Raw genomic sequence first — 49,815 nt, 5'->3', positions numbered from 1 at the left:
ATCTGTTCAAACATCTCACTGACACTAGTAGTATGCACAAGTCTGATGTTATCGAACATAAGGTTGAAATAAAAGCCCAGAAAGCTTGCCAAAGGAGCAGAACTTCTTACTCCAAGAATATATATTCTCTTTGCTTTTAATATTTTTTCCACAATAGTATTAAATTCATCAAGGTTAATTTCTTCCATCGTAAGCTTAATTTTCTCCAGATCGGCCTGAAGCACACTCTTAATTACATTTTCTTCATTTATGCGTTTTGAAGAAACTTCTATTCTTTGGACAGCTGTAAGCTTACTTTTTATTAACTCTTGCAGCACTTTCTGGAGCTTTGGATAACCATCGTATCCAAGCTCGATGGCAAACCTTACAACCGTAGACTCGCTTATACCCACAATATCGCCAAGTTTAGCGGCTGTCATAAATGCTGCCTTATCATAATGATTTATTATATAGTTGGCTATTAATCTCTGTCCTTTACTCAATTCAGGCATACTTGTATGAATCTTTGAAATCAAATCCTGTGATTTTCCTTCCATGTGCGACCTCCCGAAAATAGGTGTATTTCATATCTATATTACATTTTTGCAGGATAAAAATCAAGTGCTTGCAAAATTGCAAACTAAGGAATACTGTTTTTGATAATGCAGATAATAATCTAACAGTTTTGTTTATAGATAAAGGTGGATCTTATGATACAAATAGATGATGCAGGCAGTGGCAGTTTTATTGGGGGTACCTGTATCGGCGTTTACAGGCCTGAAACAAACGAGTATTATTTTGATATTATTCCAGTCGAGTTATATGATAAGGAAAACTTCAAAAAGAAGCTTTATCTTGATGAAGTAGTAAATATAGTCAGGAAGGCATTTTCCGAGCTGAAGGTGTTAGTTAGCGAAACTATAGAAGTTTGCAGAGGTTACATGTTTGAAAAACTAAAAACCTGGCTTAATGATAACAATTATTGTTGGTACGGTACGCATATAACAGGGCGCATTCAGGAAATAGTCGAAAAGAATTTTGAACTATATACCATCAGGCTGGGCCTGCCCGAGCAATACATAAAATATACGCATTACCCATTTCACTTTCATAAACTTCTGAGATGGGTTTTTGCCGATTATGAAAACAGGATTGGTTTATGTAAAAACGGATGGAAAAGCTGGTCTAAAATAGAAGGAACTAAACTCGAAATTTATGATGATTTCACTTCCCTTTCAGGTCTTTTTTGCCTAAAATGCGGTAAACATATCAAAAAAGGCAGCAAGGTAAAAGTACTCTCCTATTACAGTAATAAGACAAACTACATATACCTGCATCATTATTGCTATAAGAAAGAAGAAAATCACATCTGGTAAACAGCATCGCATAATCATTTATATATTTTTATTGTAATATTTTGGTTTTAATGTTATATTATTTAATAAACAAGATATTAATGAAAACGGTTTCATACCTTATATATCTGCATTACTTAAGTTTTAAGTAAAAACTAAATCTATGTCATGCAGTACTAACAATGCATGTGTCACCCTGCCAATATATATATAATGTTGAAATTTCAGGATTTACTGGCATTCCAACAGTTTAGAATACTCAAAAAAGCCTTTTTGTATATATTCCATTTTTCATGTAATCGTTTGCATCTTAGTTGCAAACTGACTATTTGTGGAAAATGGTTTTATAAATCAACAATACTAACTAAGGGGGTTTCAGATGAAAAGAAAAATTCTGGCACTAATCACAGTATGTTTTTTTACACTGGGCATTATAGTGGGTTTTGGACCTTTAACAGTCAGGTCGGAAGGAAAAACCACTGTAAAAATCCATTATTACAGGGCTGACGGAGATTATTCAAAATGGAACGTATGGATGTGGGCAGATGGTGTGGAGGGCAAAGCCTATAATTTTACTGAAGAAGATGAGTATGGAACATCAACAAACGTAGTTTTACCTGTAGAAGCAAAAAAGGTCGGTTTTATAGTAAGAACCAACGACTGGAAAAAGGATATAGACAAAGACAGAAATATAGATGTTAAAAATGGTCTCGCTGAGGTATGGTTGGTTTCAGGTGATGAAAATACTTACACCTCTGCAGACCAGGTAAAAAAACCTGAAGCTTCGAAATTTGATAATGTGACGGTAAAGCTGCATTACTTCCGTTATGATAACAACTATGACGGATGGAATTTCTGGCTATGGAAGGGTAGTGACGGAAAAGGGAAATCATATAGCTTTACCGGTGAAGATTCTTTCGGTAAAGTTACCGAAGTAAATTTCAGTGGTATGAAAAATGAAAAAAATATAGGCCTTATCATTAGAAAAAGCACCTCAGACAATGAGTTCGCCGCAAAAGACACAAATTCAGACAGGGCTATACTTGTTTCAAAAGCTGATTCAAAAGGTGTAATTAACGTATACCTGATGCAGGATGATCCCAGAGTTACATACAAAGTATCTGACATAGATCGTATACCTAAGATACAAAATGCAAGAGTTTCCGGGATGAATCGTATAGAAGCAGAGGTAAATATTCCTTTAAAAATCACAGAAGACAATAAGGACGGTTTTATCCTAAAAGCCGGAAATACAATTGTCAATATTGAAAAGGTTTTGAGTAAAGATGCTACCACTGAGGGTTATTCAAAAAAATTTACTATAATAACGAAGGATAATCTGAGTTTTAACGGTAACTACAAAATCCATAAAGAAGGATATAAGGAGGCAGCTTTAATACTGAGTCAGGTTTTTGGGAGCAAGGAATTTTCTGATCTTTTCACATACAAAGGAAATGACCTGGGAGCAACTTACTCAAAAGAAAAAACCAGCTTCCGTTTATGGGCTCCTACAACAGATGAAGCTAAACTTGTATTATACAAGGAATGCCTCAATGGAAGCCCTGAAAAGGAAATCAGTATGAAAAAAGATATCAACGGTACCTGGGTTGCAGTTGTTGACGGCGATCTCAAAGGTAAGTTTTATACGTTTAAAGTAAATATAAACGGACACTTCAACGAAGGTGTTGATCCATATGCAAAATCGGTTGGAGCAAATGGCCTACGTGCCATGGTAGTAGATTTATCGGAAACAAATCCCGAGGGATGGGATAAAGATACAAAACCCGAATTTAAGAACTTCACAGACGCTGTTATTTATGAAATACATGTAAGAGATCTTTCTATGAGTAAAACTTCAGGAATAAAAAACAAGGGTAAATACCTGGGATTTGCAGAGAAAGGTACAGTAAGTCCTGAGGGTGAAAAAACAGGTATAGACCATATATCTGATCTGGGTATTACCCATGTGCACTTGATGCCGTCATACGACTATCACACTATAGATGAGACTAGCCTTGAAAAAAATGAATTTAACTGGGGTTATGATCCTCAGAATTACAATGTGCCGGAGGGTTCATATTCTACCGACCCATATTCCGGAGCAGTCCGTATTAAAGAATTCAAGCAGGCTGTTAAGGCAATGCATGAAAATGGACTTCGTGTAGTTATGGATGTAGTTTATAATCATACCTTTAAGGCCGATGATTCAAACTTAAGCCTTCTTGTCCCCGATTATTACTATCGCAAGGATGAACTGGGCAAACATACTAACGGGTCAGGCTGCGGTAATGAGACTGCCTCCGAAAGGTCAATGGTAAGAAAACTTATAGTCGACTCACTCAAATACTGGGTAAGCGAATACCATATAGACGGATTCCGCTTCGATCTTATGGGTGTGCATGATATAGAAACAATGAACATAATATGTGAAGAACTAAATAAAATTGACCCGACAATATTGCTTTATGGCGAAGGTTGGAACGGCGGAAGTTCTCCATTGCCTGTGGAGGACAGGGCAATTAAAGCTAACGCTCATAAGATTAACGGCATTGCAGTTTTTAGTGATGAAATCCGTGATGGTCTCAAAGGGAATGTATTTAATTTAACAGATAACGGTTTTGTAAGCGGTAAACAGGATATGGAAGAAACAATCAAATTTGGTGTAGTTGCCTCTACAAAACATCCTCAGATCAATTATGAAAAAGTAATCATTTCAAAAGCCTCATATGCAAAGGATCCCACACAAACAGTCACATATGCTTCTTGCCATGATAACAATACACTATGGGATAAACTTCAGATAAGCAACCCTAATGACAGTGAAGAAAGCAGAATCAAGATGGATAAACTGGCACAGGCAATAGTATTCACCTCTCAGGGAATTCCCTTCATGAAGAGCGGTGAAGAGTTTTTGATTACCAAACAAAAGGTCAGCGACAGTGTCAGGTCTCCAGATAATATAAACCAACTGGATTGGTCCAGAAAAGCAACATATAAGGATATATATGAGTACTATAAAGGCTTGATAACTATGCGTAAGACACACCCTGCCTTCAGAATGCTAACTACCGAAGATGTACAGAAGAATTTAGTATTCATGGAAAATATACCCAAAAACATGGTTGGATATACGCTGAATAACAATGCTAATGGTGATACATGGAATACCATTGCCGTTTTGTATAATGCAAATAAAGATGATAAGGAAATAACTCTGCCTGCCGATGATTGGAATATAGTTGTAAACAGTGAGAAAGCCGGTGTTGAACTACTAGACAAAGTAAAGGGCAATAAACTGACAGTACCTGCCCTTACAGCTATGGTACTGGTAGATTCAAAGAGTCCTCTCGGGTCCGGAACAGTGAAAAATACAATCATTTATGTATTATCAGGAATTGTACTATTGGCAGCAATTGCTATAATCATACTTCTGATGATAAGAAGAAAATCAGCCGCTAAATAGTTAAGATTCGATAAAAAATGATTTTTTATAGGGAAGGAAAGCAATTTCCTTCTCTTTTTTTAGTAATAAATATAGTTCTCATTTAAGAAAAAACCAGTAAGCCGGAGTATTTCCAGCTTACTGGTCTTCTGCAAAATTCTCTATATGTATTTTCATTTACAGTTTCGATTGAAATCTCTGCAACCTTCCGGCTGTACTCCAGAGTGGAGCAGTCTGAGGCACCCTTCTGAAGGATTTTACTACAAGCTTGTGTCCTGGAGTTGTCTCCATAGATGCAACCGCCGCAGAAATTACAGCCATAATTTCATCATTACTTTCACCAGCCGGATTATCTTTTTTATTACGCATTTCCTGACGGTATTTAAAGAATTTTTCCGCCGGTTGTGGCAGAAGTGCAAAGGATAGTACATCCTCATCCTGCTCCATATATTCTTTAATTTGTTCTCTTATCTTATCCAGTTCAGGTTCAATCAAGTCTGCAGGTCTGCATGTAATCTGTTCCTCTTCACCAAGAATCTTCTTTTTGATTTCCTCGGGTATAGGGGCTGGTGTTTTACCATACTCACCTTTTACAACACCCTTTGATTCCTTTGGCACCATCTTGTACCTTTCACCGGTCAATATATTCAATACAGCCTGCGTACCGACTATCTGACTTGTGGGAGTTACTAAAGGAGGATATCCAAAATCTTCTCTTACTCTTGGTACTTCTTTCAGAACCTCTTCGTATTTATCCATGGCATTGGATTGTTTCAGCTGTGAAACAAGGTTTGACAACATACCGCCCGGAACCTGGTAAATAAGAGCGTTTACATCTACGCCCATCATTTTTACATCGAGTAATCCACTCTGGACATAGCTGTCCTTTAAAGGTCTGAAATAATCTGCAATCTCACTTAGCAGATTAAGGTCATATCCCGTATCATACTCAGTTCCCTTTAGTGTTGCTACCAAAGGTTCTGTTGGTGGCTGTGACGTACCAAGAGCCATAGGTGATATAGCACAATCTACGATATCAACGCCCGCTTCTATCGCCTTAAGGTATGTCATTGCTGCAACTCCGCTGGTGTAGTGGGTATGAAGCTGAATAGGTACTTTTACATTTTCCTTCATAGCTTTTACCAGTTCATATGCCTCGTATGGTATCAGCAAGCCTGCCATATCCTTTATGCATATAGAATCAGCGCCCATTTCTTCAAGAGTTTTTGCGTCATTTACAAAATGCTGAAGAGTATGCACCGGACTTATGGTGTAGCATACTGTACCTTGTGCATGTCCGCCTTCTTTTTTACAAGCCTTTATTGCAGTTTCTATATTTCTTACATCATTTAAAGCATCAAATATCCTGATTATGTCCATTCCGTTTGCAACAGCTTTTTGAACGAAATATTCGACTACATCATCTGCATAATGCTTATATCCAAGTAGGTTTTGTCCTCTTAGAAGCATTTGAAGCCTGGTTTTTTTAACCTTATCTTTTATTTTTCTCAGTCTTTCCCAAGGATCTTCATTCAAAAACCTCAGGCATGCGTCAAAAGTTGCGCCCCCCCATGCTTCAAGGGAGTTATATCCTATATTATCGAGTTTTTCCAATATAGGGAGCATCTCATCAATCTTCATTCTGGTTGCAATCAAGGATTGATGCGCATCCCTTAAAACCGTTTCGGTGATCTTTACTTTACCCATATCTAAAATCTCCTTTAAATAATAATGAGATTTTAAGATAAAGATTAAGATTTTCATCCTGATCCTTATCTTACAATTTATCCGATTGAAACCATTACATCGCCTGCATTTACAGTACTACCCTTTGCAACATTTATAGTTGCAACTTTTCCGTCAGCCGGAGAAACTATTTCATTTTCCATCTTCATAGCTTCAAGAACTAATAATACTTGTCCTTTTTTAACTGAATCACCTGCATTTACATTCACCTTAAGGATTGTTCCAGGCATTGGAGCTTTTACTGTAGCAGCTCCAGCAGGTACAGCAGTATCTACCTTTGGTGCAGGAGCTGCAGGAGCTGCCGGCGCAACCGGGGCAGAAACCGGAGCAGCTTTTGCGGCTTGTGGAGCTGCACCTTCTACTTTTACTTCCTCGACTTCTACTTCATACTGATTTCCGTTCACTTTTATCAAGAATTTTTTCATAAGAATCCTCCTAAATTTTTATTTTAAGGTTTTTATATTACAGCGGAATATTTCCATGCTTCTTTGAAGGTCTTGTCTCCCTCTTGCTAGCCAGCATTTCCAGAGCGTTAATCAATCTGGCCCTTGTTTCAGATGGTTCGATTACATCATCAACATATCCTCTTGCTGCTGCTACGTAAGGAGTTGAGAATTTATCCCTATACTCTTCTATCTTTTTCTTTCTTTCCTCTGCCGGATCAGCTGCTTCGTTTATAGCCTTCCTGAATATCAGGTTTGCAGCTCCTTCAGGACCCATAACTGCTATTTCTGCAGAAGGCCATGCAAGTACCACGTCCGCTCCAAGGTGTTTGCTGTTCATAGCTATATATGCTCCGCCATAAGCTTTTCTCAATATAACGTTTATCTTTGGAACAGTTGCTTCTGAGAAAGCATACAATAACTTTGCCCCATGTCTTATTACTCCGCTGTGCTCCTGTCCTACTCCCGGCAGATAACCTGGTACATCCGTAAATGTAACCAAAGGAATATTGAAAGAATCACAGAATCTGACAAACCTTGCAGCCTTGTCAGCAGAATTCACATCCAGGACGCCAGCTGAAAAATTAGGCTGATTAGCAATTATTCCTACGGTACTTCCATTCATTCTTCCAAAACCGATAAATATATTCTGTGCAAAGTGCTGCTGAACCTCCATGAAGTCACCGTTATCCACAACCCTTACAATAACATCCTTGATATCATAAGGCTTATTGGCTCCATCAGGGATAATTTCGTTTAACTCTGATGCTATTCTGTTTGCATCATCCTGGCTTATGTATGCAGGTGCATCCGACAAATTGTTGTCAGGCAGGAAGCTTATAAGTCTTTTTATTTCATTAATACAATCCTGCTCATTGGTATATTTGAAATGTGCTACACCACTAACGGAATTATGTATATCCGCCCCACCTAATTGTTCTGTTGTAACTATTTCACCTGTTACGGACTTTATTACCTCAGGACCTGTGATACACATATAACTCGTTTTTTCCACCATAAAAATAAAGTCTGTTATTGCAGGTGAATAAACGGCACCACCTGCACAAGGTCCCATTATAATTGATATCTGAGGTATTACTCCCGATGCAAGCGTATTTCTATAAAAAATATCTCCATATCCTTTTAAAGAATCTACACCCTCCTGAACTCTCGCTCCACCTGAGTCATTCATACAAATAAAAGGTGCTCCCATTTTTATTGCCATATCCATTGCTTTTGTAATCTTTAAAGCATGCATTTCACCCAGTGAGCCGCCTATTACGGTAAAATCCTGTGCCGATGCATATACAAGCCTTCCATCTACAGTACCATATCCGGTAACAACACCATCACCCGGTACTTTCTTTTTCTGCATATCAAAATCTATAGCCCTGCTTTCTATGTATGCGTCCATTTCTACAAAGCTGTTCTCATCAAAAAGTGTCAGAAGCCTTTCCCTGGCTGTGAGTTTTCCTGCTTTATGCTGCTTTTCAATACCTTCTGCTCCCCCTGCCGTTTCAACTCTCGCGCGTCTCTCATGGAGCTCTTTTATTTTATCGACTGTTGACATTTTTCTACACCTCATATCCTTAAGATTTAAAACGTATTATCACGTTTTATGTTTTTATCATGTACTTATTTTCCGGATAAGTATTATAATACCGATTTTTTCATGTTTTATAACAATTTCATTAGTAAATGAAATTATTACCTGGTACTAATTATTATGAAAATTATATCTTAATTTTTATTTCAATGCAATAATTTCCTGGTAAAAAAGCAATTAAAACTAAACATTTCCCTAAATATGTCAAATTAATTTCTCATATATTAATAAAAGCTCCGGCATTTGTATGAAAATGCCGGAGCTTTTTATTCACTGTACTTCTGTATACATACCAGTATAGGAGGACAATTAGGCTGATTAACAAACTCTGACTGAAGAACAGAAAACTTTTTAAAATCTATTCTCTTTATATATTCCAGGACTTCTTCCTTCTCATCGAAGCCGCTGTCCCCTCCGTAATAGACCACAATTGATATTACTCCTGATACCTTCAAGAGTTCCATAGCCTTCTCTATTGCCTTTATTGTGGTTTCCCCTTTTGTGCCGATATTATGATTTCCCCCGGGTAAATACCCAAGATTGAACATAACCGCTTTCACACCGGTTTTCACGTATAATCCCATATTCTGATGCCCGTCGTTTATAAGTTCTACCCTGTCAGCAAATCCTTTTTCACTTAGCCTTTTTTTAGTTTTTTCCAGTGCCTGCTGCTGTATGTCAAATGAATACACTTTTCCACTATCTTTAACCAAACCTGCTAAAAAGACAGTGTCGTTTCCATTTCCGGCTGTAGCATCTATTACAGTATCCCCCTCTGTTACTACCTGACTTATTATATCATGGGATTGTCCAAGGGAATTCTTTATTATAAACAAATCCACCACTCCTATAGTACTGCTTATTGCTACAGGACCAAAGCCGTATAAGCAGCATACGCCCTGACTCTCCTGTTAACCTAACCTCTTGTGTCAGTATGCTTATTTATACACATCCATCACTGGTCATTATAGCTTTATACATCTCAGGTCTTCTGTCTCTGAAAATCCCCCATGAACTTCTGTATACATCAATCTGATCAATATCGAATTCGGAAACGACGACAGTTTCGGAACCCCTATCCGCCTCAGCCACCTTTTCGCCTACATGGTTTGTGATAAATGATGAACCATAGAAAGTAATACTTGAATCCTTTATTTTTTCAGCCCCGATACGATTTGATGCAACCACCGGAATAATATTTGAAGCAGAGTGCCCACGCATGCATAGTTGCCAGTGATCCCTTGAATCTACTGCCGCATCAGCCGACTCCTCAGGCTCTGACCCTATGGCTGTTGGATAAAAGAGCAGTTCAGCACCCATCAGCGTCATACATCTAGCAGTTTCAGGAAACCACTGGTCCCAGCATATTCCTACACCTATTCTGGCGTATTTGGTATCCCACACCCTGAAGCCTGTATCACCCGGATTAAAGTAAAATTTTTCTTCATATCCAGGCCCATCCGGAATATGAGTTTTCCTGTACACTCCCAAAACTTCACCATCAGCGTCTATGACTGCCACTGAATTATATCTTGCATTATTCTTTCTCTCATAAAAGCTTATCGGAAGAACTATACTAAGCTCTCTGGCCACCTTTTTGAAGTGTGATACTGCAGTATTTTTCTCTACTGGTTCTGCATATTTATAATACTCAATATCTTCCTTCTGACAAAAGTAGGGGGTTTCAAAGAGCTCTTGCAGCAAAATAATATTAGCACCCTTTGAAGCTGCATCACGAACAAGCTTTTCGGCCTTATTTATATTTTCTCTTATGTCCCATGTACAGCTCATTTGCGTTGCTGCTACCGTTACTTTCCTCATAATAACCTCCTTAGCCTCATTTCAAATATATACCTCTATAAAGTGCTGTCATTCCTGTCTGATTTTTGCCGGGATACCTACAGGCATTTGCTGGGTAATGCAATGTACATTTCCCCCGCCCCTTATTATAGGTAATCCGTTAACTGTTACTATCTCCCTCTCTGGAAAGGTATTTTTTAAAACTTCCTCAGCCTTTTTATCTGTCCTGGAATACTTGCCTCCAAAAACCGGTAAAATGACACCACCATTTACAAAGTAAAAATTCAGATAACTCAGTGTCAGATATGCACCATTATAATAACCTTCATCGGGTTGTTCTATTTCAATTATTTCAAATTTCCTACCCTTTGCATCCGTTGTGTTTCTTAGTATTTCGAGATTATCAACCGATCTTTGGCAATTCGGATTTTCAGGGTTTTTAGTCGTCTGAATCAATACCGTACCCGGTCGCGCAAAACATGCTACATTATCCACATGTCCATCCGTGTCATCTCCATAAAGTCCTTTTTTCAACCATATGATCTTCTGTATGCCTACGTATTTCTTTATAATATCCTCTATTTGCTCCCTGGTCATATGAGGATTTCTATTCTTGTTTAAAAGGCACTCCTCGGTTGTGATCAGGGTCCCTTCTCCATCTACATGGATTGAACCGCCTTCCATAACTATAGGTGCGTCAAAACACGGTACTTCTATCGTGTGTAAAAGCTTAGAAGCAACAAGATTATCGTTTTCACACGGGTATTTTCCTCCCCATGCATTGAATTTCCAGTTCACTCCTGCCAGTTCACCCTCATCATTTATTACAAATGTTGGCCCATTATCGCGCATCCACGAATCGTCATGAGACATTTCAAGTATCTTTATCCCAGAGCCGCAGAAGCGTACTGCCTGCTCGCTGAGATCCGGCTTTGCTATCATCATAACCGGTTCAAATCTGGAAATTTTCTTTGCTACATCTGCAAAAGCTTCTAAAACCTCTTCATAAGGTTCAGGCCATAGAGCTTCCTTTATAGGCCATTCCATAAAAGTACCGGCATGCTTGGTCCATTCAGGCGGCATTTTAAAACCCAATTGAGCTGGATACATCACAAAACCTCCCACATCTATAAAATAAAGAAGAATAGGCATTTTTTTTACAAACATTATAATTTTAAATTGGAAAGTATACTTTGTCAAAATAATTCTTTACGAAGCAAGCCAAAGCCTATATATACCTGGATATTAAGCTAAGTTTTGCTCAGCTTGAATATCTCAATAAATAAATCATATACATAGTAGCCGAAAAAAATGAAAATTCCTGCTAAAAATATTAATGTATAGAATAGCCATGCAGTTGGAGAGCTAAACTTATTCTGCTTCATTATTTCTTCATCCATAAGCCTTTTATATTTTTCCTTCTGGAACCAATGATTATATATACAAAAGCACAGGCCAATTACAAGAATCAACAACAAACCTAACATACAATCCTCCACATGAAATAATTATACACATACATTACTTTACCATCTTCTATTATTCAGGGCAAATAAATAAAACAATTTTCTAAAAAAACCTTTGAATAAAAAGCAATAGTGTATACATAATATTAATTAATGAAAAACAATTGGACTACAATATACTATAAAATTTTCAATAACAAACAGAAAAGTGTTTTCATCTAAAGTAAAAAATTCAATTTACACTTTATTTCCTGAAATGGTATAATGTTTTTGCAATATGTCTAATATATAAGAGGGGGAAATACAATGGACGAAATCGGAAACCAGGGAACGAATAACCAAGAGCCGGAAAATACTAACCAGTATCAGCAGCCAGCTCCCGTTGAGCCAAACATATATAACGGTTATTCCCAAATTTCAAACCAACAAAGTGTAAACATAAGCTTTTCTTTAAAGGAGTTAAGAAGCCTCTCCGGTTGGAGTACTTTCAGGGCAGTTATTAATATCATTGTAGGTGCTTTAACCTGTTTGGGAAGTTTATTATCCCTTCTGATAAGTTTTGCTTCATTTGTAGGTCAAGATACTAATACCAACGCAATAAATCAGGCATTAGGCAATGTTTATACACTTTCAGCCTCAATGTATCTTATTATAGGAATTTCGTCACCTTTTATAGGTGTTATTCTTATTATTTCAGGTGTAAAACTTTTAAATGCATCAGACTCAATAAAACGGTATTTATCATCAAATGATCTTTCAAGGCTTTCTGACTCAATGAATTCCTTTGGAAAGTACTTTAAACTCTTTGGGATAACTACAATCATAAAAATTGTTACCGGTATAGTTTTATTTATTGTATTAATAGTTTTAATTGCCAGTGTAGCCTCCGGTTTAGGAGATTATATGAATCAATTTCCTTTTTAGCAAAACACCTACCCATGGCTTGCAGCTGACAAAACAGCTACAGGCCTTTTTTGGTGCTAAAATCAGAAACATGGGGCTTATTATAAAAAATCTATATTAAAATACATTTTTAAAAATATATACATATATAAAATAAATGTAAATACATAAAATAATAGTGTTGTACAAAGAATTTTTATCGGGAGGTATATATCTATGGCAAACTGTCAAAGAATTCTATGTTCTGTAGGAAGCTGTATTTATAATACACCAAAGGAAAATCTATGTACATTGGATGCTATCCAGGTAAGTGCTGCCGCCAAATCTGATAGTGGAGCACCATATGATGAAACTCTTTGTGCAAGCTATAAATCACATCATAAAAAGAAATAGCCGATAAGCAAAATCCGCTGGTTGAACCCTTGATACCCGCCTAAATGTTCAGCCAACGGATTTCCTCTTTACTAAGATATCTCCATTTTCCTTCTTCCAAATCTCCAAGTTTCACATCACCTATCGCTATCCGCTTAAGTTTAATTACCGGATGCTTGATTGCTTCACACATCTTTCTTACCTGTCTGTTCTTACCTTCATGGATAGTGATCTGCAGTAAAGACGATATATCCTGTCTTTTATCCGAGGCTGCTTTTCCCGTACCAACTATTTTTATTTCAGCCGGTGATGTAGTATAATCTTCAATCCTTATACCATTTCGGAATTGCTCCAAATCACTCTGTTCCGGAATACCTTCTACTTCAGCAAGGTATACCTTTTTCATTTCATGTTTGGGATGAGTCAGTCTGTACGTAAATTCTCCGTCATTTGTAAGAATCAAAAGTCCTGAAGTGTCATAATCAAGTCTTCCCACCGGATAGACACGTTCATCTATATTCTTTACCAGATCAATTACTGTAGGCCTTCCGAACTGGTCTTTTACTGTAGTGACTACACCTACTGGTTTATTTAGCATTATATATATTTTGTTTTTTCCCAAAACAACCTTTTTACCATCTACGCTAACCAAATCATTACCGGTGACCTTCATACCCATATCAGATATCCTGACCCCATTAACTGTTACACGCCCATCCCGTATCAGCTCTTCGGATTTTCTCCGAGAAGCAATACCAGCCTCTGCCAGATATTTCTGCAATCTTACCTGTTCCATATTATTTCCTATTATCAAATTTATTTATTACAGTAAATCTTCAATAAATATATTTTCATTGGTATTCAGACAGAATATAACCTTGTCCAAGATATCTTTGTTTTTACTATCAATATCTATGATTTCAATACCATATTCATAAAAATTTTCATTTTTTATAATCCGTACTATTTTTGCCTTGAATTCAAGCATTTCATCACAGCTTATAAATGTAGCAATTTTCAGTGTAATAATTGTATCTTTATATAGGTGTTGCTTTGATATTACTCCCGCACCTATTATGCTGATATTTTTTACAATCGAATAAATACTTTCATCAGACCCAGCCATTAATATGTCTGCCTGAAAGTTTACGGAATATCTTTTAAAAAGCCTATTATTCTTAAACTTGCTCACTTTTTCTATAAAAACACATATAGAGCCTGGTTGTTTGATTTCTATATCATTAACTATTCCCTGAAAAACATACTCAAATTCACCATCTATTTGCTGGCAGCTTAAACAATCACCCACTAATACATTGCTTTCTATTAAGGCCTCAGGTATGCTTATATGCATCTCTCTTTCATTGATCTTTTGTACTACACTCAATGAAGGCTCATACATTCCGGAATGTTTCACATACACTACACTTCCCTTTGAAAGCAGCTTTTCCAGTTGAACATTAGTTTCCTTACAAATCATACCAAATCCCCCATTGACACTTTTGCTGTATAATATAAAGATAAATTCATAACATACAATTAATAATAGTGTACTATAAATACCAGTAAGTGTGCTAGTAACTATTTTAACACTAAAACAATAAAAATGCCAAAAAGATTTTTTGGTAAATCTTTAATTATAGCAAAAAAGTGGGCTTAGTTAGTCCCACTTATTCATTTTCTATTTCCCGTGTAATTTTCCCGGTTGTATCACCAGTACTGACTTCCTTTTTTACTGTTATTTTCTTTCTTATTGTTTCATTGGCTTTTTCTATAAGCTCGGGTATCAAATCTAAAATCTTATCAACCGAGGAGTTTACATTTACAGGTAACAGTTTTATCTGATTCTGTCCAACTACCATGAATGCTACAGGATTTATACTTACTCCGGCTCCGCTTCCTCCTGCAAACGGATACTTTGGGCCGGTTTTTCCGCTGCCTTCTTCCTCGCCATCTTCTCTTTCCTTCACTTCACAGCATGAGTTGAATTCTCCTCCTCCTGCAGCAAAACCAAAGGATACCCTTGAAATAGGAATTATTACAGTTCCATCCGGCGCTTGGACCGCATCGCCTACTATTGTGTTTACATCAACCATATCTTTGATGCTTTCCATAGCTGTTGTCATAAGACCTTGTATCGGATGTTGCTCAGCCACTCAAACCACCGCCTATCTTCTCATTTGTTTGTCGCGATCTTGCTTTGATTTTCATAATTTTTAACCTTACTACTATAATATGGACTATTCTAATGCTAAATATGCAATGCAGATTTACATTAAGTTTTTTTTCATTAAAATTACTTTCCACTTTTATACAATTGTCTATATTCTTGACATTATTCAGCACATAAGAAGATAAGCTGCCTACGATAATCCACGCCACACCTGTAAGAATACCTGTATAGAAAGCATCCCCTGCACCCAGCTCTGCTTCGAACTTAAAATTCTTCAATACCAGCTTCCCTCTTAAATATTTCCGGATCTCACAGATTGTTTCCCTGTTTTCATCCCTGGCCTTAAGTATGGCCTTAATCTTTTCAAATATACTGAAGAAATTCACATCCCTGTCGGCTTTTTCTTCTGCATCTTTTATATCCCTCTTCTCTTTTACCTTGGTAATCCTGACGCCATTTTTTTCAATATTAATTAATGGTACTTCATACTTATAACTTATCAGCCCTCCGAGTATATGCAACGATATGATAAAGTGATCGTCATATCCATCTCTTATAAATTCCAGCAGTACCTTCGCTTTGAGAATAAGCAGAGTAACCAATATAGCCGTTAAAAAAACTAAAAAAATAACCAGATAAAGCATTTTAACACCTCATCTAGCTATTTTTTCCTGTTATAGTCAAAAATACACATGCAAATTATAATAAATTACTACAAGGTACCGTCTTCTTTAACCTCTTCAAGTTCATTCATTTCCAGCAAGGGAAGATCACTATATGAAGAGAAACCGAAACTTCTGAAAAATTCCTCTGTAGCTTCATAAACCATAGGTTTACCCGGTGCATCCAGTCTTCCTGCTTCTTTTATAAGATTTCTCTCTAAAAGCCTTGTAATTGCACTATCAGAGTTTACTCCTCTTATCTGCTCAATTTTAGCTCTGGTGATATGTTTGTTATAAGCTATTATTGCCAGCGTCTCAAATGCTGCCTGAGATAATCCTTGTTTCTGTCTTGGTTCGAAAAGCCTCTTTATATATTCATGATGCTCCGGACGGGTGCATAACTGATAGCCTCCATTTATTTCTCTCAGCATTATTCCTCTCTTCGAATTGTGATAATTGACTGTCATATTACTTAGAATAAGTCTCGTAGTCTTTTTATCAACCTCTATTGCTTCTGCAATTTTCTCCAGGGAAACTGTGTCTCCGGCAGCAAATAACAAACCCTCGATCACAGCTTCTATCTCTTTTATTTCCATTTAAGTCCCCTCACAAAACACCAACTTTTTCATCTTCGATTTCTTCGAGATTATCATTATTCTTATATATCAGTATTTCTGAAAATTGCTTTTGCTGTTCGATACGGACCTTTTTAAGTTTGCTAAGTTCAAGCATAGCTAAAAATCCCGTAACTATCTCTGTCCTCGACTTTCCCTTCGAAAAAAATACCTCGGAAAAAGTTACATACGCTTTATTTATAAGATTTCTAACAATCTCCCTCATCTTGCTTTTAAGTGATACTTTCTCATGCTGTATGATCTGAGCCATCTTACCGGCTGTATTATTCAGCTTCTTCCTGTTTCTTTCCAGCATTGCCACGTATACCCTTTTTAGTTCTTCAGGAGAAAGCTCCAGAATCTCATCATCCCTCTTGAATTCAATAAGCTCCGGAAGTTTGTAAAAAACCTTTTCCCACTCTTTTTCCCTTTGCTTCAAAGCCTGGGAAAACTCCTTATATTTCTTATATTGAATAAGCTTTAGTACAAGTTCTTCCCTCGGATCGACCTCTTCCTCCCGCTTCTCCTTTTTGTCAGGCAGAAGCATTCTTGATTTTATATGAAGCAGAGTTGCAGCCATTACAAGAAATTCACTTGCTATTTCCAGATCCATTTCCTGCATAGCAAACAAATACTCCATATACTGATCGGTAATCTCATTAACAGGTATATCATAAATATTAACTTGATTCTTTTCTATCAGGTGAAAAAGCAGATCAAAAGGTCCTTCAAAATTCTGTATTTTAATCTGACAGGCTTTTGTAAGTGAACTCTCCATTTTTCCCTCACCAATCAATTTTCATAGCAGAACGCACTTCTTCCATAGTTTTTTGAGCTATTTCCCTCGCTTTGGTGTTACCGTGTTCTATCACTTCTTTAACATATCCTGGATTCTGAATTATCTGCTGTCTTCTTTCATAAATTGGAGTCATATAGTTCACCATTTTTTCTGCAAGATTGCGCTTGCACTGAACACAGCCGATTTTTCCTCCTGTACACTGCTGTTCTATTTCTTCTACTTCCCCTTCATTAAATACCTTATGAAATGCGTAAACAGCGCACACTTCAGGATGCCCCGGATCATCCTTACGTATTCTTGCAGGGTCTGTTATCATAGTACTTACCTTTTTCTTTACTTCATCCGGACTGTCAGACAGGGCTATTGTATTTCCATAGCTCTTGCTCATCTTTCTGCCATCAAGCCCTGGCAATACCTTGGCTTTTGTCAGTAATGGCTTAGGTTCGGGAAAAACTTCGCCAAACAGATAATTAAACCTCCTGGCAATCTCCCTTGTAAGCTCGACATGGGGAACCTGATCCTCCCCTACAGGAACATACTGTCCTTTATAAATCAGTATATCTGCTGCCTGTAGGCAAGGATACCCAAGAAAACCATATGTCGTAATATTTTTATCCTTCATCTGTGCAAGCTGATCCTTGTACGTCGGAGTCCTCAGCAGCCACGACAAGGGCGTGGACATAGAAAACAGAAGGTGCAGCTCTGCATGCTCCTTGATACTGGACTGCAAAAACATCGTACATTTTTCCGGGTCCAAACCAGCGCTTAACCAGTCAACAACTACATCATTTATATTGTTTTTTATACCGGAGGTATCTTCATAACCCGTTGTGAGAGCATGCCAGTCCGCTACAAAAAAATTACAATTGTATTCATCCTGAAGCTTTATCCAGTTTTCAAGAGCACCAAAATAATTACCCAGGTGCAAAGCTCCCGTTGGTCTCATTCCACTTAATATAGTCCCTTTTCCCATTAATAACTCACTCTCCTAGCTGTGTTGTACCTGCATCAAAAGATAATAATATATTAGCATATTATTCGTTATATTTACAATAAATAATATAAGGTAAGGTCTAAGTTTCGAAATATATGGACAATATAAAAATCATCTGGTAAACTTTTGTTAATCATCTTATAGTAGGAGTGTCTTATGTTTGATTTTGATATTCAGAGAATGTTGTTAACCATACCCGGGATTCTTATAGGGTTGTCTTTCCATGAATTTGCACATGCTTTTGCTTCCGACAGGCTGGGTGATCCTACACCAAGAAGTCAGGGCAGATTGACTTTGTCGCCAAGAGCGCATATAGATATATTGGGTTTTCTGTTTATTTTGTTTGCACGCTTTGGCTGGGCTAAGCCCGTACAGGTAAATCCAAGATATTACAAAAACCCCGGCAGGGATGAAATAATAGTTTCCCTGGCAGGTCCTGCGATGAATTTTGTGGTTGCCGTATTTTTTACAATACTTATGAAAATTTCCCTGGTCTTTGATCTTTATAGTTTAATGGGAGAAACTGCTTTTTCAATTTTACTCACTTTATTTGGCTACACTATATGGATAAATATAATGCTTCTTGTATTCAACCTTATACCTATCCCGCCGCTGGACGGATATCACGTCATTGCAAATTTTGTACCATACAGATACCGGGATGCTTTATTTAAAATTGAACAATACAGTATGTTTATTCTAATTATTTTTGTTCTTTCACCTTTATCAAGAATTGTAATCGGAAAACCTGTAGAATTCATTTATAATTTCTTATATAGCCTGTTCAGGATTTAAAAATAAAGGAACTCTAGCGAGTTCCTTTATTTTTATAATCCCTGTTTATTTTTCTCATGAAGGCTTTCATTCTGCTTACTATCAATAAAGCAATTCCAGCAAGCAGCATGGTAAGGCTGAGCATACGCAAAAAGCTCTGTCCTTCATCTTGTATTCCCTGCCAAACCCTAAATGCCGAATATGCGAATATAGCAATTATAGCTAAAAACACAGTTTTGTTTTGCATTTTACCCTCACAAAACACTATTTTAGACTACTATTTTTGTCTGAAGATTTATAGATCTTCCGGTAATACATCATTTCTTACGATATCTTCGTAATCTTCCCTTTTTATTATAAGACGCGCTTTCCCATCCTTCACCAGAACTACCGGAGGTCTGGTGATACGGTTATAGTTGCTGGACATAGAATAGTTGTACGCCCCGGTTGCTAAAACAGCTACAATATCCCCTACTTTGATTTCAGGCATGAATATATCCTTAATAAGAATATCACCTGACTCACAGCATTTTCCTGCAATAGTCACCTTTTCAACCTTACCCGCATCAGGCTTATTTGCAAGCACTGCATCATAAGGAGACTGATATAGCGCATATCTGGGGTTATCTGCCATACCACCGTCTACAGAAACATATTTTCTTACTTCCTTTATGTCCTTTACCGCACCAACAGTATAAAGAGTTATTCCTGCCGGAGCAACTATGGATCTTCCGGGTTCCATTACAATAAACGGAAGTTTGATTCTTTTGTCTTCACAAATACTTTTTACTACTTTTGATACGGATTCTATATAGTGATCGTATTCGATAGGATCATGTTCGGGTATATATTTTATTCCAAAACCGCCGCCAAGATTTAGCTCTTCGATTTCCAAACCAACCTTTTCCTTAACTTCAGCTATAAAGTTCAACATTACCTTTGCAGCCAATTCAAAGGGAGCAAGATCAAATATCTGCGAACCGATATGGCAGTGCACTCCTGCAACTTTTACATTTGCCATTTCCGATGCCATACTTACTATTTCCAGTGCCTCACCATTTTCAAGAGCTACACCGAATTTGGAATCAATCTGTCCTGTCTGAACAAAATCGTGGGTATGCGCATCTATTCCAGGCTTTATCCTGAAAGAAATATTCACAACCTTGCCCATACCTGAAGCTATATCGTTGATATTCTTCAATTCTTCCTTATTATCCACTACTATTCTTCTAATATCGTGTTCTATAGCAAGTTTCAACTCATCAATTGTTTTGTTGTTTCCATGGAAGTAGACCTTATTCATAGGAAATCCAGCCTTTACAGCTGTGTAAAGCTCTCCTCCGGAAACTACATCAAGTCCTAAACCTTCCTGCTCCGCAATTTTGCACATTGCCATAGTACAGAAAGCTTTACTTGCAAAAAGAACCAGTCCATTACCATTATAATATTTATCCATGGATTCTTTATATATTTTACAGTTTTTTCTTATCAATCCTTCATCCATTACATACAGGGGTGTCCCAAACTTTCTTACTAAATCTACGGTATCACAACCGCCAATTTCCAAGTGCCCCATTTTATTTATTTTCAAAGCTTCAGATACAAACATAACCTCACCGTCCAAACAATTTATTCGTATATATTTAACGCTAATATGGTAACATTATTTTTTGCAAGCGTCAAGTTCAAATCCTGCACACTGGCAGGACTAAAAAAATAATATCTTTGCATAACTCCATAACTTTTTCTACAAAAATGATAAACTTGTAATATTTATCTTTTCTAAGGGTTCTCATCCGTTCACCCTGCTACACAGCAGAAAAAAAGAGACGCTAAATATAACGTCTCCAATCACTTTATAGCCGACTGCTCTTTACTTTCTGCCCAGACTGAACCATGAAACTACCATCCGGAAGAATAATCTTATAACTGATGCTTTGTCAACATCACTTTCTGCAACTATCTCTGCTTTGCCTATTTCCTTGTCTCCAACCTTGTAGAGAACTTCACCTATTTTCTGACCTGCTTTAAGCGGAGCAGTTATGTTTTCCTGAATCTTCACTTCATGCTCTATTTTACCATGGTCACCTTTTTCCAGAAGAAACCTTGCATCTTCCTTGTATATACCCTTAACACTGGTCTTCAGACCTTTTTTTATTTCCACATCAGTTACTTCTTCACCCTTTTTATTCAATATGGAAACTATATAATTTTTAAATCCGGTATCAAGCAGTTTTCTGGTTTCTGCAAACCTTGTATTTGAGTTAGGCGCTCCCAATACAACTGAAATCAGTCTCATATCATTTCTCTTTGCAGTTGCCGAGAGGCAAAATCCTGCCTTTGTAGTAAACCCTGTTTTAAGCCCGTCACAGCCGTCATAAAACTTTATTAACTTGTTTGTATTATCCAGGGTAGTTTTTCCGTCCCTTATAGTTTCATGCCATGTTGATGAGTATTTTATTATATCAGGATGCTTTGATATAAGCTCCCGGGACATTAATGCGATATCATATGCACTGCTGTAGTGGCCCTCATCAGTTAACCCATTGCTATCAAGAAACTTTGTGTTTTTCATACCAAGTTGAGCCGCTTTTTCATTCATTTTTTGTACAAAAGCCTCTTCACTGCCTGCAACCTTTTCTGCCAGTGCTACAGCTGCATCATTGGCAGACTGTATAGCCAAAGCCTTCAGCAAATCATGTACTGAAAACACTTCCCTCGGATCAAGATCGATTTGTGAACCACCCATCTCGTAAGCATGGATAGATACGGGAACCTGATCATCATAGTTCACTTTACCCGAATCAATAGCCTCCATCACAAGTAACATGGTCATTACTTTTGTAACACTTGCAAATGGAAGTTTTTCATGGCTGTTTTTATCAAAAAGCACAGTACCGGTATTTGCATCCATTAAAACAGCACTTTTTGCTTTAAGATCGGATAGATCTGTTTTCTCCGCCAGTTTTGCTACTGTCACTGTACTAAAAGCTTCTTCTATAGGTGCTGCAAATGCCGGAATAGCAAATAGATTCAAAATCAAAGATGTAATAATAAGAAAACATAATGCAGTCTTTTTAAACACAAGAGTCCCCCCTGGCATTTATCTTCTACTTTAATGTTATGCCGCACATTAACTTCGTATGCAATATGGCATACAACTTAAGCTGCCTTGCAACAGATAACCGCTAAAAAACAATAGTCCTTTACCTTATACCGGGCAGCACTGTCAGCCATATGCATATTATACAGCCTGAAGACTCTGATTTAAACGTAAATTAATACCATTAAAGCAATCGACTATTGTATTACATCATATATATACTTAGCCGGCTCCGGTTTTTCCTGACTGAATGAAAATGCTTTCATCGCAATATTCTCTGCTTCGCCTGCATCAGACAGATTTGTGTGAAGAACACAAAGAATATCACCTTTGTTTACCTTATATCCGACCTTTTTCACCACAGTAAGCCCTGCAGCATAATCGATCTTATCCTCTTTCGTTCTTCTCCCTGCCCCCAGCAACATTGCAGAAAGGCCTATACTCTCAGCATCTATGGCAGATATATACCCCTCTTGCGCTGACTTCACTTCTATGTGATACCGGGCTTGAGGCAGCATATCCGGATTATCAATAACCGCTGTATTACCTCCCTGGATTTTGACAAACTCCTTTAGCTTCTCTAATGCCCTACCTGAATTAACTATATTCATCAATTCATTGTAAGCTGTAGAATAATCCTGAAAAGCCCCCCCCAAAACAGCCATATTAGCAGCTATAGTAAGGGCTATGGTTGTTTCATCCTCGGCTCCGTTGCCCCTTAATATTTCGATTACTTCCCTTACTTCATTGGCATTTCCCACTTCATGCCCCAAAGGCTGATTCATATCTGTTACAATGGCAATTGTCTTCCTTCCCAAAGATTTACCTATTTCCACCATTGTCTCAGCCAATTCCCTTGCTTCACCCACAGACTTCATAAAAGCTCCGGAACCTACTTTTACATCCAGTACTATACAATCGGCCCCTGAAGCAATCTTCTTACTCATTATGGAACTGGCTATAAGAGGGATACTGTCTACTGTTGCTGTGACATCTCTTAATGCATAAATTTTCTTGTCAGCTGGGGTAAGATCAGGTGATTGCCCTACAATAGCCATTTTAAACGCATTCACATTTGATATGAACTCTTCTCTGCTCAGTTCTGTCCTGAACCCTTCAATTGACTCAAGTTTATCAATAGTACCCCCTGTATGCCCTAACCCCCTCCCGGACATCTTGGCGACAGGAATACCGGCTGCCGCACATATAGGTATTATAGCCAGGGATAATTTGTCCCCTACACCTCCTGAAGAGTGCTTGTCTACTTTTATCCCCTTTATTTGAGACAAATCAACTCTTTCTCCGGAGTTCACAAAAGCAAGAGTAAGATTTGCCGTCTCTTCCCTGTTCATTCCTTTGAAATATACAGCCATTAAAAAAGCTGACATTTGATAATCCGGTATTTCTCCTTTTGTAAAACCTTGAACTATGAAATCGATTTCGTTATTGCTAAGAAACTCTCCACGCTTTTTTTTATTTATCAGGTCAACCATTCTCATCAGCTATTCCTCCCATATATCCGGTTTCCTAAATAATCTGCTCCATGCTCTTTCATCCGGAACAATCACAATAAAATATCCTTCATAAAACTGGAACCGTTGGAGATAGCCTGCAAAGACAGATATTCCGCTATAGAGGCTGCTACATCAGCAAACGTATTCCTTGTACCCAAATTAATATTTTGCTTTATTTTCTTTCCATAAACTAAAAGCGGAACATATTCCCTTGAGTGGTCTGTGCTCGGTGTAGTAGGATCGCAGCCATGATCGGCTGTTATCAGCAGCAAGTCGTCATCTTTTAAAGCGGAAAGTATTTCCGGCAATCTTGAGTCAAACTCTTTCAGAGCATCGGCATAACCCTCAACATTGTTTCTATGTCCAAAAACCATGTCAAAATCAACCAGATTAGTGAATATTATCCCTTCAAATTCGTCCTTCATATATTGAAGTGTCCTGTCCACACCCTCCATGTTGTTTTTCGTATGTACGGCATCGGTTATTCCCTGCTTGCTGAAAATATCTTCAATCTTTCCTACTGCTTTAACTCTTTTTCCCTTTTCGCAGGCATAGTCAAGAACAGTTTTTCCTAAAGGCTTAAGGGAATAGTCATGCCTTCTTTCAGTTCTTGCAAAACTGCCGACAGGTCCGTTAAAAGGTCTTGCAATAACTCTTCCCACTGCATATTCCCCCTGCAGAATCCCACGGGCAATCTCACACATCTCATAGAGTCTTTCAATCGGTACAACATCTTCATGTGCAGCTATTTGAAACACACTGTCGGCAGATGTATACACAATTGGATATCCTGTCTTGACATGCTGTTCTCCTAACTGCTTTATTATCTCAGTACCGGAAGCTGCAAAATTACCTATAGTTTTTGTACCTATCGCACTTTCAAACTTATCTATCAGTTCATGCGGGAAGCCATTAGGAAATACAGGAAAAGGTTTGTCCAATACTAGTCCTGCCAGCTCCCAGTGTCCTGTAGTAGTATCCTTACCTGCAGACTTTTCATCCATTCTTGCATAACATCCTGCAGGATTTTCCTTCCTTCTAAACCCGGTCATTCCGTCTATGTTTCCTAAACCAAGCATCTCAAGATTAGTTAATTCAAAGTCGTTAATGCTTTTGGAAATATTACCCAGAGTATTACTTCCTATATCACCGTACTTTTCAGCATCGGGAAGCTCTCCCATCCCGACACTGTCCATTACTATTAAAATAGCACGCTTCATTTCAAAGTCCTCCTTTTATATAAATATACCACAAAGGGACAAACCTTAACGGTGTGTCCCTTTATTTCATTAATTTCAGTTAACTGATGGTTTTCATACTTAAGTACAACTCTTGTCTATGCTCTTGGATGAGTTTTTTTATAAATTTCCTTGATCTTATTCTTGGCAATCTGAGCATAAATCTGCGTAGAAGATATGTCCGAGTGTCCAAGCATCTCCTGAATAGATCTCAAATCAGCACCATTTTCAAGCAAGTGGGCTGCAAACGAGTGTCTTAATGTATGCGGAGTTATATCTTTATTTATTTTGGCTTGATTTTTATACTGTTTGATAATCTTCCAGAACCCTTGTCTGGTAAGCCTTTTTCCGTTAATATTAACAAACAGTGCTTTTTCCTCACTACTTTGAATCAGGAGTCCCCTTGACTTATTCAAGTATTCCTGAATTGCATTTATAGCAATAGACCCGATAGGTATCATTCTTTCCCTTGAACCTTTGTTGCATTTTATAAACCCTATTTCAAGATTTATGTCCAGAAGGTTCAATGATATAAGTTCTGAAACTCTTATACCTGTGGCATAAAGTAGTTCAAGCATTGCTTTGTCCCTGAACCCCTTTAAATCAGTGCACTTTGGTTGCTCCAAAAGTAATTCGACTTCCTGGGTCGATAAAATCTGAGGCAGTTTCTTTTCAACTTTTGGTGATTCCAACTCCAAGGTTGGATCCTGATCTATTATCTTGTTTTTCGATATGTACTGATAAAACGATCGAATAGATGCAAGATTCCTTGATATCGTTGAAGTAGCACGCCCTTTCTTTTGCAGATGCAGCAGATAAGCAATAACCGTAGTTTTATTTGTATTGGTAATATTGTGCAAATTTATTTCTTGCAAATATGTTATGTATTGTTCTATATCTCTTCTGTATGATTGTAGTGTGTTTAAAGATAGACGCTTATCCCTTTCTAAAAAATTAATGAATTTTTCTACTAAAGCTTCCATTAACTAACTTCCCCTTTTATTTATTATATAATATAAATTTTTCGTTAACATAATTAATAAAAGTAAAATACTATCATAATTTTTCCATTTAATCTATTTTAATATATTTTTATGCTTAATAAAAGAAATATTTTCTAGTTTATAAAAAATTCTTCAAATTTTTGAAAATTCCTTCTTTTATTTTACATTTTTTTATATACACTATAAACTTATGTTAAGCAACAAAATAATTCATTTATGTATATAAAATATTATTGACTGCTAATACCATTTTTATACATATATTATGTAATTAAGTTTATAATGTTTAATAATCTCAATCATTTCTCTTCATAAGCACTAATTAAGCTAATAATCCTTTAAGTAACCATAGGTGAAAGCATTCTTATAAAAACCGGAGTCACATAGGATTCAATCAGTACACCTATAAAAATAAAGCATGTATAAAACAGGGTGACAAAACAATACCCAAGAAACCGTGTCTTTATGTTTTCTCTTGAAATATGTTTTACGGATTTATTTTTTATTATGTTTAGTGAAAAATTAATGCCGTTAACACCCAGGGCAATAATACAGGGTACTATGATGAATTCTTTTGGCAGCAAGCCAAACACTGTGAATAAAGCACCTTTCAAGCCTAAAGTTTCGATAATGAATCCTGAACTGAAACCTGTAATAAACCCTCTTATACCTACTATAATAAATATAAACGGTATACCTATGATAGTAACCCCAAGTACCCATAAAACCCCGACTATTCTGACATTTTCATATATTGAGATTTTTAGTAGTTCATTTGTGTCTACCTTCTGGTTATCAAGCAGTTGAATAAACCCCTGGAAATAGTTCATCAGTTCTTCCCGCTGTATAGCACTTAATCCGTTTACAGTAAAAGCACCTGCAGATACTCCGATTATGAATGCCATCAACAGAAAGAAAAATGTATTGAAATTATTCTTTACATGCTTTACTACCATTTCCCGTATCTTTGAAAACAATACATATTCCCCCTATATAAACCCGCCATCTGTGATCATCAACTATATTACGCTATATTTACTATGATTCTATGCTGACATAAATTAAAAAATTACACTATGAATTAATGTATTGTAAACTATAAAAGCATGTTGAAAATTCATTCAACATGCTTTTATAATCAATTTTCCTTGATTCTCAGAAACCGCTAATCTCACCTTTAATGATTTTATCTGCAAACAATATTCCAATAATTGTTTTGGCATCCGTTATTTCATGCCTCAATACCATATCCATAAGCTTATTTACTTCGATTTTTTCCGTTGAAATAAACTCATCTTCATCTGCACAGGAGTTACCCTCCTTTAATCCTTTTGCTACATACATGTGCAAGATTTCGTCACTAAAACCCGGCGTGCTGTGAATACTTACTATATGCTTTATATTATCCGACTCAAGACCTGTTTCTTCCTTCAGCTCCCTTTTTGCACATTCCTCCGGGCATTCCCCTTCATCAAGTTTACCAGCAGGTATCTCCAGCGATTCCTGGTCGATAGGCTTTCTGAACTGCCGTACCATATAGAGGCTTCCATCATCACTTATAGGAATGACAACCGATGCCCCCGGATGCCTCACTATATCTCTTGTTGCTTCTTTTCCATTTGGCAGGCATACTTTCATAAATTCAACATTGATAACATTTCCCTTGTATATTTGCTTGGTAGATATGGTTTTTTCTTCATAATTCATATTTTTCTCCATTTCTTTGTGACTTTACCTCCGGTGTAATATTTTATTTTCTTTTGAATAAAATATTCTAAATCCCTTTCAACTGAATATTAAAATATAATAACATTTTATTGAAGGAGTTGTTTGTATGCAGCAGTTTGTAACCGGCCATAATCTTCTTATAAAAGGAAAATCCTCAGAAGTTGCAGAACAGTTAAAGAAATTATCCGAAAAGTTCAAAACTGTTAAAGAACTTCTTGAGTTTTATACTAAAACCCTTTAAGTTTATTCCCCCTGTAATCAGTCACTTCTATGCTTCTTTATCTCACCTGTGGCAAGTTTATCACACCTGTTGTTATATTCATTATCAGAATGCCCTTTTACCTTCACCCAGGTGATTTTGTGCATTTGATTCATCCGGTCAAGCTCTTTCCACAGCTCTATGTTCTTAACTTCTTCTTTGCTGGAATTTCTCCATCCGTTGGATTTCCAGTTTCTAACCCAATTATTGTTAAACCCGTTGATAAGGTATGCACTATCACTGTACAATTCAACCTCGCACGGCATTTTCAAGCATCGTAAAGCTTCAATTGCCGCCGTAAGCTCCATTCTGTTGTTTGTAGTATCTTTCTCAAAACCGGAAATCACCTTCTCGCTCCCGCCATACTTTAAAATGGCTCCCCAGCCTCCATCGCCCGGATTGCCCGAACAGGCTCCGTCCGTATATATTATTACCCTTTTATTGCTATCCATATATCTTTCCTATTTCTCTCGCTTTTTTTGTACACTCGTTCATGGCTTCAATAATAGAGTATCTGAAACCGTTTTTTTCCAAAGCACTGACTGCTTCTATCGTTGTACCCGCCGGTGAGCATACCTGATCCTTTAACTCTCCGGGATGCATGCCTGTTTCAAGGATCATCTTGGCAGATCCCAGGACTGCCTGTGAAGCCAGCTTATAAGCTAGTGTCCTGGGTATTCCCGAGAGCACTGCCGCATCAGCCATAGCTTCTATAAACATATAAACGTATGCCGGGCTGCTGCCGGTCAAGGCTGTAACTTCACTCATAAGCTTTTCATCAAGAAATTCACTTTTTCCCGTACAATCAAACAGAGCCTTGATTACATCAAGTTCATCAGCCTTTATATTATTATCATAAGAAATCAAAGTCATTCCTTCACCTACTTGCATAGGCGTATTAGGCATGGTACGGACAATTTTTTTATCGTACCCTACTATCTCTTTGTAAAATTTTATCGGTATTCCAACTGCAAAGGAAACAAGTATTTTTCTATCATCAAGCTTTGGCTTAATATTCTCAAGTACAGTTTTTAAGATATTTGGCTTTACGGCAAGAATTATTATATCAGCTTTTTCTGTAAGATTTTCAGAACTTCGGGCTATAGACGCACCCGTTTCTTTCTGCAAATCCTGGAGTTTAGCCATATCAACATCATACATGAATATTTTATCTGCAGGAATCATACCCGCCTTTGCAACACTTTTTATCATTGCGGATCCCATATTCCCGGTTCCGATAAATCCTAAGCTAAAATTCATAATATTTCCTCCAAATTATTTTCTTTTAAATATATTACCATAAATCAAGTCAAAATCCACATTTTTTCTCAAACCAAAACGCAGGTTGACAAGCAATATAGAGTATACTTGAGTGTATCTAAGAAATTCAGCGTTATTGCATCCTAATTAAAGTTACACGGAAAAATATCCATTGACTTATGTCTTAAGTCTATTGTATACTAATAAAGCGATTTGCATAGGGGAGTAGCGCAATTGGTAGAGTAACGGTCTCCAAAACCGTCGGCTGCAGGTTCGAGTCCTGTCTCCCCTGCCAAATAAAGTCAATGTATACTATACATTGACTTTATTTATTTTATCACTAATGATTATTATTTAATATATAAATTGACACAGAGTACCAGGTTCTGTGATAGAAATATCGTAAAAGCAGATAATATTCATTGTACCAGCTAATTTCAGTTATGCTCCATATGCTTCAAATAAGCTAATGCCAGCTGGTTTGCGGCAATCATCCCGCTTTGCAAGGCACCTTGCATCCAGCGGTGTGCAGCAGATATGTGATCGCCAGCCATAAAAACCCTGTTATTATATTCAGGTACTGCCATAGCATATGAAAATAATCTTTTCTGCTCAGGGGTGAAAAACGGCAATGCCCCCCTATTCCATATGTGATTGTTCCAGTGCATGGTTTTAAAATCAACAGCTATGCCGTCAAGGTAGCCTTTTGGCAATCCGTGGACTTCCTCAACTTCACGCTTTATTTCATCAAATCGCAAATCCGGGGTCATATTACCTAATCTAACGGAATCCAGACTGTAATTATATGATGCAATAAGTACTCCAGGCTCCCTTGCAAGAGTTTTCTGATTGAATGGGCTCATGTTCAGCTTATTATACGGAAAGCTGTGCTGCAGGTTTTTTACTTCATTTTTGCAATACTGTGCATGATCAGACGGATACCAGATACTTGTGACAGGAAGGTCCGTATATGATCCCCCACCGATTATTTGTTCTTCCGGACCGCCTTCTTCCCAGAAGCGTCTGCTGCACAGGATGAGTGATTTCATAGAATCTATATAATTTACTTCTTTTATCGCCTGCATTTTCAGAGGGCTGAATAATGGTTCAATATCTATAGTACGTAGAGTAGAAAAAGGTATGGCACTAACTGCATAATCAAAGCTTTCAAAAAGGTTATGCCTGAAATTCCTGTTTCCATAGGAGAGAATAACTTTTCCATACCTATTATCCCTACTGATACTCTTTATCCAACTACCCATTTTTATTGCAACTTTACCGATGTTTTCCGTTGGAATACCGGGATAATCCTTTGCAGGACTTCTGGCAGTCAATGAATTATAAAGTGCATATGCAATCTGGGACGTACCACCGGGAATTTCATACAAGAACGACAGATTAGCGGGATAATTGGCCTGTGCTATATCTATATAGCTATTATACAAATTTTCTCCTGCCAGTGGTGACATGCTGGAAATAAGGTTGATTCCATCCTGACTGAGCTGGGTTGTCTCCATTATCTTTCTGTTACTTTGAAAATCCCAATACTGTATAAAAGGGTTATAGCAGGGTTTTGTCTGCAGGAGCTCGCTTCTCTGCTCCGGATCTGCATAAAGCAGATGACTCTCAAGTCCATAATAAACCAACTGCTGCCAAGGCGTTTTCCTTTCCCATTCTTTCAGACAGTATTTGGGGTATATGTATTTCATTACATTTTTACCTTCAGCGTCATTTCTTACTCTTACATTTCTTAGATATATAAAGGCATTTTCATTAGTCTGTATAAATGGCCTAGTAGGAAGCTTGAATAGATTAATGTAATGCCATACCGTTTCGTGCGATACAGGGATTCTCATTGCTCCCAGCTCACCATATAGTGAATTCTTTTTATCAAAGTAATATGTATATACCCTTCCCCCGATTCGTGCTTCTTCTGCTTCAAAAACTGTGATATCGGCTCCTGTTTTTCTAAGTTCAAAGGCTGCAGCCAGGCCAGCCAGGCCGGCACCTATTATCCCTATCCTTATCCCTTTCAATGCCCCAGGCCTGAGAATAGAATTTATGTCAGGAGGAGGCAATGTCAGTTTGAGTATATACTCAAAGTCCTCAGGCCTGCCCCTTTGTATAAGTGCATATCTCTCCAGCAGATGCCTCTGAATATCCGTTGGGTTATTGGGTTGTAAAGGGGGATTTTCCAAATACTGAACGATACTCATATTTACTATCTCCTTTTATTCATAGTAAATAATATGTATCCATACGTATTTTTGTTAATGATATGAAAAAGCTGCACTAAGGAAAAGCGCAGCTTACATGTTTTAGTAAATCATAAACAGTATAATAATTTAGTATAAAATTAATATCTTTTATTTATTGTCTAAAAAATAATGTATATGCCGGAAGAATCAAAACTGCTGCTGTAATTAGAAAAACCATAACGGCACCTGCCTTGTTTTTCTTTCTCCAGGTCCACACTCCAAAGCTTCCTGTATATAAAGCTACCCAAATCAGTACAATAATCACTACTAATTTTTCTAATGATAACATTACTTATCCCACCCTCCTATTTTTCTATCGGTGAAGAACGTATAACAAGCCCGGGTCTTCTTATTTTCAGGTCCACCTCAACTTCAAACGAGGAATCCTTGTATTTTTCCAGCCATCTGTAGTCATGCCATTGCTCCCATGTAAGCATTTTTGCTTTTACTTCTTTTCCAAAACCACAAATATCACTTTCAAACTCTTTGGCTGTCCTGTTAAGGAATCTGGCTACTCCTTCTCTGACATAACCCTCATAAGCCTCCTCGAGTATACCTGTATTTTCAGTATCTTCGTAGTTTCTTCCGCTCTGTATGACCTGTATATCTGCTTCCAGCTTTATCCTTACAGTGATGTGAGGTTTATTGTCTTTTACTTCCACTTTGTATTGAGGTCTTCTGCTCTTTTTAGTATCAAGTATTACAAATTTTTCTTTTTCTATAGGATCATGTATTGTAATAAACGCTCTGTTAAACTCACCAGTGACCATAGTATAAAAGGTGGTTTCCTCGCCATCCAGTTCACCTACCATTTTTCCGCCTTTGAATACAGCCAGTCCCATAATTTCAGACTTAAGCTTGCTTTCTCTTGGAATGCTCCCAGCCTTAAAATCTCCTTCCAGGGGCTGAACTCTGCCCTTTTCACCGGCTGACGAATGTGCGACATCAAAATCACCTGAGGATTCATACCTGTTTACGCCTGCAAGTATTGCAACAGGTTGTGTATACAGAGCCTTCATACCGGTATAAAATCTGTAAAAGTCAGAACGTGCAGTAAAAGCAGTATATTTATGGGATTGAAACATCAGTTCATAGTATTTTGCCGGGTTTACCTCTATCTTTGGATTAACGGCCTTAATAAATTCTTCTGCTGATCCTTTGGAAACCGCTATATAGAGACTAGGTCTGGCTTCTCTGCCTCTTGGCAAGGCATTGATAATGTCCTGCATCCCCTCCTTTGCAAACTCCTTTGAAAAAACCATCAACTTGGTATGGGAAATATTAAGCTGTCTGCTGACAAGGTTATTAGCCATATTCATTCCAGAATAAATGGTAGGAGTCTCCAAAGTGACCATTTCTACGGCTTCATTCCCACCTTCGCCCCCGCCTCCTCCATTGCCACCAATAGCTTTAGGAACAGCTATTTGCAGAGTCATTTTCAGCTTGTTGGTTTTCCCTTTATCAATGCCTATAGATATGATATATGCCAAATCATCTATCTCTCTGCGATCATAGCAGCTTGAAAGTATACCTCCCAAAAACAGTGTAATAATCAGTATTGAAATCATCCTATTAAACCTGATCATTTTCCTGCCTCCTTCCTCTTCCTGGATTTCTTCACCAAACCGGCTGAATAAAGCAGTAAAATAGGAATAGCAAATGTAACAATCCAGATATAGTTTCTGAAATAGGCATGCTCAAGTTCCAATGCTGTCATGAGGTTTGGGGGAAGGAGACTGCATGTAAATACAAGTATAGCCATAGGAATGATTAATGGCTTGTAATACTCCAGTTTAAAGGTTTTTCTCAATATATGAAGTATCAGGAAGAAGCCCATGCCCAAATAAATAAATGCAGAGGTTGCCCATATCAGTACAAATACCGACTCAATCCTTTGAAAAAATCTGCCGTAATTTATCAGTCTTGCCAGCTGGTATATGGGTAAAAACCTTTCGACACCTATTGGAAAGGGATATACGAGTATGTAGACAACTGTTGTTATGAGAAACAGGATACCGGAAATTATAATAGTTATATATCCTACTGATCTAAAATTCTTTTTGGTTTTTATAAAGGGTGCAATAAAAAATATCAGGGATACAGCAGAAAATATCGAAAGTTTAAGAAAACCCTTGCCAAATATGTCAACAGGTCCAGTACCTAATACCGGTGTGAGATTTAGTATATCAAATGCAGGCGCAACACCTATCAGAATAATAAGCAAACCTCCTATTATTACCGGGATAATAATCGAACTGAATCTGACTATAGGCTCGATACCCAGGTAAGCCGCTGCTATCATCCCTGTTACAAAAAAAAGTGTGACAAAGCTTATAGGTGAAACAGGAAGGGCCACTATCTTCATATCCTCACAAAACTCTCTGAGTACAACCGTAATAGCAAAGGCTATGTATGAGGCAAATATTAATCCTATAATAATTCTTAAAATATTTCCGCCTGTCTCCTCGGCAATATCTATTAAATCCTTGCCTTCAAACCGGGAATAAAGCTTCGAAATTATTGCAAAAGATATCAAAGCAATGGCAGTCACGTATACAGGCACCATCCACCCCGCTGTTCCTGCCGTCTCAACCATTGACCTTGGAAAACCCAGTACTATCTGTGTTATTATAAGATTTACAAGGATGGCTACAGCCTCCCATCTCCCAAATGTAATATTATTACTCATTCTCTTTACCCTCCCTGTTGCCGTCATCTTTCCACTCTCTGCTAATATGTGGCTGCTTTCTTTTAGCTTTAGGACTTATATAGTCAGGCCTGTATTCCTGCTTCCAGATCGGCAGTCTGAGAAGTGTATCAAAAACAGTACCGTTTGTCCTCGGGCCAAAAGGTGCCAGAAACGGGATACCAAAGGATTTTGCGCTTACAAACCACATTCCCTGGAGAAATAATCCCGTAGTAATTCCAAGAAAACCTGCTAATGCTCCAAGGAATATATAAGCAAACCTTACTATCCTGAAGCCGAAGGCCAGCGAAAAATTTGGTATAGCAAAGGAACCTATTCCTGTAACAGCAACCACAATTATGAGAATCGGACTTACAATGTTTGCCTCAACAGCCGCCTGTCCCAATATCAGAGCACCGATTATGCCCAGTGTAGGGCCTATGGGACCCGGAATCCTAATACCTGCTTCACGAATAAGCTCAAAGGCAATTTCCATTATAAGTATCTCTACTACAGAAGGGAAAGGCACCTTTTCCCTTGCAGCTTCTATAGCAAACAGCAAATCCGTAGGTATCATCTCGTGATGATAATTTGTAATAGCTACATATATTCCAGGAAGCAGAAGAGAGAGCAATATGCCAAGCAACCTGATAAATCTTAGCATTGTTCCATATGGAAATCTCAGATATGCATCTTCTGGAGACTGTATAAGTGTGTGCACTGTAGTAGGCATTACCAGTACAAACGGGCTGCCATGAACAGCTACAGCCACTTTGCCGTCTATAAGCATTGTAGCTACCCTGTCCGGTCTCTCGGTAGAAATAATCTGTGGAGATGGAAGAAGGGTATTATCTTCAATGAACTGTTCAAGCTCACCGGATTCGTTAATATAGTCTACTTTTATACTTTTTAGTCTCCGCCGTACCTCATCGACAAGAGATTTGTTTGCAATATCCTTTATATACATCATGGAAATAGGAGTTTTGCTTCTCTTTCCTATTTCCATGTTTTCTACTATCAGGTCTTCATCCTTCAAGCGCTTTCTCACAAGTGCAGTACTTGTCCTTAAAGTTTCGTTAAAGCCTTCCTGAGGCCCCCTTATCACTAACTCGGTGTTAGGCCTTTCTATGCCTCTGGCTCCCCACCCCTTGACATCAGCAGTTAATGCACTGTCCATACCATCGACAAAGATACCGCATCCACCGAAATTTACATCATCAACAATTTTTTGGTATTGCTTTACTTCCTTTACCTGATTAAAAGGCATTATGTTCTTTCTTATGTATTCAGAAATACTTTTCAGATCTCCTTTGGTTTCTAAATTCGAAAGCAGCATTAAAGGCTGAAGGATATTATCGTTTATGACTTTCCTGTCGGTCATCCCATCGATGAATATCATAAATGCGCTTATAGACCTATCCTTTACAGTAATGTCAAATTCTCTTATGATGATATCCCCATTCGTAGGAACATTATATACCCTCTTCATATAGGTCAGGTTTTCAGAAAGCTTCTTGCTTATTTCTGAAGCTTTTTCCTCTGTCTCTTCCTTCTCTATATTATCTTCACCCCTCACTTTGATACCTTTTTTATCCTGCATATCCGATGAGTTTTCATCGTCGTCAATGAGTTTTTTTATTTTTGCCGGCTCCTTCTTTTTGCTTTCCTTGTCATTTTTTGCTTTCACCTCAGTTTTTTCATCTTCTTCCTGTATGAGCTCATTCTCTTTTAGTATGAATTTCTCAACTTTTTTAGGTTCTTCAAATAAAAGCATGCTGGCCAAAATCTTTTTAAAATTCTGCACTAAATTCACTCCTTTTAAAGGAAATATCCATGCCAAAACATTCGAGTTTAGTATTAGTGTATTTAGGCACAAATATACAAAAAAGGCAACCGTATTACATACGGACTGCCCTTTTAAAAAATTGTTTCCATTATTTGATTTTATAAGAACCCCTTACAAGTACCCATACCTTTGCCGTAATCTTTATTCCTCTGCCATCGTCCCTTGAAGATATTAACAGGTGGTTGTAAGGTATAGCCACACCCGATGATATATCCTTGCCTGCAGTTACGTCAGAAAGTCCTCCATAGCTTCCCCTGATTGCTGCAGCTTTTCCGGCTCTTAAGACTATTTCTGTGCCTGCACCTGTAATCAGCTGCTTTCCTGCACCTACTTCAAGTACTATAAATTTGGATTGTTTGTTTAGTTTATCTATACTGCTTTTGAGTCCGTTATCTTTTTTATCCACGTAGCCCTGAGTTACTAAAGGATCACCGTCAGATCCGGGTTCTGCAGCAGGTGTTTCAGTGACAGCCTGTACGATTTGGCCCAGAAAAAAACTTAATACTATTGCCGCCATAATAGCAGCATAAGACTTTTTCAACTTTTTCATCTGTACCCCCAAAACTTTTATTTTCATCATGTAAGTACCGAAAGCTGAGTATGGTCTATATGATACCATACTTTGTTTTTCTTTTATCAAGCCAATTTATGTCAGGTTAAGAAATCTATTTTATCTACTTTTCCATTTCCCAGCTTTACAAGATATACATCCCATTTTCTTACACCAAGCATTTTTGCAAACTTTTTATCAAATACCGCAAAGTCAAACCTGTGCTTCCCTTTTATAGCACTTCCTGAATCCATGGCAACCGCATAACCCAGTCCCTTGATATAAAATATCGTTCCAAAAGGCCAGTGTTTTCCGTCGATAGCAAGAGATATTCCCGGTATAATCGGCTTTCCTGAATTGGTAATACCATTATTATTTCCACATTCTTTCCTGCTTGGTGTATACGCAGTACCGGTAAATTTACCTACATAAGTTCCCCTTTCGACTTCACCCCTGGATGAAAATCCGGTAAATTTGGTAAAGCTTTGAGGCTTTATTCCTACTGAAGCAGCCATTTTTAGAGTGTTTTGCAGAGCGATATTATCATCCATAAGCTCTTTATTTTTCTTCATAAGCTCTGCATTTTTACGTTTTATTTCTTCTATCGATTTTAAAATTTCCTGGTTTTCTCTGCTTATTCTTTCATACTTTTCTTCCAAGTGTTCATTCTCTTCTACAAGTTCCTTTCTTTTCATATCAAGAGCATGCCTGTCATCCTTTATCGCCTTCACATTATTGAATACCCCTGTATACTGCAATTCCATGCTTGCATATTTGTTGTACAATGAGAGGTTGTTGTAGCACATGGCCGCCAATAGCATAAAAAGAACACATACTACAAAAAAATATGCGTTTATGATTCTTCTTAACGACTTTCGTTTATACTTTCCTTTACTTCCTTGAGGCTTGCATGTTTCTGAGGCCTCATCGTCACTCATATATTTCAACTCCTTGGTTTATTTTTTGCTTTATTAAGCCTGTTTTTTATTATTTTCCACATATTTAAACATTTATTCATATTGAAAAAGTTTATTTAAATATTGCCTTTTAAAAACTTATATGCTATAATTATTAAGCGTTATCGGGATGTAGCTCAGTTTGGCTAGAGTACTTGCTTGGGGTGCAAGGGGTCGCGTGTTCAAGTCACGTCATTCCGACCAAAGCAAAATAGAGGATTTCAAATTTGAAATCCTCTATTTTTATGTAAATCAAAATCAGTTAATCAAAACTAAAGGTTATACCATAGCTTCATCATCCAGCTCATCATCATATTCAGGCGTTATCTCATCCGTCGCGTCCATGCATTCAAGGCAAACACCTGTTATAGGGTCAATTTCCTCAGTTTGCTTATGGCAAAGGCTACAGCAGGTATACATCCTTCCCCCTCCTTCAGCAGTTATCAGCTAAAGCTCCAAGTACAATAATTATAACGGATTTATATTATCCAGTCTTTTACTTGTCATTCTTAAGCTCTTTAAGCAGCTCTATAATCTCGTCCAGCTTTTTGCCAAACATGTTTTCCAATTCATTTATCCTCTCAAGTATCTCTTCATTACTGGTAGACATAAATTACCCCGCATTTTTTAGTATTATTTGTTACCAGATTATTATATACATACTTTATACTTAAATCAATCTGTTGTGCTGAATGAATCCTATTGCAAGTTCCGTCAATATGCTCTAAGCCGGTACATAAGCGTTTCAAGGAATTAGTGCAACGAGCTAATCGATTGTATAAACAAATATATATTCATATAAAAAGAGAGTCTTGCTCAGACTCTCTAAACTAAAAATAATCAGCTAATAATTACTTCTTGACTACTATTTACTTCGCCCGGGTCAACAAAACGTACCCATAAATAATCCATTATGTTAATGGGAAGATAGACAACCCATAATACACTTAAAATCAATAATCTTAAAACAACCGGAATAATCCTTAACACTGCCATCATTAAAACCACCCGCTATTCTTCTACTACAATAAATATTATAAATGTTGGATGGTAAGATTTCCATTACATGGCACTTACAACTATGTTTCAATTATATTACGTTAATTCTTGTTCTCACCAAGCACTATCTTCAGCTTATGATATTTTTCGTCGGAATACCTGTATACTTCCATTTCTACTTCTTCCCCTGGTTTGTGTTTATTCTTCAGGTTTTCAAGTTCATTGAAAGTAGTAATCTTTTTCCCGTCAAATTTTACTATAATATCATTTTTTTGCACCCCAGCCTTGTTTGCACCACTAAAAGGCGTTACGCCGCTAACCAGCAGACCAAAAGGAACATTATACTGCTTTGCCATTTCTTCAGTGAATTCCTGGTCTATAGTCACTCCAAGTAATGGTCTTCCTTTTACATATTTAAACTCAATCAGGCTGTCTGTAATTTCCTTTGCCTTGTTGATGGGAATTGCAAATCCTAACCCCTCAAAGCCCTGTGCGACGATCTTTGAGCTATTCACACCTACAATCTGTCCCTTTGAGTTTACAAGTGCTCCGCCGCTGTTTCCGGGATTAATGGATGCATCAGTCTGAATTAGTTTTAGCTCACTGTTATCCTCAGCAGAAATTGTTCTATTCACTCCACTGATAACTCCTACCGTTACAGAACCCATAAACTCCAAACCACCGGGATTACCGATAGCAACAGCAAGCTCCCCGACTTTCAACTCATCCGAGTTGCCCAACTCTGCCGCAGGCAAACCTGTAGCATTTATTTTTAGAACAGCGAGGTCGGTTTTTGCATCACGCCCTACAACCTGTGCAATGTACGGTTTGTTTATCTGATTTGGAAGAATTACCTCGATTTTAGCTCCTTTATTAAGTGTACCCGTAGAAGAATCTATAGCTCCTGCAACAACATGGTTATTTGTCATTATATATCCGTCACTTTTTATAATTATTCCTGACCCCTCGGAAGCAGGCTGTTGCGCACCAAATCCAAAGAAATCCTGAACTCTGCCTGATTCTACCCTGATACCTACTATTGAAGGGCTTACTTTTTCTGCTATAGCAGAAACAGGTGAATCGGTTTTTTCAATTTCAACTTTTTTCAGTACACTGGAATTATTCTGTGCAGCAGTTTGCTTACCAGGGATGAAATTTCCAAAATAGCTTTTTACTGTAGGCTGTACAGCTGAAGGTACAAACACCAGAACTACCCCCACTAGTGCCCCTCCCAAAATTGCACTCATCAAGGATGCCAGTATTAACTGAAGCAGGCTGATTCCTTTCTTCCCATTTGTTTTTTTATACCTCTCCGTATAGAAAGATGGAGTTTTGTAACTATCATTCCTGTCATTGCTGCCACTAGAATATGAATTATTTGCAAAAGCAGCATTCTGCTGGAAATAACTGCCCTGATTTGTGCCAGCAGCTGTGTTTTCTGTGCCTAGATTCTCACCCTTTGAGTTATAACTGATGGTATCGCTGTCAATATTTGCATCACTAATTACGTTTTCATTCTTTTCAAAATTTTCCATACCAGGTCATCTCCTTTATACATACTGACTTTAATTACTTTATATAGCTGACGTTCCTCTGTCAATTCAAATGCAAATCTATGCTATGTTTCATTCTAAAAAACTATTTTGAAAAAACTATGACTAAATTGTTAACAATAATATACTAAAATAAATTATTCCGAATCCACACGTTTATCCAGTGTAAACGTAAACCTGGTCCCTTCACCTACTTCACTTTCAACCCATATTTCCTGTTTATGCTCATTTACTATGTTTTTAATAATAGCAAGTCCCAATCCGGTGCCGGTCTTATCCTTTCCTCTAGACTTATCGGATTTGTAGAATCTGTCCCATATCAGGTTCAGCTCATCTTTTTCAATGCCGATTCCCGTATCTTGAACAGATACATATATTTTACCTTTCTGCGAATAAGTGCTAAGAGATATCTTTCCTTTTTCATCAGTAAACTTGATTGCATTATGCACAAGATTTATTATCACTCTTTCGATAGCATCAGCATCAGCGTTTACCAACATGTCTTCTTCCTCAAAGCTGGCTTCAACCAGTATGCCTTTTCGTTCAATTATGGCTTCAAGCTTAATAATGCATCTTCTTATGAGTTCATTTATATCAAAGTTTTTAAGTGTCAGCTTTGTTTCTCCTGCCTCCATTCTTGCAAGATCAAGCAAGTCATTTACCAGCCTGTTCAACCTGCTTGTTTCATCTCTTACAATTTTCAGATAATCAGCATGTTTTTCCGGTGGTATTACTCCATCAAGTATACCGTCAATAAAGCCTCTTATAGAGGTCATTGGTGTTCTTAATTCATGCGAAACATTTGCAATAAAGCCTCTACGCATCTCCTCAAGATTCTGCAATGCAACCGCCATCTGATTAAAGCTCCTGGCAAGTTCTCCGACTTCATCCTGCGATTTGATATCCAGTCTTTCGTGAAATTCACCGCCCGCAATTATTTTGGCTGCATTTCTTATTTGTTTAAGAGGTTTGGAAATTCTTCTTGAAAAAATATAAACCAATATTATAGAAACCAATATGGCAATAGATACGGAAATGAGGAACAGCTTTATCACTGAAGTCCTCACACCGAGAACTTCCGGTATCGGGGTGCTTAAGTATACGGCACCCAGTACTTTTTCCTTACCGTTATTGTCAATATACTTAAATGGTTTTTCTATAGTCAGCCACGGTACTTGAGTATCCTTGAAGAGCCCGTAAAAATCACCGTTTTCCTGAATATATTCCTTCTTACCCGCCATTACTTCCTTATACTGCCTTTCATCCGGAAGCCTCAGTATCCCGGACTGGTCAGTAATCTGCTTTTTTACATGATTTTCGATAGTCTGTCCAAATACGCCTGAAACATTAAAAATCAATTTTCCTTCAGCATTTACTACCCAAATCAGTGATAAGGTACTTGAACTGTATGATTCCAGAATTTCATTGAAAATAACGGCCGTAAGCTGATTATTCTGATTTTCGACATATATTTTCAGGAATGAATTTAATTTCTCAGCGCTTTTGTCCAGTACACTTACCTTTTCCTTCAGTACAAAATCACTAAGAAAATAGTAAAGCATTACCCCTGCAACAGAAAAACTCACAAGCAGTATTGCAACAAATATGGCAATAAGCTTGCTGAATATGGTTTTAAACATGGTTTGCAACCTCATTTCACCTCAAACTTATATCCTACACCCCATACAGTCTTCAGCTGCCACTTCTGGTTTTCCGTCTCTATTTTTTCTCTTAATCTTTTTACATGGACATCTACGGTCCTTGAATCCCCATAAAAATCGAAACCCCAGACATGTTCCAAAAGCTGCTCTCTTGTAAATACCTTGTTTGGGTTTGATGCCAGAAAGAATAAAAGTTCCAGCTCTTTTGGGGGCAATTCTATATTTCTTCCACTAAGCTTAACGGTATAGTTTGATTTGTTAACAACAAGGTTTGGGTATACTATCTCCTGCATATCAGCTTCCTTGTGTTCATACCGTCTCAATACAGCCTTTACTCTTGCTACCAGCTCCTTCGGCTCAAAAGGCTTCACCATATAATCATCAGCACCAAGCTCCAGACCCAAAACCTTGTCAAAGGTTTCCCCCTTTGCTGTCAGCATGATTATCGGTATGCTGCTGATTTTTCTGATTTCCCTGCAAACCTGCCAGCCATCGATACCCGGAAGCATAATATCCAAAACGACAATGTTCGGCGTAAATTCCTTAAATAATTCCAGACCCTTTATTCCGTTATATACCGGTTGAACTTCATAACCTTCCTTCTCAAGATATAGCCGGATCAGCTCACAAATATTGATATCATCATCTATAACCAATACTTTCAATTTATTATTCATGTTTATGTCACCTTCAAATTATTTTAGAGGATTTCGTGTAAAGAAGCGATAATCAAATTATACAAATAAATAATACCATTTATGTATTGTTCCAACAATGTATAAAATGTAAACAATATTTGAACAAAATATAAAACTGAAACATTATTAATAACAAAAAGCTACCCTATATAAATGAGGATAGCTTCAAACTTTCTTTGATTGTTAGTTTAGTATTTCATTGCGCATAGTAATATTGTTAAGTACAAAGTTATTAAGCTTGATCTCTTCATGCATCTTTTTCTGTTCCGCTTTAATTTCATTTATACTTTCAATAAGCTGTTTCTGACCGTCAACAAGCATCTTCAGCATTTCATATATCTCTATCAGTGTTTTGTTTTCCTCACTCATTTCATCCCTCCTGATTACCTTGACAACTTAATAAAGCAAACTAACATCAATTTATATAGGAATAAATTAGTTTTTCTTCTACAGCTTGTCTTGATTTTTCTCTATTTTATCATATTTTTGATTTTTGAAAACATGCTTTTAGTATAAAATTACAGAATATTTTTGTTGATTATATACAATAAAAAAGAATTCCAAGGAAACCCTTGAAATTCCTTTTTTAAATTTTTCCTGTCATCAACCGCCTATGAATGCTTTATAATCGTCTGTATTGCGGATATTGTCAAAATCCTTGTCAGCCTTTGCTGTTTCCTTAAAACTTTCATCAAGTTCAACAGCTTTTTTCAGGTTTTCCAACGCTTCTTTAGGCTTATTCAGCAGGGAGTATGAGCATGCAATATTATAGTATAATGTAGGATCATCAGGTGCTATTTTAAGTGCACTTTCTAGAACATTTATAGCTTCTTCGTATTTTCCCTGTTTATATAATATACTGCCTTTCTTGTGATACGCTGCTATGACTTCCGGCATCAATTCAATTGCTTTATCCAGTGCAGCTATGGCATCTGCATCCTTTCCCATATCTGCCAGACTTATTCCTTTATAGTAATATGCAAATACATCTTTTGAGTCCACGCTTATCAAGTAATCTGCAACCTCTACAGCCTCTTCATAACTCTTTAAGTAATAAAGTGAAATTACTGCATTTGCATAAGCCCCAGTATGCTCGGGATCGAGCTCCAAAACACGGTTAAGTGCAGTCAGTGCATCCTCATATTTCTCCAGAGAGTTTAGTGACAGTCCTTTATAAAAGTATGCATCAACGTTTTCAGGATCAAGCTTTATAGCTTTGTCGCATACAACTATCGCTTCCTCATACTTACCTGTATCATGTAAAACCATGCTTTTATTAACATAAGCATCTACATATTTGGGATTATACTGTATTGCCTTGTCATAAGCAGCAATTGCCTCTTCAGTTTTTCCAAGCCTATTTAGCACAGAACCCTTATTCATATATGCAACAGAATGCTTTGGTGCCAGTTTTATCGCCATATCAAAAGCCTTAAGAGCGTCATCATATTTTTCTAGAACAAATAATGCATGCCCTTTATCGCAGTAGGCATCAGCATATTTTGAATTGTATTTGATTGCAAGATCATACTGTTTTACTGCTTCAGCATATTTTCCCTGGCAGGACAATACGTCAGCTTTGTAAAAGTAAGCTTCCGCATACTTAACATTCAGTTTTATTGCCATGTCAAGAGCTTTTATCGCATCCGCATATTTCTCCAGGTAATCAAGGCATATTCCTTTTTTCAAATATGCTTCAGCATATTTCGAATTGAGTTTTATTGCTTTATCATAAGCTTGTACAGCTTCCTGGTATTTTCCCTGTGTCATCAGTGTGTTTCCCTGCTTCATATAGTCTTTATATGTGAGTGGTTTGGCGGCAAAAACAGTTGCCGTAAGTAAATTCATAACTACAAATACAATCAGAACTAAGCTCAAACATTTTTTCATCTTTTTCACGTTTCCTCCCTAAAAATGTAGTATTATGTCAAAAAAATTCTACCACAAACGGTATACTTTGGGAAGTATTTATTTGTTTCATTCATCCATAGCACTACGCAGTTCCTGAACGAACGAACCTACATTATTTACAGCTTGATCTGCATTTTTACCGTTCTCTACCAGCTTGACAATGGCACTTCCTATAATCAAGCCATCACAGTAGTTCTTAAGCTTTCTGATATGCTCTGCATTTGATATTCCAAAACCGATTGCTTTCGGTATTTCTGCAACCCTGTTCACATACGAAAAGAATTCATCAAAATCAGTACCAAATTCACTTCTTATGCCGGTAACCCCAAGTGAAGACACACAGTACAAAAAACCTTTGGAGTTTTTTGATATTTTTTCTATCCTGTCTTTTGAAGTCGGAGTAACCAACGTTATCAGGTGAACATTATACATGACTGCAAGATCATCTAACTCACCTTGTTCCTCATAAGGCAGATCCGGAATAATCAAGCCGTCTACCCCGCAAGACCGGCAGTCCGTAAAGAATTTTTCAGGACCGTATTGAAAAATGCAGTTAAAATAAAGCAGATAGAGTATGGGAACTTTTACATCCCTTCTGATTTCTCTAACCGTTTCCATAATATCCTTTATTTTGATTCCATTGCCAAGAGCCCTTGCATTTGCCCTCTGAATCACAGGTCCTTCAGCTATAGGATCTGAATAAGGTATTCCAAGCTCTATGATATCTGCTCCCTTTTCTTCCATCTCTTTTACCAGCCTTCTTGTTGTGTTTAAATCCGGGTCTCCGGCTGTAATAAAGGTTATCAGGGCTTTTCTGTTTTGTTTTCTTAACTCTGCAAACCTTTGATCTATCCTGTTCATAAAAAACCTCCGTAACTATTAAAATCAATACATAGAACACACGTAATAGCAATATACCTGTCAATATTAGAAAAAAAACACTCTTATAAATTATCTTCCGAAATATTCTCTCCCATATACTTCGCTATGGAATAGACATCCTTGTCCCCTCTGCCCGACAAGTTTACAACGATTATTTTGCTTTTTGGAAGTTCGGGGGCTATCTTCATAGCATATGCTACAGCATGGGCACTCTCAATAGCCGGAATAATACCCTCTGTCCTTGTAAGGTATCTGAATGCTTCTACAGCCTCTCTATCTGTAACAGGTACGTATTGTGCGCGGCCACTGCTGTACAGATAGGCATGTTCAGGTCCTATACCAGGATAATCCAGGCCAGCAGAAATAGAATAAACAGGGTTGATCTGTCCATCCTTATCCTGAAGGAAGTAAGATTTCATCCCGTGCAAAACGCCTACGCTTCCTTTAGTCAAAGTCGCTGCATGCATATTGGTATCAATACCTTCGCCTGCAGCTTCAGCTCCTATAAGCTTCACTTCTTCCTCTCTGATAAACGGATAAAACAACCCCATGGCATTACTGCCTCCACCCACACATGCAAGGAGGTAATCCGGATACCTGCCTTCCTTCTCTATAATCTGTTCCTTTACTTCCTTCCCGATAACGCTTTGAAAATCACGAACCATCATTGGATACGGGTGAGGTCCCATTACTGATCCAAGTACATAAAATGTATCATTTACTCTTGATGCCCACTCCCGCATAGCTTCATTACAAGCATCCTTTAAAGTACAGGTTCCTGAAAGCACCTGACGCACTTCAGCCCCAAGCAGCCTCATGCGGAAGACATTAAGCGCCTGCCGTTCCATGTCTTCTCTACCCATAAATACTTCGCATTCCAATCCGAACAATGCAGCAGCCGTTGCAGTTGCTACACCATGCTGACCTGCTCCTGTTTCAGCTATAACCCTTTTCTTTCCCATCCTTTTAGCAACAAGAACCTGCCCTAGTACGTTATTTACCTTATGTGAGCCTGTGTGGTTTAGATCTTCCCTCTTAAGATAAATCTTTGCTCCGCCAAGATCTTTTGTCATTTTTTCTGCATAGTACAAAAGTGATGGTCTTCCTGCATACTCCTTGAAATAGAATTCTAATTCCTTTATGAATTCAGGATCGTTTTTCAGCTTTTCATATTCTGATTCCAACTCTATCAACGCATTCATAAGCGTTTCCGGAACATACTGACCTCCAAACTCTCCAAAACGCCCCTTTTTATTTACAGCCATAATTTTACCTCCACTCTTTTACAACATCTATAAAATCCCTTATTTTTTCTTCATCTTTATAGCCTTCAGTTTCAACACCACTACTGACATCTACCCCAAAAGGCTCTACCATATTCATAGCTTCTTTAATATTTCCGGGATTTAGTCCGCCAGCCAAAATAATTCTTCCATAGCTTTTAGCCTTTATGGCAAGCTTCCAGTCAAATGTTTTTCCTATTCCCCCGTATGCCTTTTCAGCAAAAGCATCAAGGACAAAAGCGTCTGCATCATAATACTTCATTTGTCCGACAGATTCCAAATCCTTTACCCTGATCGCTTTCCAAACCTGTATATCTTCTGGTCGAGAAATCAATCTACAGTTTTTAAGCTTTTCTTTTAAACCATAGATATATTCCGGAGGCTCATTTCCATGTATCTGGACAATATCAAGACTGCATTCCGCTACTGTATGTACTACGTTTTCCATACTTTCATCGACAAAAATACCTGCCTTTTTTATTCCTCCATCTAACAAACCTGCCAGATTCTTGACAGCTTCTATCCCTAACCTGCGCTTACTTTCAGCAAAAACAAATCCTACATAATCAGGCTTGTACTTGTTAACATACAGTATGTCTTCCTGTCTTTTCAGACCGCATATCTTTACTCTTACCATGGCTACACCGCTCTCAGTTCGTTGATTTTATCACTTATTGACCCGGCACGCATAAATGTCTCACCAATAAGCACCGCATCAACTCCAAGCTCTTTAAGGTATCTCATATCCTCAGGAGTTTTTATTCCGCTTTCACTTACTACTGCCCTGTCGTGAGGAATAAAATTCATAAGCTTTTCTGTCGTTTTCAGGTCCACATTAAAGGTCTTTAAATCCCTGTTATTAATACCTATAATTTTCGCACCCGCTTCCAGAGCCCTGTCAAGCTCTTCCCTGTCATGCACTTCAACCAGGCACTGCATACCGAGTATCCCTGCCACAAGCTGAAATTTCTTTAACTCTTCATCGGAGAGAATAGAAACAATCAGCAATATTGCATCAGCACCGAGGCATCTGGATTGATACACCTGCCACAAGTCAATAATGAAATCCTTTCTGAGTACCGGTACAGGAATATTCTGTCTTATCTTTACAAGATAGTCATCACTGCCCATGAAAAAATTCTTTTCCGTCAGCACCGATATTGCCTGGACATTTGAATTACTGTATTCTTTGGCTATTTTTATTGGATCAAAATCCTCTTTGATAACCCCTTTTGAAGGTGATGCCTTTTTGACTTCAGCTATAATAGAAATTTCACCTTTACGTTTTATGGCTTTATAAAAGTCCTGTGCAGCATGCAGGCCCGACCTCTTTACCCTTTGTTTCCAGCCTTCAATTGAAAGATGCTTCATTTCTTCATTCAACTGGAGTTTTTTCTGTTCTACTATCCTATCTAATATCATTTGACCCTCTCCCATACAATTCTTTGTTCAACCAACCTTTTCACCTTGTACGAAACTTTGCGTGTATTCTCTCAACTCATTTATCTTTTTTATCGCCTTTCCGGAATCAATAATATCTGCGGCTAATTCGATTCCGTCCTTTATGCTACCGGCCAATTTTCCTATATATAGAGCAGCGGAAGCATTAAGCAGCACTATATCACGCCTTGCTCCTTTTTCTCCGCTAAAAATATCAGTGATGATTTTTGCATTATGCTGTGCATCCCCACCCTTAAGTTCGTCTGCTGCTGCTCTTCTTATACCATACTCTTCAGGACTTATCCTATAGCTTGTTACTTTTCCGTCTTTTACCTCCGAAACCATGGTCTCGTCAGCAACGGTTATTTCATCCAGCCCATCGTTCCCGTGTATTATCATTGCTTTTTCCACACCCAGATTCAGCAGGACATTTGCCACAGGTTCTGTAAGCCTGCCGTCAAATACCCCCAGTACCTGCCCGTTGGCATTTGCAGGGTTTGTTAATGGCCCGAGGATATTGAATATCGTCCTTATTCCAAGCTCACGCCTAGGCCCTGCAGCATGCTTCATAGACTTATGGAATGCAGGTGCAAACATGAAGCCTATACCCACTTTTTCTATACAGCACTTAACCTGTTCAGGAGTCAGTGAAATATTTATTCCAAAAGCCTCAAGTACATCAGCGCACCCGCATTTACTCGAAATTGACCGGTTTCCATGCTTTGCGACTACTACCCCTCCCGCAGCTGCAACAAATGCAGAAGCGGTAGATATGTTAAATGTATTTGCACCATCGCCGCCTGTACCACATGTATCAATATAATAAGGAACATCAGGCTGAATCCTGTCTGCTTTTTCTCTCATTACCCTTGCACATCCCGTTATTTCCTCTATAGACTCGCCTTTTATCCTCAGAGCAGTAATGAAACTGCCTATTTGTGCCTGAGTTGCCTCGCCCTCCATGATACAGTTCATAGCCTCCATAATTTCAGTTTCAGTCAGGTCCTGACCTTCTGCAAGCTTCCGGATTGCACTTTTTATCATAACTTACTCTCTCCTCTCATCAAATCTCATCTATTTCACATTTCTATCTGATTTGTTTTAGCTCCTCACCTATAAAATAATTGACCAGGCAAGTAAACAGCTTCTCTATCACATCTGGGTCAAGACCTTCCTCCAAAGCCCACTGCCTTCTTGCCTCCATCATCTTCTTTACCCTGTCAGTCGCCTTTACGCTTTCCTCATCTTTTTTGTACCTGGCAGCTGCCTTTACATACTTATACCTGCTGCTGATTTCTGATATTATTCTCATGTCAATTCTATCAATTTCACTACGAATTTCTTCTATATTCAAACACTCATCAGCCGTCTTCATATTTCCTCCGCCTTTTTTATACTCAGGAAGTTTCTCAAGATATGTTTACCTTTTGGAGTCAGTATGGATTCAGGGTGAAATTGTATGCCATACACAGAGTATTCAGCATGTTTCAGCCCCATGATTTCCCCATTTATAGTTTTTGCTGTTACCACCAGACTTTCCGGAAGAGCGTCGCCACTTACTATAAGAGAATGATATCTTCCGACTGTAATCCTGTTCTCCAGTCCTGAAAACAACCTGCAATCCTGCTCTACTATCACCTCAGAAGCCTTTCCATGCATCAGTTCCCGTGCATGTATCACCTTGCCGCCAAAAGCCTCACCTATAGCCTGATGACCCAGGCATACCCCTAATATGGGAATTTGGGGTCCAAGCCTTCTGATTAAATCTATTGATATTCCTGCATCTTTAGGAAATCCTGGTCCGGGAGATATTATTATATAGTCCGGATTTTTTTCTTCTATTTCATCAATAGATATT

52 protein-coding genes and 2 tRNA genes (1 of these 54 running past the window's edge) are annotated in these 49,815 nt (G+C 37.8%); 8 read left to right on the top strand and 46 right to left on the bottom strand.

Annotation, left to right across the window (positions count from 1 at the left end; all coding sequences use genetic code 11):
- Positions 1-536: MurR/RpiR family transcriptional regulator (locus N3I35_08970; GenBank protein MCX8130216.1), on the bottom strand; the 536-nt coding region annotated here is incomplete at its 3' end.
- 153 nt (positions 537-689) lie between these two features.
- Between N3I35_08970 and N3I35_08965 the strand changes: the two genes are divergently transcribed.
- Together N3I35_08965 and pulA are read left to right on the top strand one after the other, a co-directional pair.
- On the top strand, positions 690-1,355 hold the full coding sequence (locus N3I35_08965) for a hypothetical protein (protein ID MCX8130215.1): 666 nt from the start codon (positions 690-692) through the stop codon (positions 1,353-1,355).
- 358 nt (positions 1,356-1,713) lie between these two features.
- Positions 1,714-4,797: a type I pullulanase gene (gene pulA, locus N3I35_08960; GenBank protein MCX8130214.1), complete on the top strand. Its 3,084-nt coding sequence runs from the start codon at positions 1,714-1,716 to the stop codon at positions 4,795-4,797.
- A 156-nt stretch (positions 4,798-4,953) separates the two neighbouring features.
- On the opposite strand, the gene N3I35_08955 is transcribed toward pulA, so the two are convergent.
- The 7 genes from N3I35_08955 to N3I35_08925 form a co-directional block, all read right to left on the bottom strand.
- Positions 4,954-6,483, bottom strand: a complete 1,530-nt coding sequence (locus tag N3I35_08955; protein MCX8130213.1) for an oxaloacetate decarboxylase subunit alpha — start codon at positions 6,481-6,483, stop codon at positions 4,954-4,956.
- Between the two features lie 77 nt (positions 6,484-6,560).
- Positions 6,561-6,947 (bottom strand): biotin/lipoyl-binding protein, encoded by a 387-nt coding sequence (locus tag N3I35_08950; GenBank protein ID MCX8130212.1) that lies wholly within the window; start codon positions 6,945-6,947, stop codon positions 6,561-6,563.
- A 37-nt stretch (positions 6,948-6,984) separates the two neighbouring features.
- Positions 6,985-8,535 carry a methylmalonyl-CoA carboxyltransferase gene (locus N3I35_08945; protein ID MCX8130211.1) on the bottom strand — a complete coding sequence of 517 codons (1,551 nt, stop codon included), beginning with the start codon at positions 8,533-8,535 and terminating at the stop codon, positions 6,985-6,987.
- Between the two features lie 302 nt (positions 8,536-8,837).
- Positions 8,838-9,407: a methyltransferase domain-containing protein gene (locus tag N3I35_08940; protein MCX8130210.1), complete on the bottom strand. Its 570-nt coding sequence runs from the start codon at positions 9,405-9,407 to the stop codon at positions 8,838-8,840.
- A 106-nt stretch (positions 9,408-9,513) separates the two neighbouring features.
- Positions 9,514-10,392: an N-carbamoylputrescine amidase gene (gene aguB, locus N3I35_08935; GenBank protein ID MCX8130209.1), complete on the bottom strand. Its 879-nt coding sequence runs from the start codon at positions 10,390-10,392 to the stop codon at positions 9,514-9,516.
- Between the two features lie 48 nt (positions 10,393-10,440).
- Positions 10,441-11,481 carry an agmatine deiminase gene (gene aguA / locus N3I35_08930; protein ID MCX8130208.1) on the bottom strand — a complete coding sequence of 347 codons (1,041 nt, stop codon included), beginning with the start codon at positions 11,479-11,481 and terminating at the stop codon, positions 10,441-10,443.
- Between the two features lie 140 nt (positions 11,482-11,621).
- Positions 11,622-11,858, bottom strand: coding sequence for a hypothetical protein (locus tag N3I35_08925; GenBank protein MCX8130207.1), 237 nt, complete (start codon positions 11,856-11,858; stop codon positions 11,622-11,624).
- A 285-nt stretch (positions 11,859-12,143) separates the two neighbouring features.
- Between N3I35_08925 and N3I35_08920 the strand changes: the two genes are divergently transcribed.
- Both N3I35_08920 and N3I35_08915 read left to right on the top strand, forming a co-directional pair.
- Complete coding sequence (locus N3I35_08920) at positions 12,144-12,761, top strand: DUF5362 domain-containing protein (GenBank protein ID MCX8130206.1); 618 nt, start codon at positions 12,144-12,146, stop codon at positions 12,759-12,761.
- Positions 12,762-12,956: 195 nt separating this feature from the next.
- Positions 12,957-13,133, top strand: coding sequence for a DUF1540 domain-containing protein (locus tag N3I35_08915; protein ID MCX8130205.1), 177 nt, complete (start codon positions 12,957-12,959; stop codon positions 13,131-13,133).
- 40 nt (positions 13,134-13,173) lie between these two features.
- Here N3I35_08915 and N3I35_08910 read toward each other — a convergent pair whose 3' ends face one another.
- From N3I35_08910 to trpS, 7 genes are all read right to left on the bottom strand, one after another.
- Positions 13,174-13,908: an rRNA pseudouridine synthase gene (locus N3I35_08910; protein MCX8130204.1), complete on the bottom strand. Its 735-nt coding sequence runs from the start codon at positions 13,906-13,908 to the stop codon at positions 13,174-13,176.
- Between the two features lie 27 nt (positions 13,909-13,935).
- Positions 13,936-14,592, bottom strand: a complete 657-nt coding sequence (locus N3I35_08905; protein ID MCX8130203.1) for a PilZ domain-containing protein — start codon at positions 14,590-14,592, stop codon at positions 13,936-13,938.
- A gap of 190 nt (positions 14,593-14,782) precedes the next feature.
- Positions 14,783-15,268 (bottom strand): GerW family sporulation protein, encoded by a 486-nt coding sequence (gene ytfJ, locus N3I35_08900; protein MCX8130202.1) that lies wholly within the window; start codon positions 15,266-15,268, stop codon positions 14,783-14,785.
- Positions 15,261-15,929 carry a DUF2953 domain-containing protein gene (locus tag N3I35_08895; GenBank protein MCX8130201.1) on the bottom strand — a complete coding sequence of 223 codons (669 nt, stop codon included), beginning with the start codon at positions 15,927-15,929 and terminating at the stop codon, positions 15,261-15,263. The genes ytfJ and N3I35_08895 overlap by 8 nt, the downstream gene beginning before the upstream one ends.
- Positions 15,930-15,997: 68 nt before the next feature.
- Positions 15,998-16,543, bottom strand: coding sequence for an SMC-Scp complex subunit ScpB (gene scpB / locus N3I35_08890; protein MCX8130200.1), 546 nt, complete (start codon positions 16,541-16,543; stop codon positions 15,998-16,000).
- Positions 16,544-16,553: 10 nt separating this feature from the next.
- A complete protein-coding gene (locus N3I35_08885) occupies positions 16,554-17,339 on the bottom strand; it encodes a segregation/condensation protein A (GenBank protein ID MCX8130199.1) in 786 nt (261 codons plus the stop codon).
- A gap of 7 nt (positions 17,340-17,346) precedes the next feature.
- Entirely contained in the window at positions 17,347-18,333 is a 987-nt protein-coding gene (gene trpS, locus N3I35_08880) for a tryptophan--tRNA ligase (GenBank protein MCX8130198.1), read from the bottom strand.
- 177 nt (positions 18,334-18,510) lie between these two features.
- On the opposite strand from trpS, the gene N3I35_08875 reads away from it, so the two are divergent.
- Positions 18,511-19,149: a site-2 protease family protein gene (locus N3I35_08875; GenBank protein ID MCX8130197.1), complete on the top strand. Its 639-nt coding sequence runs from the start codon at positions 18,511-18,513 to the stop codon at positions 19,147-19,149.
- 13 nt (positions 19,150-19,162) lie between these two features.
- Here N3I35_08875 and N3I35_08870 read toward each other — a convergent pair whose 3' ends face one another.
- The 8 genes from N3I35_08870 to N3I35_08835 form a co-directional block, all read right to left on the bottom strand.
- On the bottom strand, positions 19,163-19,375 hold the full coding sequence (locus N3I35_08870; GenBank protein ID MCX8130196.1) for a hypothetical protein: 213 nt from the start codon (positions 19,373-19,375) through the stop codon (positions 19,163-19,165).
- 48 nt (positions 19,376-19,423) lie between these two features.
- Complete coding sequence (lysA, locus tag N3I35_08865) at positions 19,424-20,737, bottom strand: diaminopimelate decarboxylase (GenBank protein ID MCX8130195.1); 1,314 nt, start codon at positions 20,735-20,737, stop codon at positions 19,424-19,426.
- 264 nt (positions 20,738-21,001) lie between these two features.
- Positions 21,002-22,213 carry a D-alanyl-D-alanine carboxypeptidase gene (locus tag N3I35_08860; protein MCX8130194.1) on the bottom strand — a complete coding sequence of 404 codons (1,212 nt, stop codon included), beginning with the start codon at positions 22,211-22,213 and terminating at the stop codon, positions 21,002-21,004.
- Positions 22,214-22,428: 215 nt separating this feature from the next.
- Positions 22,429-23,730, bottom strand: coding sequence for a pyrimidine-nucleoside phosphorylase (locus N3I35_08855; GenBank protein ID MCX8130193.1), 1,302 nt, complete (start codon positions 23,728-23,730; stop codon positions 22,429-22,431).
- A gap of 65 nt (positions 23,731-23,795) precedes the next feature.
- Positions 23,796-24,965, bottom strand: coding sequence for a phosphopentomutase (locus N3I35_08850; GenBank protein MCX8130192.1), 1,170 nt, complete (start codon positions 24,963-24,965; stop codon positions 23,796-23,798).
- A 116-nt stretch (positions 24,966-25,081) separates the two neighbouring features.
- Positions 25,082-25,966 carry a site-specific tyrosine recombinase XerD gene (xerD, locus tag N3I35_08845; protein ID MCX8130191.1) on the bottom strand — a complete coding sequence of 295 codons (885 nt, stop codon included), beginning with the start codon at positions 25,964-25,966 and terminating at the stop codon, positions 25,082-25,084.
- 359 nt (positions 25,967-26,325) lie between these two features.
- On the bottom strand, positions 26,326-26,964 hold the full coding sequence (gene spoIIM / locus N3I35_08840; GenBank protein MCX8130190.1) for a stage II sporulation protein M: 639 nt from the start codon (positions 26,962-26,964) through the stop codon (positions 26,326-26,328).
- 178 nt (positions 26,965-27,142) lie between these two features.
- Complete coding sequence (locus N3I35_08835; GenBank protein ID MCX8130189.1) at positions 27,143-27,694, bottom strand: NUDIX hydrolase; 552 nt, start codon at positions 27,692-27,694, stop codon at positions 27,143-27,145.
- 127 nt (positions 27,695-27,821) lie between these two features.
- Between N3I35_08835 and N3I35_08830 the strand changes: the two genes are divergently transcribed.
- Positions 27,822-27,956, top strand: a complete 135-nt coding sequence (locus N3I35_08830) for a hypothetical protein (protein MCX8130188.1) — start codon at positions 27,822-27,824, stop codon at positions 27,954-27,956.
- Positions 27,957-27,973: 17 nt separating this feature from the next.
- Here N3I35_08830 and rnhA read toward each other — a convergent pair whose 3' ends face one another.
- Positions 27,974-28,426: a ribonuclease HI gene (gene rnhA / locus N3I35_08825; protein MCX8130187.1), complete on the bottom strand. Its 453-nt coding sequence runs from the start codon at positions 28,424-28,426 to the stop codon at positions 27,974-27,976.
- Positions 28,419-29,234, bottom strand: a complete 816-nt coding sequence (proC, locus tag N3I35_08820) for a pyrroline-5-carboxylate reductase (GenBank protein ID MCX8130186.1) — start codon at positions 29,232-29,234, stop codon at positions 28,419-28,421. The genes rnhA and proC overlap by 8 nt, the downstream gene beginning before the upstream one ends.
- 219 nt (positions 29,235-29,453) lie before the next feature.
- On the opposite strand from proC, the gene N3I35_08815 reads away from it, so the two are divergent.
- A tRNA-Trp gene (locus tag N3I35_08815) sits at positions 29,454-29,529 on the top strand.
- Between the two features lie 142 nt (positions 29,530-29,671).
- Here the strand turns inward: N3I35_08815 and N3I35_08810 are convergent.
- From N3I35_08810 to N3I35_08780, 7 genes are all read right to left on the bottom strand, one after another.
- Positions 29,672-31,450, bottom strand: coding sequence for an FAD-dependent oxidoreductase (locus tag N3I35_08810; GenBank protein MCX8130185.1), 1,779 nt, complete (start codon positions 31,448-31,450; stop codon positions 29,672-29,674).
- A gap of 154 nt (positions 31,451-31,604) precedes the next feature.
- The gene (locus N3I35_08805) at positions 31,605-31,781 is read right to left on the bottom strand and encodes a hypothetical protein (protein MCX8130184.1); all 177 of its coding nucleotides are present in this window, start codon (positions 31,779-31,781) and stop codon (positions 31,605-31,607) included.
- Positions 31,782-31,797: 16 nt separating this feature from the next.
- Positions 31,798-33,078 (bottom strand): Ger(x)C family spore germination protein, encoded by a 1,281-nt coding sequence (locus N3I35_08800; GenBank protein ID MCX8130183.1) that lies wholly within the window; start codon positions 33,076-33,078, stop codon positions 31,798-31,800.
- Complete coding sequence (locus N3I35_08795) at positions 33,075-34,181, bottom strand: spore germination protein (GenBank protein MCX8130182.1); 1,107 nt, start codon at positions 34,179-34,181, stop codon at positions 33,075-33,077. Before N3I35_08795 ends, N3I35_08800 begins: the two co-directional genes overlap by 4 nt.
- The gene (locus N3I35_08790) at positions 34,174-35,982 is read right to left on the bottom strand and encodes a spore germination protein (protein MCX8130181.1); all 1,809 of its coding nucleotides are present in this window, start codon (positions 35,980-35,982) and stop codon (positions 34,174-34,176) included. The genes N3I35_08795 and N3I35_08790 overlap by 8 nt, the downstream gene beginning before the upstream one ends.
- A gap of 130 nt (positions 35,983-36,112) precedes the next feature.
- Complete coding sequence (locus tag N3I35_08785) at positions 36,113-36,574, bottom strand: hypothetical protein (protein ID MCX8130180.1); 462 nt, start codon at positions 36,572-36,574, stop codon at positions 36,113-36,115.
- Positions 36,575-36,675: 101 nt separating this feature from the next.
- Positions 36,676-37,512: a 3D domain-containing protein gene (locus N3I35_08780; protein MCX8130179.1), complete on the bottom strand. Its 837-nt coding sequence runs from the start codon at positions 37,510-37,512 to the stop codon at positions 36,676-36,678.
- 144 nt (positions 37,513-37,656) lie between these two features.
- On the opposite strand from N3I35_08780, the gene N3I35_08775 reads away from it, so the two are divergent.
- Positions 37,657-37,734 (top strand) — tRNA-Pro (locus tag N3I35_08775).
- Positions 37,735-37,809: 75 nt separating this feature from the next.
- Here the strand turns inward: N3I35_08775 and N3I35_08770 are convergent.
- The 14 genes from N3I35_08770 to N3I35_08705 form a co-directional block, all read right to left on the bottom strand.
- A complete protein-coding gene (locus N3I35_08770) occupies positions 37,810-37,950 on the bottom strand; it encodes a hypothetical protein (GenBank protein MCX8130178.1) in 141 nt (46 codons plus the stop codon).
- 420 nt (positions 37,951-38,370) lie between these two features.
- Positions 38,371-38,529: a hypothetical protein gene (locus N3I35_08765; GenBank protein ID MCX8130177.1), complete on the bottom strand. Its 159-nt coding sequence runs from the start codon at positions 38,527-38,529 to the stop codon at positions 38,371-38,373.
- Positions 38,530-38,630: 101 nt separating this feature from the next.
- On the bottom strand, positions 38,631-40,064 hold the full coding sequence (locus tag N3I35_08760; GenBank protein ID MCX8130176.1) for a trypsin-like peptidase domain-containing protein: 1,434 nt from the start codon (positions 40,062-40,064) through the stop codon (positions 38,631-38,633).
- A 155-nt stretch (positions 40,065-40,219) separates the two neighbouring features.
- Complete coding sequence (locus tag N3I35_08755) at positions 40,220-41,722, bottom strand: cell wall metabolism sensor histidine kinase WalK (protein ID MCX8130175.1); 1,503 nt, start codon at positions 41,720-41,722, stop codon at positions 40,220-40,222.
- Between the two features lie 11 nt (positions 41,723-41,733).
- Positions 41,734-42,420 (bottom strand): response regulator transcription factor, encoded by a 687-nt coding sequence (locus N3I35_08750; protein MCX8130174.1) that lies wholly within the window; start codon positions 42,418-42,420, stop codon positions 41,734-41,736.
- Between the two features lie 204 nt (positions 42,421-42,624).
- A complete protein-coding gene (locus tag N3I35_08745) occupies positions 42,625-42,810 on the bottom strand; it encodes a hypothetical protein (GenBank protein MCX8130173.1) in 186 nt (61 codons plus the stop codon).
- Positions 42,811-43,044: 234 nt separating this feature from the next.
- Positions 43,045-44,331, bottom strand: coding sequence for a tetratricopeptide repeat protein (locus N3I35_08740; protein MCX8130172.1), 1,287 nt, complete (start codon positions 44,329-44,331; stop codon positions 43,045-43,047).
- Between the two features lie 87 nt (positions 44,332-44,418).
- Complete coding sequence (gene trpA / locus N3I35_08735; protein ID MCX8130171.1) at positions 44,419-45,213, bottom strand: tryptophan synthase subunit alpha; 795 nt, start codon at positions 45,211-45,213, stop codon at positions 44,419-44,421.
- A gap of 83 nt (positions 45,214-45,296) precedes the next feature.
- Positions 45,297-46,499, bottom strand: coding sequence for a tryptophan synthase subunit beta (gene trpB / locus N3I35_08730; protein MCX8130170.1), 1,203 nt, complete (start codon positions 46,497-46,499; stop codon positions 45,297-45,299).
- Positions 46,500-46,503: 4 nt separating this feature from the next.
- Positions 46,504-47,154 (bottom strand): phosphoribosylanthranilate isomerase, encoded by a 651-nt coding sequence (locus tag N3I35_08725; GenBank protein MCX8130169.1) that lies wholly within the window; start codon positions 47,152-47,154, stop codon positions 46,504-46,506.
- A gap of 2 nt (positions 47,155-47,156) precedes the next feature.
- Positions 47,157-47,939, bottom strand: a complete 783-nt coding sequence (gene trpC, locus N3I35_08720) for an indole-3-glycerol phosphate synthase TrpC (protein MCX8130168.1) — start codon at positions 47,937-47,939, stop codon at positions 47,157-47,159.
- 27 nt (positions 47,940-47,966) lie between these two features.
- Entirely contained in the window at positions 47,967-49,001 is a 1,035-nt protein-coding gene (gene trpD, locus N3I35_08715; protein MCX8130167.1) for an anthranilate phosphoribosyltransferase, read from the bottom strand.
- A gap of 43 nt (positions 49,002-49,044) precedes the next feature.
- A complete protein-coding gene (locus N3I35_08710; protein ID MCX8130166.1) occupies positions 49,045-49,332 on the bottom strand; it encodes a chorismate mutase in 288 nt (95 codons plus the stop codon).
- On the bottom strand, positions 49,329-49,815 hold the 3' portion of the coding sequence (locus tag N3I35_08705) for an aminodeoxychorismate/anthranilate synthase component II (GenBank protein ID MCX8130165.1). The gene runs 116 nt beyond the window's last position; only the last 487 of its 603 coding nucleotides appear in the window; the start codon falls outside the window, past its right edge; its stop codon occupies positions 49,329-49,331. The genes N3I35_08710 and N3I35_08705 overlap by 4 nt, the downstream gene beginning before the upstream one ends.

This window comes from Clostridia bacterium (assembly GCA_026414765.1).
In the GTDB taxonomy this organism is placed as follows: domain Bacteria; phylum Bacillota; class Clostridia; order Acetivibrionales; family DSM-27016; genus SKW86.
The sequence above is the reverse complement of the archived record's forward strand: the minus strand, read 5'-3'. Positions and strand labels throughout refer to the sequence as shown.

What these genes read in the sequence shown, in the direction of transcription:
- trpS (MCX8130198.1), bottom strand. Translation starts at nt 18,333, where the DNA reads ATGGGAAAAGGGACTATATTAAGTGGAATGAGACCAACGGGAGCTTTG.
- N3I35_08850 (MCX8130192.1), bottom strand. Translation starts at nt 24,965, where the DNA reads ATGAAGCGTGCTATTTTAATAGTAATGGACAGTGTCGGGATGGGAGAG.
- N3I35_08710 (MCX8130166.1), bottom strand. Translation starts at nt 49,332, where the DNA reads ATGAAGACGGCTGATGAGTGTTTGAATATAGAAGAAATTCGTAGTGAA.
- N3I35_08765 (MCX8130177.1), bottom strand. Translation starts at nt 38,529, where the DNA reads ATGATGGCAGTGTTAAGGATTATTCCGGTTGTTTTAAGATTATTGATT.
- N3I35_08905 (MCX8130203.1), bottom strand. Translation starts at nt 14,592, where the DNA reads ATGATTTGTAAGGAAACTAATGTTCAACTGGAAAAGCTGCTTTCAAAG.
- scpB (MCX8130200.1), bottom strand. Translation starts at nt 16,543, where the DNA reads ATGGAAATAAAAGAGATAGAAGCTGTGATCGAGGGTTTGTTATTTGCT.
- trpA (MCX8130171.1), bottom strand. Translation starts at nt 45,213, where the DNA reads ATGAACAGGATAGATCAAAGGTTTGCAGAGTTAAGAAAACAAAACAGA.
- N3I35_08915 (MCX8130205.1), top strand. Translation starts at nt 12,957, where the DNA reads ATGGCAAACTGTCAAAGAATTCTATGTTCTGTAGGAAGCTGTATTTAT.
- N3I35_08945 (MCX8130211.1), bottom strand. Translation starts at nt 8,535, where the DNA reads ATGTCAACAGTCGATAAAATAAAAGAGCTCCATGAGAGACGCGCGAGA.
- proC (MCX8130186.1), bottom strand. Translation starts at nt 29,234, where the DNA reads ATGAATTTTAGCTTAGGATTTATCGGAACCGGGAATATGGGATCCGCA.
- N3I35_08785 (MCX8130180.1), bottom strand. Translation starts at nt 36,574, where the DNA reads ATGAAAAAGTTGAAAAAGTCTTATGCTGCTATTATGGCGGCAATAGTA.
- aguA (MCX8130208.1), bottom strand. Translation starts at nt 11,481, where the DNA reads ATGTATCCAGCTCAATTGGGTTTTAAAATGCCGCCTGAATGGACCAAG.
- trpC (MCX8130168.1), bottom strand. Translation starts at nt 47,939, where the DNA reads ATGATATTAGATAGGATAGTAGAACAGAAAAAACTCCAGTTGAATGAA.
- N3I35_08870 (MCX8130196.1), bottom strand. Translation starts at nt 19,375, where the DNA reads ATGCAAAACAAAACTGTGTTTTTAGCTATAATTGCTATATTCGCATAT.
- N3I35_08920 (MCX8130206.1), top strand. Translation starts at nt 12,144, where the DNA reads ATGGACGAAATCGGAAACCAGGGAACGAATAACCAAGAGCCGGAAAAT.
- trpB (MCX8130170.1), bottom strand. Translation starts at nt 46,499, where the DNA reads ATGGCTGTAAATAAAAAGGGGCGTTTTGGAGAGTTTGGAGGTCAGTAT.
- N3I35_08830 (MCX8130188.1), top strand. Translation starts at nt 27,822, where the DNA reads ATGCAGCAGTTTGTAACCGGCCATAATCTTCTTATAAAAGGAAAATCC.
- N3I35_08755 (MCX8130175.1), bottom strand. Translation starts at nt 41,722, where the DNA reads ATGTTTAAAACCATATTCAGCAAGCTTATTGCCATATTTGTTGCAATA.
- trpD (MCX8130167.1), bottom strand. Translation starts at nt 49,001, where the DNA reads ATGATAAAAAGTGCAATCCGGAAGCTTGCAGAAGGTCAGGACCTGACT.
- N3I35_08875 (MCX8130197.1), top strand. Translation starts at nt 18,511, where the DNA reads ATGTTTGATTTTGATATTCAGAGAATGTTGTTAACCATACCCGGGATT.
- xerD (MCX8130191.1), bottom strand. Translation starts at nt 25,966, where the DNA reads ATGGAAGCTTTAGTAGAAAAATTCATTAATTTTTTAGAAAGGGATAAG.
- N3I35_08795 (MCX8130182.1), bottom strand. Translation starts at nt 34,181, where the DNA reads ATGAGTAATAATATTACATTTGGGAGATGGGAGGCTGTAGCCATCCTT.
- N3I35_08805 (MCX8130184.1), bottom strand. Translation starts at nt 31,781, where the DNA reads ATGTTATCATTAGAAAAATTAGTAGTGATTATTGTACTGATTTGGGTA.
- rnhA (MCX8130187.1), bottom strand. Translation starts at nt 28,426, where the DNA reads ATGGATAGCAATAAAAGGGTAATAATATATACGGACGGAGCCTGTTCG.
- lysA (MCX8130195.1), bottom strand. Translation starts at nt 20,737, where the DNA reads ATGTTTGTATCTGAAGCTTTGAAAATAAATAAAATGGGGCACTTGGAA.
- pulA (MCX8130214.1), top strand. Translation starts at nt 1,714, where the DNA reads ATGAAAAGAAAAATTCTGGCACTAATCACAGTATGTTTTTTTACACTG.
- N3I35_08810 (MCX8130185.1), bottom strand. Translation starts at nt 31,450, where the DNA reads ATGAGTATCGTTCAGTATTTGGAAAATCCCCCTTTACAACCCAATAAC.
- N3I35_08950 (MCX8130212.1), bottom strand. Translation starts at nt 6,947, where the DNA reads ATGAAAAAATTCTTGATAAAAGTGAACGGAAATCAGTATGAAGTAGAA.
- N3I35_08835 (MCX8130189.1), bottom strand. Translation starts at nt 27,694, where the DNA reads ATGAATTATGAAGAAAAAACCATATCTACCAAGCAAATATACAAGGGA.
- N3I35_08885 (MCX8130199.1), bottom strand. Translation starts at nt 17,339, where the DNA reads ATGGAGAGTTCACTTACAAAAGCCTGTCAGATTAAAATACAGAATTTT.
- N3I35_08745 (MCX8130173.1), bottom strand. Translation starts at nt 42,810, where the DNA reads ATGAGTGAGGAAAACAAAACACTGATAGAGATATATGAAATGCTGAAG.
- N3I35_08855 (MCX8130193.1), bottom strand. Translation starts at nt 23,730, where the DNA reads ATGAGAATGGTTGACCTGATAAATAAAAAAAAGCGTGGAGAGTTTCTT.
- N3I35_08780 (MCX8130179.1), bottom strand. Translation starts at nt 37,512, where the DNA reads ATGAGTGACGATGAGGCCTCAGAAACATGCAAGCCTCAAGGAAGTAAA.
- N3I35_08725 (MCX8130169.1), bottom strand. Translation starts at nt 47,154, where the DNA reads ATGGTAAGAGTAAAGATATGCGGTCTGAAAAGACAGGAAGACATACTG.
- N3I35_08965 (MCX8130215.1), top strand. Translation starts at nt 690, where the DNA reads ATGATACAAATAGATGATGCAGGCAGTGGCAGTTTTATTGGGGGTACC.
- N3I35_08760 (MCX8130176.1), bottom strand. Translation starts at nt 40,064, where the DNA reads ATGGAAAATTTTGAAAAGAATGAAAACGTAATTAGTGATGCAAATATT.
- N3I35_08770 (MCX8130178.1), bottom strand. Translation starts at nt 37,950, where the DNA reads ATGTATACCTGCTGTAGCCTTTGCCATAAGCAAACTGAGGAAATTGAC.
- N3I35_08955 (MCX8130213.1), bottom strand. Translation starts at nt 6,483, where the DNA reads ATGGGTAAAGTAAAGATCACCGAAACGGTTTTAAGGGATGCGCATCAA.
- N3I35_08925 (MCX8130207.1), bottom strand. Translation starts at nt 11,858, where the DNA reads ATGTTAGGTTTGTTGTTGATTCTTGTAATTGGCCTGTGCTTTTGTATA.
- N3I35_08740 (MCX8130172.1), bottom strand. Translation starts at nt 44,331, where the DNA reads ATGAAAAAATGTTTGAGCTTAGTTCTGATTGTATTTGTAGTTATGAAT.
- aguB (MCX8130209.1), bottom strand. Translation starts at nt 10,392, where the DNA reads ATGAGGAAAGTAACGGTAGCAGCAACGCAAATGAGCTGTACATGGGAC.
- N3I35_08800 (MCX8130183.1), bottom strand. Translation starts at nt 33,078, where the DNA reads ATGATCAGGTTTAATAGGATGATTTCAATACTGATTATTACACTGTTT.
- N3I35_08750 (MCX8130174.1), bottom strand. Translation starts at nt 42,420, where the DNA reads ATGAATAATAAATTGAAAGTATTGGTTATAGATGATGATATCAATATT.
- N3I35_08910 (MCX8130204.1), bottom strand. Translation starts at nt 13,908, where the DNA reads ATGGAACAGGTAAGATTGCAGAAATATCTGGCAGAGGCTGGTATTGCT.
- N3I35_08895 (MCX8130201.1), bottom strand. Translation starts at nt 15,929, where the DNA reads ATGCTTTATCTGGTTATTTTTTTAGTTTTTTTAACGGCTATATTGGTT.